This window comes from Dactylosporangium thailandense (genome assembly GCF_059739745.1).
Genome location: NZ_AP029195.1, coordinates 11,419,167 through 11,474,699, shown reverse-complemented (window position 1 = coordinate 11,474,699; position 55,533 = coordinate 11,419,167). Strand labels below are relative to the sequence as shown.

General features: G+C 73.1%; 54 protein-coding genes (1 of these 54 cut by a window edge). 30 read left to right on the top strand and 24 right to left on the bottom strand.

From position 1 onward, the window contains the following. Nucleotides 1–289: the 5' end (the start) of an RNA polymerase sigma factor SigF gene (locus tag AC6JBM_RS51565; RefSeq protein ID WP_497980833.1), read on the bottom strand. 506 nt of this gene lie to the left of the window's left edge; the window shows 289 of its 795 coding nt (coding positions 1–289); it begins with the start codon at nucleotides 287–289; the stop codon falls past the left edge of the window. Nucleotides 290–533: 244 nt separating this feature from the next. Continuing rightward, a complete protein-coding gene (locus AC6JBM_RS51560) occupies nucleotides 534–1,811 on the bottom strand; it encodes a glycosyltransferase (RefSeq protein ID WP_497980832.1) in 1,278 nt (425 codons plus the stop codon). A gap of 129 nt (nucleotides 1,812–1,940) precedes the next feature. Here AC6JBM_RS51560 and AC6JBM_RS51555 point away from each other — a divergent pair, with 129 nt between their 5' ends. Then, nucleotides 1,941–4,421: a SpoIIE family protein phosphatase gene (locus AC6JBM_RS51555; RefSeq protein WP_497980831.1), complete on the top strand. Its 2,481-nt coding sequence runs from the start codon at nucleotides 1,941–1,943 to the stop codon at nucleotides 4,419–4,421. A gap of 112 nt (nucleotides 4,422–4,533) precedes the next feature. On the opposite strand, the gene AC6JBM_RS51550 is transcribed toward AC6JBM_RS51555, so the two are convergent. After that, nucleotides 4,534–5,133, bottom strand: a complete 600-nt coding sequence (locus AC6JBM_RS51550) for a hypothetical protein (protein ID WP_497980830.1) — start codon at nucleotides 5,131–5,133, stop codon at nucleotides 4,534–4,536. Nucleotides 5,134–5,205: 72 nt separating this feature from the next. On the opposite strand from AC6JBM_RS51550, the gene AC6JBM_RS51545 reads away from it, so the two are divergent. Continuing rightward, the gene (locus AC6JBM_RS51545) at nucleotides 5,206–5,934 is read left to right on the top strand and encodes a hypothetical protein (protein ID WP_497980829.1); all 729 of its coding nucleotides are present in this window, start codon (nucleotides 5,206–5,208) and stop codon (nucleotides 5,932–5,934) included. Beyond that, nucleotides 5,904–6,515, top strand: coding sequence for a TAXI family TRAP transporter solute-binding subunit (locus tag AC6JBM_RS51540; protein ID WP_497980828.1), 612 nt, complete (start codon nucleotides 5,904–5,906; stop codon nucleotides 6,513–6,515). The genes AC6JBM_RS51545 and AC6JBM_RS51540 overlap by 31 nt, the downstream gene beginning before the upstream one ends. A gap of 49 nt (nucleotides 6,516–6,564) precedes the next feature. Here AC6JBM_RS51540 and AC6JBM_RS51535 read toward each other — a convergent pair whose 3' ends face one another. Then, nucleotides 6,565–7,287 carry a peptidylprolyl isomerase gene (locus tag AC6JBM_RS51535; protein ID WP_497980827.1) on the bottom strand — a complete coding sequence of 241 codons (723 nt, stop codon included), beginning with the start codon at nucleotides 7,285–7,287 and terminating at the stop codon, nucleotides 6,565–6,567. A gap of 117 nt (nucleotides 7,288–7,404) precedes the next feature. Between AC6JBM_RS51535 and AC6JBM_RS51530 the strand changes: the two genes are divergently transcribed. After that, nucleotides 7,405–9,234 (top strand): Hsp70 family protein, encoded by a 1,830-nt coding sequence (locus tag AC6JBM_RS51530; protein WP_497980826.1) that lies wholly within the window; start codon nucleotides 7,405–7,407, stop codon nucleotides 9,232–9,234. Nucleotides 9,235–9,760: 526 nt separating this feature from the next. Here AC6JBM_RS51530 and AC6JBM_RS51525 read toward each other — a convergent pair. Next, nucleotides 9,761–12,118 carry a M28 family peptidase gene (locus AC6JBM_RS51525; protein ID WP_497980825.1) on the bottom strand — a complete coding sequence of 786 codons (2,358 nt, stop codon included), beginning with the start codon at nucleotides 12,116–12,118 and terminating at the stop codon, nucleotides 9,761–9,763. A 189-nt stretch (nucleotides 12,119–12,307) separates the two neighbouring features. On the opposite strand from AC6JBM_RS51525, the gene AC6JBM_RS51520 reads away from it, so the two are divergent. Beyond that, nucleotides 12,308–12,688 carry a DUF6401 family natural product biosynthesis protein gene (locus tag AC6JBM_RS51520; RefSeq protein WP_497980824.1) on the top strand — a complete coding sequence of 127 codons (381 nt, stop codon included), beginning with the start codon at nucleotides 12,308–12,310 and terminating at the stop codon, nucleotides 12,686–12,688. A gap of 45 nt (nucleotides 12,689–12,733) precedes the next feature. Here the strand turns inward: AC6JBM_RS51520 and AC6JBM_RS51515 are convergent, their stop codons facing one another. The 3 genes from AC6JBM_RS51515 to AC6JBM_RS51505 are packed head-to-tail and all read right to left on the bottom strand — an operon-like array spanning nucleotide 12,734 to nucleotide 13,883. After that, on the bottom strand, nucleotides 12,734–13,009 hold the full coding sequence (locus tag AC6JBM_RS51515) for a Smr/MutS family protein (protein ID WP_350618703.1): 276 nt from the start codon (nucleotides 13,007–13,009) through the stop codon (nucleotides 12,734–12,736). Further along, complete coding sequence (locus tag AC6JBM_RS51510; protein WP_497986723.1) at nucleotides 13,006–13,422, bottom strand: rhodanese-like domain-containing protein; 417 nt, start codon at nucleotides 13,420–13,422, stop codon at nucleotides 13,006–13,008. The genes AC6JBM_RS51515 and AC6JBM_RS51510 overlap by 4 nt, the downstream gene beginning before the upstream one ends. Then, a complete protein-coding gene (locus AC6JBM_RS51505) occupies nucleotides 13,416–13,883 on the bottom strand; it encodes a cysteine dioxygenase (RefSeq protein WP_497980823.1) in 468 nt (155 codons plus the stop codon). Before AC6JBM_RS51505 ends, AC6JBM_RS51510 begins: the two co-directional genes overlap by 7 nt. A 354-nt stretch (nucleotides 13,884–14,237) precedes the next feature. On the opposite strand from AC6JBM_RS51505, the gene AC6JBM_RS51500 reads away from it, so the two are divergent. Together AC6JBM_RS51500 and AC6JBM_RS51495 are read left to right on the top strand one after the other, a co-directional pair. Further along, entirely contained in the window at nucleotides 14,238–15,182 is a 945-nt protein-coding gene (locus AC6JBM_RS51500; RefSeq protein WP_350618699.1) for an ATP-binding cassette domain-containing protein, read from the top strand. Then, entirely contained in the window at nucleotides 15,179–16,009 is an 831-nt protein-coding gene (locus tag AC6JBM_RS51495; RefSeq protein ID WP_350618697.1) for an ABC transporter permease, read from the top strand. The genes AC6JBM_RS51500 and AC6JBM_RS51495 overlap by 4 nt, the downstream gene beginning before the upstream one ends. A 61-nt stretch (nucleotides 16,010–16,070) precedes the next feature. On the opposite strand, the gene AC6JBM_RS51490 is transcribed toward AC6JBM_RS51495, so the two are convergent. From AC6JBM_RS51490 to AC6JBM_RS51480, 3 genes are all read right to left on the bottom strand, one after another. Beyond that, on the bottom strand, nucleotides 16,071–19,370 hold the full coding sequence (locus AC6JBM_RS51490) for an AfsR/SARP family transcriptional regulator (RefSeq protein WP_497980822.1): 3,300 nt from the start codon (nucleotides 19,368–19,370) through the stop codon (nucleotides 16,071–16,073). 178 nt (nucleotides 19,371–19,548) lie between these two features. Beyond that, nucleotides 19,549–20,595 (bottom strand): S1 family peptidase, encoded by a 1,047-nt coding sequence (locus AC6JBM_RS51485; protein ID WP_497980821.1) that lies wholly within the window; start codon nucleotides 20,593–20,595, stop codon nucleotides 19,549–19,551. A gap of 107 nt (nucleotides 20,596–20,702) precedes the next feature. Further along, a complete protein-coding gene (locus AC6JBM_RS51480) occupies nucleotides 20,703–21,500 on the bottom strand; it encodes a phosphatase (RefSeq protein WP_497980820.1) in 798 nt (265 codons plus the stop codon). Nucleotides 21,501–21,559: 59 nt separating this feature from the next. Here AC6JBM_RS51480 and AC6JBM_RS51475 point away from each other — a divergent pair, with 59 nt between their 5' ends. After that, the gene (locus AC6JBM_RS51475; RefSeq protein ID WP_497980819.1) at nucleotides 21,560–22,198 is read left to right on the top strand and encodes a hypothetical protein; all 639 of its coding nucleotides are present in this window, start codon (nucleotides 21,560–21,562) and stop codon (nucleotides 22,196–22,198) included. Here AC6JBM_RS51475 and AC6JBM_RS51470 read toward each other — a convergent pair. The 3 genes from AC6JBM_RS51470 to AC6JBM_RS51460 are packed head-to-tail and all read right to left on the bottom strand — an operon-like array spanning nucleotide 22,175 to nucleotide 23,940. Then, the gene (locus AC6JBM_RS51470) at nucleotides 22,175–23,161 is read right to left on the bottom strand and encodes a winged helix DNA-binding domain-containing protein (protein ID WP_497980818.1); all 987 of its coding nucleotides are present in this window, start codon (nucleotides 23,159–23,161) and stop codon (nucleotides 22,175–22,177) included. The two genes, AC6JBM_RS51475 and AC6JBM_RS51470, sit on opposite strands and share 24 nt — an antisense overlap. Beyond that, nucleotides 23,158–23,709, bottom strand: coding sequence for a Clp protease N-terminal domain-containing protein (locus AC6JBM_RS51465; RefSeq protein WP_497980817.1), 552 nt, complete (start codon nucleotides 23,707–23,709; stop codon nucleotides 23,158–23,160). Before AC6JBM_RS51465 ends, AC6JBM_RS51470 begins: the two co-directional genes overlap by 4 nt. Continuing rightward, complete coding sequence (locus tag AC6JBM_RS51460; protein ID WP_350618683.1) at nucleotides 23,710–23,940, bottom strand: helix-turn-helix domain-containing protein; 231 nt, start codon at nucleotides 23,938–23,940, stop codon at nucleotides 23,710–23,712. A 63-nt stretch (nucleotides 23,941–24,003) separates the two neighbouring features. Between AC6JBM_RS51460 and AC6JBM_RS51455 the strand changes: the two genes are divergently transcribed. The 3 genes from AC6JBM_RS51455 to AC6JBM_RS51445 all read left to right on the top strand — a co-directional run bounded on the left by AC6JBM_RS51455 (nucleotide 24,004) and on the right by AC6JBM_RS51445 (nucleotide 26,513). Further along, complete coding sequence (locus AC6JBM_RS51455) at nucleotides 24,004–25,023, top strand: isopenicillin N synthase family dioxygenase (protein ID WP_497980816.1); 1,020 nt, start codon at nucleotides 24,004–24,006, stop codon at nucleotides 25,021–25,023. 104 nt (nucleotides 25,024–25,127) lie between these two features. After that, complete coding sequence (locus tag AC6JBM_RS51450) at nucleotides 25,128–25,253, top strand: hypothetical protein (RefSeq protein WP_350618679.1); 126 nt, start codon at nucleotides 25,128–25,130, stop codon at nucleotides 25,251–25,253. A 54-nt stretch (nucleotides 25,254–25,307) separates the two neighbouring features. After that, the gene (locus AC6JBM_RS51445; RefSeq protein WP_497980815.1) at nucleotides 25,308–26,513 is read left to right on the top strand and encodes an LCP family protein; all 1,206 of its coding nucleotides are present in this window, start codon (nucleotides 25,308–25,310) and stop codon (nucleotides 26,511–26,513) included. Here the strand turns inward: AC6JBM_RS51445 and AC6JBM_RS51440 are convergent. Next, a complete protein-coding gene (locus AC6JBM_RS51440; RefSeq protein WP_497980814.1) occupies nucleotides 26,510–26,980 on the bottom strand; it encodes a MarR family winged helix-turn-helix transcriptional regulator in 471 nt (156 codons plus the stop codon). The two genes, AC6JBM_RS51445 and AC6JBM_RS51440, sit on opposite strands and share 4 nt — an antisense overlap. Before the next feature lie 52 nt (nucleotides 26,981–27,032). Between AC6JBM_RS51440 and AC6JBM_RS51435 the strand changes: the two genes are divergently transcribed. Continuing rightward, nucleotides 27,033–27,617: an NADPH-dependent FMN reductase gene (locus AC6JBM_RS51435; RefSeq protein ID WP_497980813.1), complete on the top strand. Its 585-nt coding sequence runs from the start codon at nucleotides 27,033–27,035 to the stop codon at nucleotides 27,615–27,617. A 10-nt stretch (nucleotides 27,618–27,627) separates the two neighbouring features. Next, on the top strand, nucleotides 27,628–28,482 hold the full coding sequence (locus tag AC6JBM_RS51430; protein ID WP_497980812.1) for an NAD-dependent epimerase/dehydratase family protein: 855 nt from the start codon (nucleotides 27,628–27,630) through the stop codon (nucleotides 28,480–28,482). Here the strand turns inward: AC6JBM_RS51430 and AC6JBM_RS51425 are convergent. Then, nucleotides 28,467–29,666 (bottom strand): hypothetical protein, encoded by a 1,200-nt coding sequence (locus AC6JBM_RS51425; protein ID WP_497980811.1) that lies wholly within the window; start codon nucleotides 29,664–29,666, stop codon nucleotides 28,467–28,469. The genes AC6JBM_RS51430 and AC6JBM_RS51425 overlap by 16 nt on opposite strands. Before the next feature lie 198 nt (nucleotides 29,667–29,864). Between AC6JBM_RS51425 and AC6JBM_RS51420 the strand changes: the two genes are divergently transcribed. The 13 genes from AC6JBM_RS51420 to AC6JBM_RS51360 all read left to right on the top strand — a co-directional run bounded on the left by AC6JBM_RS51420 (nucleotide 29,865) and on the right by AC6JBM_RS51360 (nucleotide 43,997). Further along, the gene (locus AC6JBM_RS51420) at nucleotides 29,865–31,535 is read left to right on the top strand and encodes a GspE/PulE family protein (protein WP_497980810.1); all 1,671 of its coding nucleotides are present in this window, start codon (nucleotides 29,865–29,867) and stop codon (nucleotides 31,533–31,535) included. Nucleotides 31,536–31,593: 58 nt separating this feature from the next. Then, a complete protein-coding gene (locus AC6JBM_RS51415; protein WP_497980809.1) occupies nucleotides 31,594–32,703 on the top strand; it encodes a type IV pilus twitching motility protein PilT in 1,110 nt (369 codons plus the stop codon). A 23-nt stretch (nucleotides 32,704–32,726) separates the two neighbouring features. Then, complete coding sequence (locus tag AC6JBM_RS51410) at nucleotides 32,727–33,959, top strand: type II secretion system F family protein (protein WP_497980808.1); 1,233 nt, start codon at nucleotides 32,727–32,729, stop codon at nucleotides 33,957–33,959. Nucleotides 33,960–34,151: 192 nt separating this feature from the next. Beyond that, entirely contained in the window at nucleotides 34,152–34,646 is a 495-nt protein-coding gene (locus AC6JBM_RS51405) for a prepilin-type N-terminal cleavage/methylation domain-containing protein (RefSeq protein WP_497980807.1), read from the top strand. An 83-nt stretch (nucleotides 34,647–34,729) separates the two neighbouring features. Next, nucleotides 34,730–35,518 (top strand): prepilin peptidase, encoded by a 789-nt coding sequence (locus AC6JBM_RS51400; RefSeq protein ID WP_497980806.1) that lies wholly within the window; start codon nucleotides 34,730–34,732, stop codon nucleotides 35,516–35,518. Between the two features lie 50 nt (nucleotides 35,519–35,568). Beyond that, nucleotides 35,569–36,591: a type IV pilus assembly protein PilM gene (pilM, locus tag AC6JBM_RS51395; RefSeq protein WP_497980805.1), complete on the top strand. Its 1,023-nt coding sequence runs from the start codon at nucleotides 35,569–35,571 to the stop codon at nucleotides 36,589–36,591. Continuing rightward, nucleotides 36,588–38,411 (top strand): hypothetical protein, encoded by a 1,824-nt coding sequence (locus tag AC6JBM_RS51390; RefSeq protein ID WP_497980804.1) that lies wholly within the window; start codon nucleotides 36,588–36,590, stop codon nucleotides 38,409–38,411. Before pilM ends, AC6JBM_RS51390 begins: the two co-directional genes overlap by 4 nt. Continuing rightward, on the top strand, nucleotides 38,411–38,965 hold the full coding sequence (locus AC6JBM_RS51385; protein ID WP_497980803.1) for a hypothetical protein: 555 nt from the start codon (nucleotides 38,411–38,413) through the stop codon (nucleotides 38,963–38,965). The genes AC6JBM_RS51390 and AC6JBM_RS51385 overlap by 1 nt, the downstream gene beginning before the upstream one ends. Before the next feature lie 11 nt (nucleotides 38,966–38,976). Further along, nucleotides 38,977–40,671, top strand: coding sequence for a putative Ig domain-containing protein (locus AC6JBM_RS51380; protein WP_497980802.1), 1,695 nt, complete (start codon nucleotides 38,977–38,979; stop codon nucleotides 40,669–40,671). After that, nucleotides 40,668–41,306, top strand: a complete 639-nt coding sequence (locus AC6JBM_RS51375; protein WP_497980801.1) for a hypothetical protein — start codon at nucleotides 40,668–40,670, stop codon at nucleotides 41,304–41,306. Before AC6JBM_RS51380 ends, AC6JBM_RS51375 begins: the two co-directional genes overlap by 4 nt. 1 nt (nucleotide 41,307) lies before the next feature. After that, entirely contained in the window at nucleotides 41,308–42,822 is a 1,515-nt protein-coding gene (locus AC6JBM_RS51370) for a ricin-type beta-trefoil lectin domain protein (RefSeq protein WP_497980800.1), read from the top strand. Between the two features lie 49 nt (nucleotides 42,823–42,871). Continuing rightward, a complete protein-coding gene (locus AC6JBM_RS51365) occupies nucleotides 42,872–43,087 on the top strand; it encodes a hypothetical protein (RefSeq protein ID WP_497980799.1) in 216 nt (71 codons plus the stop codon). A gap of 22 nt (nucleotides 43,088–43,109) precedes the next feature. After that, nucleotides 43,110–43,997, top strand: coding sequence for a methyltransferase domain-containing protein (locus AC6JBM_RS51360; RefSeq protein WP_350618645.1), 888 nt, complete (start codon nucleotides 43,110–43,112; stop codon nucleotides 43,995–43,997). Here the strand turns inward: AC6JBM_RS51360 and AC6JBM_RS51355 are convergent. The 4 genes from AC6JBM_RS51355 to AC6JBM_RS51340 form a co-directional block, all read right to left on the bottom strand. Then, a complete protein-coding gene (locus AC6JBM_RS51355) occupies nucleotides 43,954–44,565 on the bottom strand; it encodes a lysoplasmalogenase family protein (RefSeq protein WP_497980798.1) in 612 nt (203 codons plus the stop codon). The genes AC6JBM_RS51360 and AC6JBM_RS51355 overlap by 44 nt on opposite strands. Next, nucleotides 44,562–45,389 carry a sterol desaturase family protein gene (locus tag AC6JBM_RS51350; RefSeq protein ID WP_497980797.1) on the bottom strand — a complete coding sequence of 276 codons (828 nt, stop codon included), beginning with the start codon at nucleotides 45,387–45,389 and terminating at the stop codon, nucleotides 44,562–44,564. Before AC6JBM_RS51350 ends, AC6JBM_RS51355 begins: the two co-directional genes overlap by 4 nt. After that, entirely contained in the window at nucleotides 45,386–46,093 is a 708-nt protein-coding gene (locus AC6JBM_RS51345) for a FadR/GntR family transcriptional regulator (protein ID WP_497980796.1), read from the bottom strand. The genes AC6JBM_RS51350 and AC6JBM_RS51345 overlap by 4 nt, the downstream gene beginning before the upstream one ends. A 188-nt stretch (nucleotides 46,094–46,281) precedes the next feature. Continuing rightward, nucleotides 46,282–47,103 (bottom strand): hypothetical protein, encoded by an 822-nt coding sequence (locus tag AC6JBM_RS51340; protein WP_497980795.1) that lies wholly within the window; start codon nucleotides 47,101–47,103, stop codon nucleotides 46,282–46,284. Nucleotides 47,104–47,458: 355 nt separating this feature from the next. On the opposite strand from AC6JBM_RS51340, the gene AC6JBM_RS51335 reads away from it, so the two are divergent. Beyond that, nucleotides 47,459–47,935 (top strand): hypothetical protein, encoded by a 477-nt coding sequence (locus tag AC6JBM_RS51335; protein ID WP_497980794.1) that lies wholly within the window; start codon nucleotides 47,459–47,461, stop codon nucleotides 47,933–47,935. Nucleotides 47,936–48,190: 255 nt separating this feature from the next. Here the strand turns inward: AC6JBM_RS51335 and AC6JBM_RS51330 are convergent, their stop codons facing one another. The 3 genes from AC6JBM_RS51330 to AC6JBM_RS51320 form a co-directional block, all read right to left on the bottom strand. Next, a complete protein-coding gene (locus tag AC6JBM_RS51330; protein ID WP_497980793.1) occupies nucleotides 48,191–48,829 on the bottom strand; it encodes a hypothetical protein in 639 nt (212 codons plus the stop codon). Between the two features lie 151 nt (nucleotides 48,830–48,980). Then, entirely contained in the window at nucleotides 48,981–51,035 is a 2,055-nt protein-coding gene (locus tag AC6JBM_RS51325; protein WP_497980792.1) for a M3 family metallopeptidase, read from the bottom strand. Nucleotides 51,036–51,148: 113 nt separating this feature from the next. Beyond that, nucleotides 51,149–52,513 carry a citrate synthase gene (locus tag AC6JBM_RS51320; protein ID WP_497980791.1) on the bottom strand — a complete coding sequence of 455 codons (1,365 nt, stop codon included), beginning with the start codon at nucleotides 52,511–52,513 and terminating at the stop codon, nucleotides 51,149–51,151. A 71-nt stretch (nucleotides 52,514–52,584) separates the two neighbouring features. Between AC6JBM_RS51320 and AC6JBM_RS51315 the strand changes: the two genes are divergently transcribed. After that, on the top strand, nucleotides 52,585–53,811 hold the full coding sequence (locus tag AC6JBM_RS51315) for a LeuA family protein (protein WP_497980790.1): 1,227 nt from the start codon (nucleotides 52,585–52,587) through the stop codon (nucleotides 53,809–53,811). On the opposite strand, the gene AC6JBM_RS51310 is transcribed toward AC6JBM_RS51315, so the two are convergent. Continuing rightward, complete coding sequence (locus AC6JBM_RS51310) at nucleotides 53,808–54,005, bottom strand: hypothetical protein (protein ID WP_497980789.1); 198 nt, start codon at nucleotides 54,003–54,005, stop codon at nucleotides 53,808–53,810. The two genes, AC6JBM_RS51315 and AC6JBM_RS51310, sit on opposite strands and share 4 nt — an antisense overlap. A 135-nt stretch (nucleotides 54,006–54,140) precedes the next feature. Here AC6JBM_RS51310 and AC6JBM_RS51305 point away from each other — a divergent pair, with 135 nt between their 5' ends. Both AC6JBM_RS51305 and AC6JBM_RS51300 read left to right on the top strand, forming a co-directional pair. Continuing rightward, the gene (locus tag AC6JBM_RS51305) at nucleotides 54,141–54,293 is read left to right on the top strand and encodes a hypothetical protein (protein ID WP_497980788.1); all 153 of its coding nucleotides are present in this window, start codon (nucleotides 54,141–54,143) and stop codon (nucleotides 54,291–54,293) included. A gap of 86 nt (nucleotides 54,294–54,379) precedes the next feature. Continuing rightward, nucleotides 54,380–55,471 (top strand): sensor histidine kinase, encoded by a 1,092-nt coding sequence (locus AC6JBM_RS51300; RefSeq protein WP_497980787.1) that lies wholly within the window; start codon nucleotides 54,380–54,382, stop codon nucleotides 55,469–55,471. The last annotated feature ends 62 nt before the right edge of the window (nucleotides 55,472–55,533 follow it).

Here is a 55,533-nt window from a genome sequence, read left to right as displayed (position 1 = left end):
GGATCGCGTAGCTGGTGAACGCCGCCCCGCGGGACGGGTCGAAGCCGTCCACGGCCTTGATCAGGCCGAGGCCCGCGACCTGCGTGAGGTCGTCGAGCGGCTCGCCGCGGTTGCGGAAGCGGCGGGCCAGGTATTCGGCCAGCGGCAGGTACAGCTCGATGAGGCGGGCGCGGACGCGGGGCCGGTCGGGGCTGCCGGCCGGGAGGTCGGCCAGCACGGTGATCAGGGCCTGGGCGGCCGTCTCGCCGTCTTTGCCTGGGCTGCGGCCGGGTGCGCGGGTGATGGTCATGAGGGGGTCTCCCTGCCTACCGTGCCGCGGAGCACCGCACGGCGGTCTCGCGGCATGAGTTCGGCCAGACGACGCCCTGGTCTCGAGCGCCCGGCACGGCCCGCGGCGACTGGATCGCGGCTGATTTGACGATCCGCCGAGGCCATCCGGCGCCGGAGGCGAATCCAGCGACGGATGCAGATACGGTTCGTTCAAACTACCGCGCCGCCCGGCTCCCGGGCAAGACAAGCACCACCGAACGTGGTCAGGAGACCTCGGAGAGTTCGTCCTCGTCCGAGCCGGCGTCGGAGCCGGAATCGTCGGCGTCGGTGGTGCCGGTCACGGTGCGGTACACCCGCTCCAGCTCCGTCGCGGTGCGCTCCCAGGTGTAGCGGGAGCGGACGCGGTCGATCGCGGCGCTGGCGAAGCTCATCCGGCGCACCTCGTCGCCGAGCAGGGCCCGCAGGGCGCCGGCCAGCGCGTTGGGGTCGCGGGGCGGGACGAGCACGCCGGTGACGTTGTCGATGACGCTCTCGCCGATGCCGCCGACCTCGTAGGCGACCACCGGCACGCCGCAGGACATCGCCTCCAGCGGGGTCAGGCCGGACGGCTCGTACCAGGGGGCGCAGGCCAGGACGTCGGCGGAGCGGTACCAGCCGGCCAGGTCCTCCTGGCTGACCGCGCCGACGATGCGGACGCGGTCGGCGACGCCGTGGGCGTCGGCCAGCTGCAGCAGCCGGCGGGCCTCGGGGTCGGCGTCGATGTCGCGGGGCGGGCGGGCCGGGTCGGGGCCGCCGACGATCACCAGCTCGGCCCCCGGCACGCGGCGCAGCGCCTCGACGAGGTCGCCGAAGCCCTTGCGCGGCACGAGCGGGCCGACGGTGAGGATGCGGCGCAGCCCGGGGCGGCGGTGGTCGGCCGCCGGGCCGGACGGCGTGAAGGTTTCAGGGTCGACGCCGGGCGGGACGATCACGGTCGTGGCGCGCCGGATGCCCATGCGGCCGAGGTCGGCGACCTCGTCCTCGCTCTGGGCCACCACCCGGTCGGCGAGGGAGCCCAGCGTGCGCTCCATGCCCGCCCGGGGGCCCGGTCCGGCGTTGTGGTCGACGGGCAGGTGGCGGCGCTCGGCCGCGGCGAGGCCGTGGAAGGTCACCACCACCGGCCGGCGCACGTCCGCGGTGGCGGTGAGCGCGGCGAGGCCGGAGAGCCAGTAGTGCGCGTGCACGACATCCGGGCCGCCGTCCGGCCCGCCGGATTTCCACCGGTCGGCCAGCGCCCGGCCGAAGTCACCCATGAGGGGAAGCTGGTCGTCGGCCGGCAGCGGCTGCACGGGGCCGCCGGGCACGTGCTCGATCGTGACGCCGGGCGCGAACGGGACGGTCTTGGGCAGGCTCTTGTCCTCATGGCGGACGTACACGGTCACCTCGTGCGACAGCGCGCCGAGAGCCTTGGCCAGGGCCGCCACGTGCGTGTGCCGGCCTCCCGCCGTCGGTCCGCCCAGCCCGAGCGGGCTGGCCTGGGCGGAGACCAGGGCGATCCTCAACTCTGCGACCTCCACCGAAACCGACTGCGCTGACCTGCCAACGCCCCTACCCGGGCCGGATGGTGGTAAACATCAACGGGCGAGCCGCAGCCGGCCCGCCGCGGGAGCATGGACAGGAGAGGCGGAGGCATGGCCGACAGGGCCCCCGGAGAGGGCAGCAGCGCGGAGCCGGCGGAGGCACTCGCCGCGCTGGTCGCGAAGCTGCGGGCCGAGCTGACCGGGGTGCGCACCGCCATGCGGAACCGCGCGGTCATCGAGCAGGCCAAGGGTGTGCTCGTGGAGCGGCTCGGGGTCACCCCGGACCAGGGCTTCGACCAGCTCGTGCGGCTCAGCCAGCGCACCAACATCAAGCTCATCGAGGTCGCCGCGGCGATCGTGGGCACCACGTCGCCGGACCCGAACGCGCCGGATGTGGTGAATCTCATCGACGACGAGCTGCGCCAGCACGTGGCCCGCTCGCGGAGCTCGGCCCCGGCCTCGGTCAAGCCGGACGTCGTCCCCGCCTCCCCCCGGAAACGCTCGAGCCGGACCCCCGAGGTCGAGGCGCTGCAGTCCCAGCACCAGCTCCTGAGCGCCCGGATCGCGGCCGCCCGCAGCTACGACGAGATCTGCGACGTGCTCGGCACCGCCCCGACCGCGTGGCCGGCGCCCACCGCGGTGCTGCTGACCCTGCTCGACCCGGACGGCGCCCAGCGCGGCGTGGGCACGTTCGGGGTGCCGGGCGAGGTGCGCAGCCGCTGGTCGCGCATTCCCCCCGACCCGGGGGTGCCGCTGGTCGTCGCCGCGCACGAGGTGGAGACGCTGTGGCTGGCCCCCGAGCCCGGCGCCCGGCGGCGCTTCCCCGTGCTCGGCGAGCAGCCGTTCTCCGGCGAGACGCTGCTCGCGTCCCCGCTGATCTCCGGCGAGCGGGTCATCGGCGGCATCCTCATGACCTGGGCCGACGCGCTGCCCGAGGCCGAGGAGCTGCGCCGCTACGTGGCCGCGCTGCTCGAGCCGGTGGCCCGCCAGGTCGACACGCTCATCGGCGACGAGATCGCCAGCGCCTGGTTCCACGTCGCCGGCGAGGAGAGCGGGCAGGCGGCCCCGGCCCAGGTGTGGCTGCCGACCGTCGTCGACGCGCTGCACGACCCGGGCGCGCTGCTCTCCCCGGTGCACGAGGACGGGCAGCTCGTCGACTTCCGGGTGGAGTACGCCAACGGTCTGGCGCGGCAGATCTTCTCCGGGGCGCGGGTGGACCCCGACGAGGCGACGCTGCTGGCCGCGTATCCGGCGCTGGGCAGCTCGACGCTGCTGCCCGAGTTCGCGCGCGTGCTGCAGGACGGCCAGCCCCGCCGCCTCGAGGGGCTGCGAGCCGACCCGCGCACCGACGGCGTGCCCGGGCCGCAGACGCTGTCGGTGCACGCGGTGCGCCTGTGGGACCGGGTGTTCGCGGTGTGGCGGGTCGCCACCGAGGCCGACCTGCTCTACGACCAGCTGCTGCAGGCCGAGCGCATCGCCGGCATCGGCTCGTTCTGCTGGGAGCTGCGCGACCCCGAGCCGCGCTGCTCCCCCGAGCTCGTCCGGCTCTTCCACCGCGGCCAGGCCGGCGGGCGCGGCACGGACGCGAGCCGCATCCCGGTCGACGAGCTCACCGCGAGCGTGCACCCCGACGACCTGCTCGCCGTGCAGGACGCGGTGCGGCGCACCATCGTCGAGGGCAAGCAGCTGCTGGCCGAGATCCGCGGGGCCGGGCGCGTCAACGGCCGCCGGCTCCGGCTGACCGCCGAGGCGATCCACGACGAGACCGGCAACGTCACCGCGGTGCGCGGCACGGTGCAGGACGTCACCGAGGAGCGCGCGATCGAGGCCCGGCTGCGCCGCGCCGAGGAGGCCCTGGCCGCCCAGCGGCACCGGCTCGCCGACGAGCGCCGCGCGGCCGAGGCGCTGCAGAAGGCGCTGCTGCCGACCGACCCCGAGCTCGGGCACCTGGAGGGCGTCGAGATCTGCGGCCGGTGCCGCTCCCCCGAGCGGGTCGGGACGATCGACGGGGACTGGTACGACGCCACCCCGGTCCCCGGCGACGGCACGATCCTGGTGCTCGGCGACGTCGACGAGCGCGGGCTGTCCTCGATGACGACGGCGGCGCGGCTGCGCTACGCGGTGCGGGCCTACGCGACGCTGGACATGTCGCCCGGGGACATCCTGACCGCCGTGAACGGCATGCTGTGCGCGATGGAGGTGGAGCACACGGCCTGCATCATCGTGGCCCGCTACTCCCCGGGCACGCGCGAGCTGCGCTGGGCCGCGGCCGGGCAGGTCGCCCCGATCCGCTACGACGCGGCCGGGGCGGGCACCGTGCTCTCGGGCCCGCTGGGGCTGCCGCTGGGCGAGGTCGACCAGATGCGGTACTCGGACGCGGCCGTCACCCTCGCCCCCGGCGACCGCGTGCTCTTCTACACCGGCCTGAACGCCACGGTGTCCCGGCGCCGGGGCGGCGGCCTGGACCTCGTGCGCCGCGCCGGGGAGAGCGTGGACCTGGCCGACTTCGACGCGGTGGTGTCGCACATCATGACGGTGCTGAACGTCCCCGAGGACGAGGACGTGTGCGCCATGCTGGTGCACGTGGCCTGATCTCGGGGCTTTTCGATAAGTCGGGCGCTCCGCGCCACGACTTATCGCATTTATACCCCGCCAGGCGACAAGTCCGGCATATCGGTATTGCAGGCGTTCGCAGCGCTCTCTTTTACAGCGCTCTCGAGTCCCAGTCCCAGGGCAGGGAGAGGCCGTCGAAGCGGCCGAGGGCGTCGCGGTGGCGGGCGGCGACCACGATGCGGTCCGGGCCGAGGTGGGCCAGCAGGTCGTCGTCGCCGAAGTAGCGCACCTGCGGGTCCGGCCACTGCCACAGACCGTCGTCGAGCTCGCGGAGGCGCAACCGCACCGCGCGGACCGCCCCGGCGGGCGGGGACATGAGGACCAGGCCGTGCAGCGGGGCGTAGGTGGCCTCGTAGACGGCCGCGTAGACCAGGAACCGCGACAGCGGCAGGCCGGTGCGCACCTCGTCATTCTCGATGACCTCGGGGTCCGGGTCGCCGGCCCGGTGGGCGTCGGCGTCGTAGGCGTACCAGTCGGTGGCACCCTGCCAGAAGCGGGGGCCGCCCGGCGGGAGCATCTCGTGGTCGCGGCTCAGCGGGTAGGTGTAGCGCGCCTGCAGGCGGTGCCACTCGGCCAGGGCCCGGGGGACGCCGGGCCGGGCGGGGCCGGCGGGCGGGCGGTCCGGGGGGCCGTACCAGCGGTACACGAACCGGCCCAGGCTGTCGGGCGCTACGACGTCCAACTCGTACACGCGCAACATCATGCCGCGTTGCTCATACTTAGAGTATTATAAATATAGATGGATACGCGTATTCTCCGGCGCATGCCGGACGAGTCCGCGGTCGCGGAAGGCCCACGTGAGGAGGCCGTCGACGCCTCCGTCATGGAGGATGCCGGGGTCCGGGAGCTCGCCGCGCAGTTCGAGGAGGAGAAGCCGGGGAGGCGGATCACCGGCCCGGTGGACGTCGGGGTCACCGCGGTCGCCGCGCTCGCGGCGGTGCTCGTGCTGTGGCAGGTGTTCCGGCCGCTCGCCCAGGGCAGCCAGTACTACCTCGTCATCTTCCTCGGCCTCGTCCTGCCGCTGGTGTTCGTGCTCTACCCGTCGGGTATCCGGTTCCGCAGACGTCACGCCGGCGCGGCACCACAGGACGGCCCGGTCCTCGGCGGGGGCCCGACCGCCGGGGACTGGGTCCTCGCCGCCGTCGCGCTCGTCACGTGCCTGTACCCGGTGCTGCCCTTCCAGCACGGCTACGACGGCTTCCTCGACCGCCAGGGACTGCTCGAGCCCCTCGACGTGGTGATGGGCGCGGCCCTGCTGGTGCTCGTGGTCGAGGCGTGCCGGCGCACCACGGGCTGGGTGCTGCCGGTCGTGTGCGCGTTGTTCCTGGCGTACGACTACTACGGCGGCCTGCTGCCCCAGGGCTGGGAGATCGCGCACGCGGGGCTGGACCGTCGCCGCCGGCGTGGTGCTGCTCGCGCTGGCGGGGCTGCTCGTGTTTCTCTCACCGCGAAGGAGCTCACGTGCGAACCCCGAACCTGCCGCGAACCCTGAACCTGTTGTGCGCGACGGCAGTGCTGCTGACGGGGGTGGCCGGCTGCGGGGGCCGGCAGACGCCCGCGGGGACCTCTGAGAGCGCGGCGGCGGGGGCCGCGGGCCTCGACCCCGACAAGGACATCCAGCCGCAGCGCCTCGACCTGGCCAAGACGACCGACGGCATGAAGGCGGGCACCGTCGACGGCTTCTTCTGGTCCGGCGGCCTGCCCACGTCGGGCGTCACCGACCTGTTCACCACGGCGGGCGACAAGGTGCGGTTCCTCGACATCGACGCGCTGCTGCCGAAGATGCGGCAGGTGAGCCCGGCGTACCAGGCGGGGACGATTCCGGCGGCGACGTACCGGACCGCGGCCGACGTCAAGACGATCGTGGTGCCCAACGTGCTGCTGGTCCGCTCGGACATGGACGCGGGCCTGGCCTGCGTGCTGACCAGGACCCTGGTGGAGAAGCGCGAGGAGCTGGCCAAGGCGAACCCGGCGGCGAAGGGGATCACGCTGGAGACGGTCCGCAAGACCGACCCGGTGCCCCTGCACCCGGGCGCGGCGGCCGCCCTGGACACCCTCGGCGCCGCCAAGTAGGGGCCGGCGATCCGGGCCGCCGGCCGGGCGGCCCGGATCGCCCCCGGCTCTACAGGGCCAGGATGATCTCCGTGCGCCGGGCCGGGGCGCCGTCCACCGGGGCCGGGTCGTCGTCCGCGGGGGCGACGCCGCCGGCGGCGATGCGGTCCAGCGTGCGCAGGCCGAGCGGGCGGACCGAGCCGAAGATCGTGTAGTTCGGGCGCAGCGCCGAGTCGGCGAAGACCAGGAAGAACTGGCTGCCGTTGGTGTCCGGGCCGGCGTTGGCCATGGCGAGCACGCCGCGGGCGTAGACCTTCCGCTCACCCGTCGGGTCGGTCGGGGCCGGGGGCAGGTTCGTGGGGAGCTCGTCCTTGTAGCGGTACCCGGGGCCGCCCTCGCCGGTGCCCGTCGGGTCGCCGCACTGCAGGACCTTGAGCGTCGCGTACGTGGTGAGGCGGTGGCACACGGTGCGGTTGTAGAAGCCGTGACGGGTGAGGTGCAGGAAGCTCTGCACGGTGCAGGGCGCCTCGGCGCGGTCGAGGGTCAGCGGGATCGGGCCGAGGTTGGTGAACAGCGTGACGGTGACGGTCCCGCGGGCGGGGGTGGGCCGCGGGTCGGGCGGCAGCGAGATCGGGCGCGCGGGCGGGTCGTCGGGGGTCGCGGTGTACCCGCAGGGGCCTGTGGCCGCCGCGGAATGCGCCGCCGCGGAAGCCGAAGGGGCGGCGACGGTCGCGCCGACGGCGGCGGCGAGCACCACCAGGGCGACGAGCGATCGGACCACGTTGTCCTCCATAGACAATTGACGATGTGTACCCCTGTCGGTCTAACGGATGTCGATGCGCCCGTCAAGCGCGGAAACCGGACCCGTTGAGCCGATAACACCCCGCTCACCAGCCCGTATATTGGCTGCGTGGATGCGCGAGGGCACCGGCTCGGGGTCGACTTCGGCACCTCGAACACCGTGGCGATGCTGGCCTGGCCCGACGGGCACGTCCGGCCACTGCTGTTCGACGGGTCGCCGACGCTGCCCTCGTCGGTCTATGCCGACGCGCAGCAGGGCCTGCTCACCGGGCGCGACGCGGTGCACGCGGCGCGGATCAGCCCGGAGCGGTACGAGCCGAATCCCAAGCGACGCATCGACGAACCGGCCGTCCTGCTGGGCGAGCACGAGGTCGCGACCGTGGACCTCATCGCCGCCGTCCTGGCCCGCGTGGCCGGCGAGGCGCGGCGGGTCTCCGGCGGCCCGCTCGGCCCCGCGACCATCACGTGCCCGGCGGCCTGGGCGCAGACCCGCCGCGGCGTGCTGCTCGCCGCCGCGCAGCGCGCCGGGCTCGGGGCCGTCACCCTGGTGCCCGAGCCGGTCGCCGCCGCGCAGGTGTTCTTCTCCATGGGTGGCGCGAAGCCGGGCGGGGCCTTCGTCGTCTACGACCTCGGCGCCGGCACCTTCGACGCGTCCGTGGTCCGCCACGGCGGCGGCACGTTCGACGTGCTGTCCGCCGAGGGCCTGGCCACGTCCGGCGGCCTCGACATCGACGCGGCCATCGTGGGCTTCCTCGGCGCGGTGCACGCCGGCCGCGACCCGCAGGCCTGGCAGCGGGTGACCCACCCCGCGACGAGCGCCGAGCGCCGCTCGCACCGCATGCTCTGGGACGACGTCCGCTCGGCGAAGGAGATGCTCTCCCGCACCTCCTCGACCATGATCCACGTGCCGTCCCTCGAGTCCGACGTCCCGCTCGGCCGCGACCAGTTCGAGCAGCTGGCCCGCCCCATCCTCACCGCGACGGTGACCGCGACCCGCGCGGCCATCGCCGCCGCGGGCCTGACCCCGGCCGAGGTGCAGGGCGTCTTCCTGGTCGGCGGCGGGAGCCGGATTCCGCTGGTCGCGACGCTGCTGCACCAGGCGGTCGGGATCGCGCCGACGGTCGTGGAGCAGCCGGAGCTCGTGGTGGCCCAGGGCGCGGTCGGCGCCTCGGCGAGCTTCACGACCCCCGCGTTCACGCCACCCACGGCCGCACCGCCGGCCACGGCCGCACCGCCGGCCACCGCCCGCGCGGCGGTCCCGGTGGCACCGATCTCCCCGGCCGCCTACTCGGCGGCGGCCCCGGTCTCTCCTGTGTCGCCGATCTCCGCGTCGCCGTTTTCCGCGTCGCCGATCTCGGCGCCCCCGGTTTCCGTGCCCCCGGTTTCCGTGCCCCCGGTTTCCGTGCCCCCGGTGCCCGCCCGCACCCCCGCGCCCCCGCCCGCCCCCGTGCAGCCCCCCAAGAAGAGGCGCACCGGCGTCCTGATCGCCGCGGTGGTGGTCGTGCTGCTGATCCTCGGCGGCGGCGCCTACGGCATCAGCAAGCTCATGAGCGACGGCGGCGACGGTTCCACGTCCGGCTCGGGCTCGGGCCCGAGTTCGGGCTCGGACAACAGCTCCGAGGTCCAGGCGGACATCACCCTCGACAACGTCGACTGGGCGGCGAAGGCCTCGGACTATGACGAGCAGGCGGGCAAGACGGTCGCCTACAACTGCCCGAAGGACGGCTTCATCGGCACGGTGTGGGGCTCCGGCCCCTACACCACGGACTCCTCGGTCTGCACCGCCGCCGTCCACGGCGGCCGTATCTCCCTGCAGGACGGCGGCCGCGTGGTCATCAAGATCGTCCAGGGCCAGGACGAGTACTCGGGCACGCTCCAGCACGGCATCAACACGTCGAGCTACGGTCAGTGGCCCTGGGCCTTCGAGATCATCAGCTGACATGAGCATGGCCGGAGCGCTCTGGCGGGGGCTCGTCACCGGCTTCGCCGCCGTCGTCATCACGCTGGCCGCGATCGTGGGGCCGGCCCGGCTCGCCCTCGCCTTCGCGCAGTGGTGACGATCTACCGGTGCTGCCCGGCCTGGAGCGGGTGCTGGTGATCCTGGCGCTGGCGCCGGTCATCCTCGCCGTTCTGGGCCCGCTGATCGCCCATCTCCTGGGGTTGCCCCGAGCCGTGGCTCTTCGCGATGCCGGCCGCCGGGCTCGTCGTCCTCGCGTGCGTCGGGATCGGCGCCCGCGACCCATCCTGGACCCTGCTGCTAGGGATCACAGCGGTGACGGTGGCCGCGCACAGCCCGATCGCCGTCCATGCCCACGCCGCGAGTTCGGCATGCAGCCGCTCGCCGGGCGCCGTTCGCGACACCGGCGGCCGCCGACGGCACACACCTCACCCCAGGGCCGAGCCCGCCCGTGACGCCCGCGGTCGCCGGCGGCACGGCTTCCCCGCGCGGGCGGGCGGCGGGGCGGTCACAGTGTCTGGGTGGCCGCCACCGCCAGGAGCTCGCTCGAGTGGCTGCCGAAGACGCCCACCGTCGGCGGGCGGGGTGTGAAGCCCGGCAGGCTCGTCAGGCCGTCGCTGCCGTCGACCAGGCGCAGCTTGTACGCGCCGGTGCCGCTCAGCACCAGCGTCACGTCCAGGCCGGCCGGCGGAGGGCCGTGGAAGACGACGCCGAAGCGGTCCTGGTCCTCGATGTACGTCGTGGCGGCCCGGCCCTCGACCGTCGCCGAGACCACGCGGTGGTCGCCGACCTCGCCGTAGAAGGACAGGAAGCGCACGTCGCGCTTGGAGGCGATGCGCAGGTGCAGGGTCCGCCGGTCGCCCGCGGTCTCGTCGGACAGGATCGTCGCCTCGGGGGCCGGCAGGTTCGCGGCCTCGGCCGGGCCGACCGACAGATCGCCCGCGGGCAGGACCGGGAACTGGCGGTTGAGCTGCTGGTGGCCGTGCACGTAGGCGCTGGTCCACGCGCCCGGGGACTGCTCCAGGCTCACCCACTCGGCGGTGCCGGTGTCGCGGTCCAGGGCGTACATGAGGTGCGTCGGCTCCGGATGACCCTCGTCCCAGTTGTCGGCGACCATGCCCGTCGTGGTGCACACGAGCGCGACGACCAGGGCCGCCACCGCCGGGGCCGAGCCGAGGCGGCGGTGCCGGGGCGCGGTCGTCGCGCGGAACAGCGGCTCGACGGCGGGCAGCGCGGCCAGGCCGAGCAGCATCGCGAACAGGGCCGGGGCCGCGCCCGTGGCCAGGCCGAGCGCCGGGAAGAACAGGGCCACCGTGGGCGCCAGCACCAGAGTCGCCACCGCCGCCCCCAGCGTCAGCAGGCCCACCTTCACCAGCGGATGGCGGGCGTACAGCGCCGCAATGCCCGCCACCGACCCCACCAGCGCCGGAACGGCCACCAGGTAGGAGCCGCCGGGAATGGCCGCGGCGAACAGGGCGCCCAGCACCGCCAGCAGCCCGAGCGCGCCCGTGGCCAGCGGGACCGGCCCGATGCGGCGGCGGCTGAGCGCATACCACCCCAGGAGCACGGCCGCCGCCAGCGCGACGACGCCGAAGCGGAACCAGGTCGGCCGGGCCGGGTCCAGCAGCTCGCCGTAGCCGGGCCGGATCGCGACGAGCACCGTCCACAGCAGCTGGGCGGCGACCGCGACGGCGATCAGCGGCACCAGGGCGAGCCCGAGCCCCGCCAGGGTCCTCGGCACAGACGTCAGGCCGCGGCGGCGGGCCAGCAGCGTCAGCGCGGCGACCGCGAGCAGGGCCAGGATCGCCAGCGGCCACGTCAGGGCGGCCGGGTAGCGGACCAGGAGGCCGGCGAACGGGAAATACACGGCGTCGCCGCTCGCGGGCCGCATGAGTGGCGGCAGGTCGGCCCGGCCGAACTCGCGGGCCAGCGCCAGGGCGTTGTCGCCGTGGTGCTGCAGGCTGGCGCGGTTCATGGTGGAGGGCCGGTCGAACGGGCTGTGGTAGACCGAGGAGCCGTCGATGTACGCCGTGTTGAGCCCCGTGAACCGGGTCTGCGCCAGGAACGGGGTGAAGTCGGTGTCGTTGGACAGCAGCCGGTAGACCTCGACGGCCAGGCTCGTGCCGACCGGATGGGGCGTGCGCGCGTAGACGCCGATCAGGTCGGCGTTGCCCTCGGAGGTCTGGAACATCACCGCCGGGCCGCTGCTGCCGCGCGCCTCGAAGTTGAGCACGACCGACTGCCGCTGGCCGAGCGGGTGCCGGCTCACGAACGCCTCGGCGCCGCAGAGGCACGCCTCCTCGGCGTCGGTGAACACGAACACGATGTCGTTGCGCGGCTTCGCCCCGCCGCCCTGGGTGAGCGCCCGCGCCACCTCGAGCAGCGTGCTGGTGCCCGCGCCGTCGTCGTTGGCGCCGAAGCTGACCTGCACCGAGTCGTAGTGGGCCATGAGCACGACCTGCCCGGCGGAGCCGGTCCCGGGCAGCACCGCGACGACGTTGCGCACGTGGGCCATGCCGCCGTCGCCGAACTTGCCCGCGTTGACCCCGACCGTGTCCTGCACCTCGGGCTTGAGCCCGTAGCCGGTCAGCGTGTCGATGATGTACTGCCGCACCCGGTCCGCGGCCGGGCTCCCGGTGACGTGCACCTCCTGCCCCATGCGCCGCACGTGCTCGAACGCCCGCGCCGCGGAGAACTCGTCCGCCGCGATCGAGGCCGGCCGGGCGGAGGGCGGCTGGACGTCGGCGATCCCCAGGGCCGCGACCAGCGCGAGCACCACCAGCACCACGGCCGCGACCACGGGCCGCCGCGGCACCTCCCCGAAGGCCGAAGGCGGTGCGGAAGGGGGTGGGGTTTCGTCGGGCACGGGTCTCGTCCTCCAGGAGCGGTGCAGGGGTGCCCACATTCTGCACGCAGGGTCCGACAGTTTCGCCGGGGCCGTTCAGGTCGAGTGCATAGCGTGATGTCGCCCGAACGGAGTGCTCCGGTTCATGAACGGGTGCCGCTCGGTTGTTGACGGCCAAATCGGCCCGCGGACTGCCTAGCGTCATCGTCCATGAACAACGAACTCACCCCTGCCGCCGCCGTCGAGTTCGACGCCGGCTACCTGGCCACCGCCGAGCTCGACGCCCGCTTCTACCTCGACCAGGTCATGGCCATGGTCGGCGTCGACGGGCTCGTGGAGGCCCTCGCCCAGCCGTTCCTGCTCGCCAAGGTCGACCAGCACGCCGCGGCCGTCCGGGAGAGCCTGACCGCCGCCGGGAAGCGGATCGGGCCGCTGTCGCTGGCCGCGTACGCGCGCTCGGTCATCGCCGTGCACCAGCGCCACGGCCGTCCGCTGCCCACCCCGGAGACCGTCAACTGGGCCGACGCCGACTGGACGGTCCTGCGTCTGGTCGCCGTCTGCCACCTGGCCGACGACGCCGACGCGTTCTGAACCGGCAAACGCCCGTCAGCAAAAACGCCCGTCAGCAGAGCGCCGTCAGCGTCGACGGCCCTGAGACTCGTTCCACCGGAAGTGCACGAACAGCCGCCCGAAGTTGTCCGAGTCCTTCTCCACCCGGTGATACAGCGCCTTGATCTCCCGCTGGTCCAGGAACCGCAGCACCCGCTTCTTGAGCTGCCCGGACCCCTTCCCCGGAATGATCTCGACGAGGGTGGCCCGCTTGGCCACCGCCTCGTCGATGATCCCGCGCAGCGCCTTGTCGATGTCGGTGCCGCGGTTGAAGATGTCGTGGAGATCGAGCTTGAGCTTCACCCCACCAGCGTAGTGCCGGTCACCGGGTGCCCCGCCGCCTTCCAGGCCTGGAAGCCGCCGTCCAGGTCGGTCGCCCGGTGCAGCCCCAGGTCCTGCAGGGCCGCCGCGGCCAGCGACGACGTGTAGCCCTCGGAGCAGAACACGACCACCGGCAGGTCGTAGCGGTCGGCAATGTCCAGCCGCGCGTCGCTGCGCGGGTCGAACCGCCATTCGAGCACGTTGCGCTCGATGATCAGCGCCCCCGGGATCTCGCCCTCGCGGGCGCGCTGCGCGGCCGGGCGGATGTCCACCAGTACGGCACCCTCGGCGAACGCCAGCCGAGCCTGATCGGCGTCGAGTCGGTCGAGGCGGGAGCGGGCCTCGGCGAGGATCACGTCGATCCCGCGACCGGCGGCGACGGCCGCGCTCACCAGTCGGCCCCGGCGCTCGTCACGGACTCGACGGACAGGCGGCCGTCGTGCAGGCGGTAGCGGGTCATGGCGGCGAGCGCCGGGCCGTACGCGTGCACGGTCACGGCCGGCTTGTCGCCCGCGTTCACGATGCGGTGCACGAAGTGCGCGCCGAAGCGGTGCCCCTCCCCCGGCCCGTACGCGGAGCTCACGAGCCGGCCGCCCTGCACCGTCTGCTCGACGACCTCGCCGGAGACGACGGTGAACGCGCCGGCCGAGCCGCCGTGGTCGTGCAGGTCGGTGCCCTGGCCCGGCAGCCAGGTCAGCAGCCAGACCTCGTGGTCGCCGGCGACGGCGAGGCGGCCGTACCAGCGCTGCACGGGATCGAAGCGGGGCGCGAAGGCCCACTCGTCCGGGTCGGCGGCGTGGCCCTGGGCGATCGACAGGAGATCGGTCGCGCGGGCGACCGTGGTGACGACAGGCATGCGGTTCTCCAGTAATCGGACGTACTAGATAGGAATTAAAGCAGACGTCGAGCCCTCGTGGCCGCAGCCGCGGGCGGCAATGACCGGAACGGGTGGGGCCTTCCGCGAGCGGGGCTCTAGCGGGAACAGCGGGCGCCGGCGTGCCGAACGAGGTCAATGACCAGTCGTCGGGTCAACAGCGCCATACTGCCGATGGTGCCGACGGCGCCAGGCGAGCGTCAACCGATGTCCAACATACGGGAATCGCGTGATATTCGGCGCTGTCAGCGAATGTCAGGCGAATGTGCGCGGTTTGACAGCGTCCCGGTGCACGCTGCACGGGTCAGACGAGACATTCCACAGGGGGAACGAGTCATGAGTCTCGCTTTCCAGGCAACCGGCCTGGTCAAGCGCTTCGGCAAGACCACCGCGCTGGCCGGGGTGGACCTGGCCGCGGAGTCCGGGACGGTGCTGGGAGTCCTCGGGCCCAACGGCGCCGGGAAGACCACCGCGGTGCGCATCCTGGCCACGCTGCTGCGCCCGGACGCGGGCCGGGCGGTCGTCGGCGGGTACGACGTGCAGCGCAACCCGGCCCAGGTGCGCCGCATCAGCGGCCTGACCGGCCAGTTCGCCTCGGTCGACGAGGACCTGACCGGCACCGAGAACCTTGTCATGATCGGGCAGCTGCTCGACCTGCGGGCCAAGGAGGCCAAGGCGCGGGCGAAGAGTCTGCTGGCCGAGTTCGACCTCAGCGAGGCGGCGGACCGGCCGGCCAAGACGTACTCGGGCGGCATGCGGCGGCGCCTCGACCTCGCCGCGAGCCTGGTCGGACGGCCGGCGATCGTGTACCTCGACGAGCCCACGACCGGCCTGGACCCGGCCAAGCGCGAGGACGTCTGGAACATGGTGCGCGCCCAGGTGCGGGAGGGCACGACGGTACTGCTGACGACGCAGTACCTCGAGGAGGCCGACGCGCTCGCCGACGAGATCTCCGTGATCAACCACGGCAAGGTCATCGCCCACGGCACGCCCGCGCAGCTCAAGCACATCGTGGGCGGCCAGACCATCAGCGTCCGCCCGGCCGACCCGGCGCACCTGGACACGGTGTCGACGATCCTCGCCACCGTGTCGGGCAACCAGCCGGAGTCGCACGGGCGCGGGGTGCTCTCGGTGCCGGTCGCCGACGACAGTGCCATGACGGCGGTGGTACGGCGGCTGGACGAGGCCGGCATCGGCGTCATCGAGCTGTCGCTGCACCTGCCCAGCCTCGACGAGGTCTTCTTCACACTCACCCGCGAGCGGCAGGAGGTGGCGGCGTGACGACCACGACCACGCAGGCGAAGTCCGGCGAGGACACCCCGTTCATCGCGGCCGTCCCGGCGCGCCCGTTCGGCCTCGTGCGGCACAGCCTGGTGATGGCCCGCCGCAGCCTGATCAAGACGATGCGCCAGCCGGAGCAGCTGCTGGACGTCACCCTGCAGCCGATCATCTTCATCGTCCTGTTCGTGTACCTCCTCGGCGGCGCCATCGCCGGCGACCGCCACGAGTACATGCAGTTCCTGCTGCCGGCGCTCATGGTGCAGAACGTGCTCTTCGCGTCGGCGCCCACGGGCGTGAGCCTCAACACCGACATCAAGACGGGCGTCTTCGACCGCTTCCGGAGCCTGCCCATCGGCCGCTCGGCCCCGCTCATCGGCGGCGTCATCGGCGACATGATCCGCTTCGTGGTGTCGATCGGGGTGATGATCGGGGTCGGCTACCTGCTCGGTTTCCGGATCACCACCTCGTTCCCCGAGGCGCTCGCCGCCTGCCTGCTCGTCATGTTCATGGCGTTCTGCTTCAGCTGGATGTTCGTCCTGCTGGGCATGATCGTGCGCGAGCCCGGCGCGGTGCAGGGCCTCGGCTTCGTGATCATGTTCCCGCTGACCTTCGGGACGAACGTGCTCGTGCCGACCGACACGCTGCCGGGCTGGCTGCAGGCGTGGGTGAAGGTCAATCCGGTCGCGGACGCCATGCAGGCGGCCCGCGGGCTGATGGTCGGGCAGGGCGCCGTGGCCGGACCGGTCGTCAAGACGCTGATCTGGTCCGTGGCGATTCTGGCGGTGTTCGCGCCGCTGGCGGTGCGCGCCTACCGCCGCAAGGCGTAGCCGGGTGCCGTAGTCGGCTGCTTCGGCCCGCGGCGGGGGTATGCCGCGGGCCGAGGCCGTGTCAGGCCGGCAGCGACCCGGGATCGACCAGCGCCAGGGCCTCGGCCCGGGGCATGCTCAGGCCGCCGGCCACGGCCGCCTCGAACGCGTCGTCGCCCAGCGCCGCACGCAGTGCCGCCAGGCGGGCGGTCCAGTCCGCGTTGGACGCGTCGCGGGTGCCGGCCAGCCGCTGCGCGGCGCCCAGCGTCGCCGCGGCGCGTGCGGGGTCGCCGCAGGCCTGCGCCAGGCCGGCCACGCCGATCGCGACCTTGCCGATCACGGGCATGTCGTGGGCACCGAGCGCGAGCCGCATCGCCTCGGCGAGGCGGGCACGGGCCAGGCCGGGTTCCCCGCGGGCGAGGTCGATCTCGGCCCGGGCGGTGATGACGATGGCCTTGTACTGCGGTGCCACCAGCGGCAATCCCACCTGCAGCCGCCAGGCCTCCTGGTAGAGCCGCTCCGCCTCGGCCAGGTCGCCCTCGGCGCGGGCCAGGTGCCCCAGCTCCAGCATCGCGTGGGACACGTCGCGGGCCGGCTGGCCGGCGTCCTCGACGAAGTCGCACAGCCGGGCCCGGGCCACCTCCAGCCCCTCGGTGTGCCGGTGCAGGGCCGCGCGGCTGACGAGCAGGTAGGCCTCGCTGGAGCGGATGCCGAGGCGGCGGTGCAGCTCGATCGACTCCTCGAAGTGCGCGGCGGCGGCGGCGAAGTCGCCGCGGCGGGTGCGCGCGTCGGCCAGCGAGGCCAGCGTCATCGCCAGGCCCCAGCGCTCGCCGATCTCGCGGAACGCGGCCGCGGAGGCGGTGAGCTCGTGCAGCATGCCGTCGATGTCGCCGTCGTTCTCGCGCAGGTGGCCGAGCACCGAGTGCAGCATGCCGCGCGCCCACGGGTCGACCGGGCGGGCGAGGCGGGAGCGCACGAGCGCGGTGCCGTGCTCGCTGTCGTCGCGGAACAGCGACACCACCGGCGCGACGAGCTCGACGAACGGGTGCCCGCCGGGCGGCACCGCCAAGGACTCGGCGATCAGGTCGTCCAGCTCCGCCCGGTCGAACTGGAAGTCCCCCGCGAAGCCGCTGTTGACCAGGTGCATCGAGCGCACCACGAGCCGCAGGTCGGCCGGCACCGCGCCGGGGTCGCGCTCCCCCGCCGCGAGGATCCGCCGCAGCCACAGCGCCGACTCCGCGTGGTTGTCCTCGAACGTCCAGAACCACCCGCTGGCCGCCCCGAGCCGGAACGCGCGGGCCGTGTCGCGCGACTCGCACAGGTATCCGACGGCGGCGTGCACATTGTCCTGCTCCGGCCGCAGCCGATCGAGCCACTCGAGCTGCGCGCCGGTGCGCAGGTGCGGCTCGGCCCGCTCCATCAGCTCCAGGAAGTAGCGGGCGTGCTCGGACCGCACCGCCTCGGCGGTGCCCCGCCGCCCGAGCTCCTCGAGCGCGAACTCGCGGATCGTCTCGAGCATGCGATACCGCAGGGGGCCGGTGCCGGGCGCGATCTGCAGCAGCGACCGGTCGACGAGCGCGTGCAACAGGTCCTCGGGCCCGGCACCGGCACCGGGATCCAGGGCGGCGCTGACGGCCGCGGCCGCGTCGGCGTCGAAGGTCGCCGGGAACACCGCCACCGCCTCGGCGAAGGTGCGCTCCTCCTCGCCCAGCAGGTCCCAGCTCCAGGCGACCACGGCGTGCAGGGTGCGGTGGCGGGGCAGGGCGGTGCGGCTGCCGCCGGTGAGCAGGCGGAAGCGGTCGTCCAGGCGGGCCGCGACCTGCAGCGGGGTGAAGGAGCGCAGCCGGGCCGCGGCCAGCTCGATGGCCAGGGGCAGCCCGTCCAGCCGGCGGCAGATCTCGACGACGGCGGCCGCGTTGCCCGGCGTCACCTCGAAGCCGGGGCGCACCGCCGCCGCCCGGTCGCGCAGGAGTTGCACGGCCGGGGACGCCGCCGCCGACTCCGGGGTGGCCGCGGCCGGCAGGGGCAGCGGGCCGACCGGGAAGAGGGTCTCGCCGAGGATGCCCAGTGGCTCACGGCTGGTGGCCAGGATGCGCAGCTTCGGGCAGCGACCCAGCAGCTCCTCGCTCAGGGCCGCGGCGGCGTCGATGACGTGCTCGCAGTTGTCGAGGACGAGCAGGACCCCGGGCAGGGCCAGCGACTCGGCGAGCTGGTCGACGATGTCGCCGCGGCGGGGGCGGCGGGCCGCCTCCGGCTGGACCAGCCCTCCGGCGGCCAGGGTGCGCAGGATCACCACCGGCACCTCGGCGGCCTCGGCGACCGGGGCCAGCTCGACCAGCCAGGCGCCGTCGGGCAGCTGCCGGGCCAGCTCGCCGGCGACCGTGGTGGCGAGACGCGTCTTGCCCGCGCCGCCGGGGCCGACCAGCGTGACGAGGCGGCTGTCGGCGACCTGGGCGGCGAGCCGTTCCACCTCGCCGGTGCGGCCGACGAAGCTGGTCAGGGCCGCGCGCAGGTTGCCGCCGCGGGCCGGGCGGGCGCCGTCGCGCAGGACGGCGACGTGGGCGTCGCGCAGCTCGGGCGACGGGTCGGCGCCGAGCTGGTCGGCGAGGCGGGCGCGGCAGTCCTCGAACGCGGCCAGGGCCTCGGCCGGGCGGCCGTCGGCGTGCAGTGCCCGCACCAGCAGGGCGACGAGCCGCTCGCGCAGCGGGTGGGCGACGACGAGCTCCTGCAGCCAGGCGATGACGGCGGCGCGGCCGCTCACGTCCGGGCCGGGGTCGCCGGACGCCGGGTGACCAGGCGCCCCGAAATCCGAATCCACGGGGTCGGAACCCGCGGATTCGGAATCCGCGGAGTAGGGAGACGCCGGGTCGGGGGATGCGAAGCCGGAGGCCTCGACGAGGTCCTCGGTCGCGGTCAGCCGCAGCTCCGCCCAGCGGGCCGTGACCGCGTCGGTCTCGCCGGGGCCGAGGTCGGCCAGGGCCGGGCCGCGCCACAGGGCGAGGGCCTCGCGCAGCAGCCGGGTGGCGGCCGCCCGCTCGTCGGCCCGCAGCGCCCGGCGGCCCTCGGCGACGAGCCGCTCGAAGCGCACGGCGTCGACGGCGGTGGGGTCGACGCCGAGCCGATATCCGCGCGGGCCCGACTCCAGCTCCGCCGGGTTGCCCAGGGCCTTGCGCAGCCGGGAGACCAGCGACTGCACGGCGTTGGCGGGGTCGGCCGGCACCGGGCCGTCCGGCCACAGGGCCTCGACCAGCCGCTCGACGCTCACGAACCGGCCCGGCTCCAGGGCCAGGCGGGCGAGCAGGGTGCGCAGCCGGGCCCCGCCGACCTCGACCGGCCGGCCGTCGATCTCGACCGACAGCGGCCCGAGCACCCCCACGCGCATGCCCTAACTGTGCCATCCGGGTACGACAAAGAACGCGCCGCGAGATCCGGTCAAGAGCGACGAATGGCCCGTCGGGCGAAAAATGCGGATATGTCGTGGCGCGAAGCGCCCGACATATCAACCGGCGAGCAGAAAGCGGGGCCGGGCGAATCGCGCCCGGCCCCGCAAGAAGACCACGTCAGTAGATGCTCACGCCGTACACGCTGAGCGGCTCGGTGACCGGCTGGAAGTACGTCACCCCGCCGCTGGTGCAGTTGCCACTGCCCCCCGACGTCAGACCGATCGCCTTGGTCCCGTCGAACAGCGAGCCGCCCGAGTCGCCCGGCTCCGCGCACACCGTGGTGCGGATGAGGCCCGAGACCCGGCCCTCGGAGTACGTGACGGTCGCGTTGAGCTGCGTGACCGAGCCGCTGCGCACGCCGGTCGTGCTGCCGCTGCGGCGCACCGACTCGCCCACGAACGCGTTGGCCGCGGTGGTGATCTCCTGGTAGGAGCTGCCGCCGAGCGACACGTTGCCCGCGTGGGTCACGCCCGCGGCGTACTTCACGATGCCGTAGTCGTTGCCCGGGAAGCTCGTGCCGGAGCGCGTGCCGAGCACCGACCCGCTGCTGGTGGTCCACGTCGCGCCGATGTTCGTGCAGTGCCCGGCGGTGAGGAAGTAGTACGTGCTGCCGCTGACCACGTTGAAGCCGAGCGAGCAGCGGGCGCCGCCGGTGTAGATGGCCTGGCCGCCCGAGATGGTCGGCTTCAGCGCGGCGCCGAGGCGCTCGATGCGCGCGCCGCTGCCGAGGCTCGCCACGAGGGTCTCGAGGGTCTTGACGTGCTCGGCCGGGACGGTCGGGTCGATCGACACGATGACCTGGTTGGCGACCGGGTCGACGGCCCAGGCGGTGCCGGGGATCGAGGCCTTGGCGTCGAGCGTCGAGGTGATCTTCGCCAGCGCGGCCCCGCTGTGCGTGACCTTGCGCGCCACGGCGCCGCTCGCCTCGACGGTCGCCGCGGTCGACGCGTCGGTGACCGTGACGACCATCTTGCCGAGGCCGGCGTCGTAGTAGGAGCCCGCGGTCCGGGTGCCCAGCTGGGCGACCAGGGCATCGGTCGACTTCGCGGCGAGCGCCGTCTGGTCGGCGGCCGCGAGGGCAGCGGACGGCGTGATCACGGCACCGGCGGCCAGACCGGCGGCGATCGCCGCGAGCAGCCTGGATGAGGTCTTGGTGGGTCTCACGTGAGCCTCCCCTATATCGGAGCCGATAAATATCGGCCGCGACCGATGCTTTCATCGGGAAGGAACCCACACAAGATTCACGGGCGATTTACCTCATAGCACCCGAGTCATACTTTTACGCCGATGATCCCGTCGAGCAGGAACTCGCTCACGGGCCAGTAGTGGTACGGCTGGACGTTGTCGTCGATGGGCACGGTGACCGCGACGCGGCCCTCGGCCTCGCCGACGAACAGCGCCGGGTCGTTGCTGTCGGCGAACGACACCACCTCGAGCCCGGCCGCGGCGGCCGCCCCGGCGAACCCGTGATCGGCGACGACGAGGTCCGGGGGCGCCTCACCGAGCCGGTCGAGCTCGGCCAGCATGGCCCGCATGCCGTCCGGCGAGTGGGTGTGCCACAGCGCGATCCCGCGCTCCGCGGCGACGGCGACCCCGCCGATGTACCGCACCGCCAGCGGCAGCTCCCGCCCCATGTAGTGCCCCGGCGACGCGAACGGCGCGCCCGGCGCCGGCTGCAGCAGCTCGCATCCGGCCGCCCGCAGCGCCGCCGCGACGGCCAGGTGGACCTCGATGATCCCGGCCGGGTGCCCGGTCGCGACGATCACGCGCTCCCGCCGCTGCGCGGCCTGGCGCAGCCGGTCCCGCATGCGCTCGAGCGCGCGGGCGGTCTTGTGCGGATCGATGACATCGGTGCCGGTCGAGCGCTCGGGGTCGGGGTCGATGCCCACCCGCTCGGCCATGACCGCGAGGACCTCGGCGAGGGTCCACGCCTTGAGCGGGGGGAGACCGAAGAGATAGCCCTCGCGGCCCTCGGCGAAGGCGGCCGCGTTGCCGTGGTTGGAGTCGCGCGTGGTCTCGACATCGCCGGCGAGCAGGGCCTCGCGAAGATGATTCACAAGCTCAGGCATATGAACCATCCTAGGTACGGGGCCGTACATCAACGAGAAAAGCGGCTTAAGGTCACAGCATGGCCGAGATCTACCTCGAGACGGGCAGGAAGAAGGTCTTCGCCGGGAGCCTCGAATGGCCCGGCTGGGGACGCTTCGGCAAGAGCGAGCAGGACGCGATCGAGGCACTGCGCGCGTACGGCGCCCGCTACGCCCCCATCGCCACCGCCGCCGGGTTCAGGTTCCCCGCGGCCCCGCGGCTCAGCGTGGCCGAGCGGGTGCCGGGCACGGCGACGACCGAGTTCGGCGCGCCCGACGGCCGGCCCGAGGCCGACGGCCGGGCGGTCACCGCGGCGGTCGCGGCCCGCCACACCAAGCTGCTGCGCGCCGCTTGGGAGGCCTTCGACGCGTACTCCGCCGAGGCCCCCGAGGAGCTGCGCAAGGGCCCGCGGGGCGGCGGCCGCGACCGGGACAAGATGGTCGGGCACGTGCACGACTCCGAGGCCGCGTACGCCCGCAAGATCGGCGTCAAGCTCAAGCCGGCCGAGCTGGAGGGGCTGCGCGACGCCGTCATCGAGGTCCTGGGCACCCCCAGCGACGGCGGGCCGCTCACCGGGAACGGGTGGACGGCCCGGTACGCCGCCCGCCGCTTCGTCTGGCACGTGCTGGACCACCTGTGGGAGATGCAGGACCGCTCAGGCGTGGAAGCCGCTCAGTAGCTCGGCCTCGGCCTCCACCTCGCGCGCGACGCGGGCCGGCAGCGGTACGAACGGATCCCACACGACCCGGGAGCCGGACAGCTTCCAGGTCCCCGCGACCTGCCCGTCGACCAGGAACGTCCCGATCGACTGGGGCATCCGCATGTGGAAGATCTTCGAGCGGTGCTCCTCCGGCAGGATCAGCGTCCGCCGCGCGTGCACGAGCAGCGCGGCGTCCCAGGTCGGCAGGAACCGTACCGGTGCCGGGGTTTCGGGATCGGGCAGCGGCGCATCCGGCAGGTCGACCAGCTCGCGGCCCCGCTCGTCGGTGAACCGGCGCAGCTCGAGCCGGCCGAGCACGGCGGTGATCGCGTCGGCGGACAGCCCGGCCCAGGTCGCGATCTCGGTGCGGTGGGCGGGGCCGAACGCGCCGAGGTAGCGGCGCACCAGGTGCTCGCGGGCCTCCGCCTCGCCGATCGCGGACGGGCCGATCCAGTCCTCGGCCAGGCCGTAGACGTCGGCCCGGCGCCGTGCCCAGGTGCCCGACGGCGGCACCCGGACCAGGTCGAGCCACAGGTGGATGAACTTGCGCACGCCCGGCCCGAGATCGGTGCGCCGCAGCGGGCCGCGGGCCAGGAGCCGGGCCGCCTCGGCAAGGTCGTCGCGCAGCGCCGGGTCGACCGGGTAGCGGGTCTCGCGCACGGCCTCCACGAGGGGCCAGAAGTCGGCCCGCGACACGAGGTGGATCGTCCCCCTCAGGACGGTGGCCTGGACCACCGCGCGCTCCTCCAGCAAACGCGTCACGGTCGAGCGTTCCAGGTCCGCGACCCGGGTCCACAGGCCGATGTACATCGAGGGCGCATACTGCGCCTGCAGCCCGCCCATCCGCTCCAGCGCGTCCGGCACCGCCAGCGCGGCCCGCTCCAGCAGCAGCTGCCGGGCCAGCAGCGCGCGGTTCAGCGCGCGCGTGGTGAGCACCGTCATGCGGCGTCGCGCAGGGCGGCCCGGACGAGGTCGAGGGCGCCGTCGTAGGACAACCCGCGCTCCCGCAGCAGCCGCCCCCCGCTGCCCCGCTCCTCCTTGAGCACGCCGAGCAGGATGTGCTCGGTGCCGATGTAGTTGTGCTTCAGCGACAGCGCCACCCGCAGCGACAGCTCCAGGGTCTTCTTCGCCCCGTTGTTGAACCGGGTCGGCAGCTTCGAGCGGCGGAACAGGAAGCCGCCCCGCTCGGCCGGCTCGGCCCGCTCCAGGGCGCCCGGCCCGAAGCGCCGCTCGACGCTGGCCCGCACCGCGGCGAGGTCGATGCCGATCGAGCGCAGCGCGGCCGCGTCGTCCCCGGCCGCGACCGCCGCGCGCACCTCGGCGCGGACGATCCCGGCCCCGTCGAGCACGCGGCGGGCGATCCCGCCCTCCTCGGCGAGCAGCGCCAGCACCAGGTGCTCGGTGCCGATCACCGGGTGGCCCAGGTCGTCGGCCTCGGTCTTGGCCAGGTGCACCACGGTGCGGGCCCGGTCGGTGAACCGCTCGAACATCTACCCCTCCTGCCTCGGCACGGCCCGGCCGGCGTGCTTCTTGTGCACCGCCTGGCGCGTCACGTCCAGCGCGTCGGCGATCTCCTGCCACGACCAGCCCTGCCGGCGCGCGTTGTCGACCTGCAGCACCTCGAGCGCGTCGGCGAGGCGCCGCAGTGCGACCGCCGCCCGCAGCCCGATGCGCGGGTCGGCGCTTGCCGCCGCCTCCGCGAGGTCATTGGCCTCCGTCATGCGTCAACACTAGTTGACGATACTCCCGATCGTCAACCGGAGTTGACACCTAGCCTCGACCGGGTGAGCACACTTCCGGTCATCGACATCACCGGCCTGGCCCGCGACGGCCGGGACGAGCGCGCCGCCCGCGAGATCGAGGCGGCCTGCCGGGCCAGCGGCTTCTTCTACGTCTCCGGCCACGGCGTGGACCCGGGCCTCATCGCGCGGCTCGACGCGGCCGCGCGGACCTTCTTCGCCCTGCCCGAGGCCGAGAAGCTCGAGATCGCCATGGCCCGCGGCGGCCGGGCCTGGCGCGGGTTCTTCCCGGTCGGCGCCGAGCTGACCTCCGGGGTGCCGGACCGCAAGGAGGGCCTGTACTTCGGCACCGAGCTCGGCCCCGACGCCCCCCAGGTGCGGGCCCGGCTGCCGCTGCACGGCGCGAACCTGTTCCCGGCCCGGGTGCCCGAGCTGCGCGAGACGGTGCTGCGCTACATCGACGCGCTCACGGGCACCGCCCAGGCCGTGCTGCGCGGGGTGGCCCAGAGCCTCGGCCTGGACGCGGAGTACTTCGCGACCGGGTACACCGCGGACCCCACGGTGCTGTTCCGCATCTTCCACTACCCGCCCAGCCCGCCCGGCAGCTCCGACTGGGGCGTCGGCGAGCACACCGACTACGGGCTGCTCACGCTCCTGCTGCAGGACGACAACGGCGGCCTGCAGGTGCGGCGCCCGGACGCGGACGGCTGGATCGACGCGCCGCCGATCCCGGGCACGTTCGTGTGCAACATCGGCGACATGCTCGACCGGATGACCGGCGGCTGGTACCGCTCCACGCCCCACCGCGTGCGCAACACCAGCGGCAACGAGCGCCTGTCGTTTCCGTTCTTCTTCGACCCGGACTTCACCGCCGAGGTCCCCCCGCTGCCGGGCCGCACCGCGACGGGCGACTCCCGCCGGTGGGACGGCCAGGATCTGCGCGCATTTACCGGCACCTACGGCGATTATCTGGTGCGAAAGGTGGGCAAGGTGTTCCCGGAGCTGATCGCGGACGTCAACGAGGACGGCCGGACACCGTCACCCCGGCCGGGGTGGATCGGTTGAACCCCGAGGAAGCGTTCCACGAGGTCAGTGGCACGTTCCCGGGAGCAAACCTGTCCGCGGTGTTCGTAGCGTAGGAGTCACCCCACCGCAGCCAGGAGGCGACGATGACCACCCCCACCCCCACCACGACCCGCAAGCTGACCCGCTTCGACGCCGAGCAGGGCATGTTGATCTTCCTTGCCGCGCTCGTCCTCGTCGTCGTGACCGCGGTGATCGCCGTCGGCGGCTGACCGAGCCGCCGGCGGTGACCGCCGGGGCGAACTCGGACAGGAGCCGACGAGCGCGTGCTGCAACTCGAAGAGCCTCCGACCGAGGAACGACCGAAGCCCCGCAAGCCCGCGAGCCGCCTGCGCCGCACCCGCCGCGACCCCCGATGGGCCCGCTCGCTGCTGGTGACCGGCGCGGTCCTGATGCTGCTGGCCGGCAGCGCCGTCGTCGCCAAGGACCTGCTGATCGGCTACGTCACCGGCAACGTGCGGCAGGACGACCTCATCGTCCCCCCGGCCGGGCAGGAGGGCCGCCACGCCACCATCAGCGGGGCGAAGACCATCCTGCTGGTCGGCACCGACACCCGCCCCGACCAGGACCCCACGGAGGCGGTCCGGTCCGACTCGATCATCGTCGTGCACATCCCCGCCGACCACCGCTCGGCCTACCTCATCTCGATCCCCCGCGACACGTGGGTGAGGATCCCCGAGTTCACGAACGGCCGGTCGAAGTACTACGGCGGCCACGACAAGATCAACGCCGCGTTCGCCGTCGGTGGCCTGAAGCTCACCGGCCGCGACCAGCGCCGGTACGGCATGACACTGCTGGCCCGCACCCTCGAGGAGAACTGGGGCCTCACCTTCGACGCCGCCGCGATCGTCGACTTCGCCGGCTTCACCAAGGTCGTCCAGGTGCTGGGCGGGGTGGACATGTACGTCGACCAGGAGACCCGCTCGGTGCACATCGGGCACGACGCCAAGGGCGAGACCAGGGTCCCCTACGTCCAGCGGTTCAACGCCTCCGGCGGCACCGACCTCATCCCGGTCCCCGGCGTCACCCCGCAGACCTACCACGTCGGCTACCAGCATCTGGAGCCGTGGCAGGCGCTGGACTACGTGCGCCAGCGCGACACGCTGCCGCACAGCGACTACGACCGCCAGCGCCACCAGCAGCAGTTCATCAAGGCGCTGTTCCGCGGGATCGCCAGCCGCGACACGCTCACCGACCCGGCGAAGCTCAAGCAGGTCCTCGACGTGGCCGGGCGGTCCATGACCATCGACTCGGGCGGCATCGACCTGCAGGACTGGATCTTCGCGATGCAGGGCATCGGCGGCGACAACCTGCTCACCGTGAAGACGAACAACGGCACCTTCCACGAGTCGGCGCAGCAGCCCGGGGCCGAGGCCCTCGACGACACCACCCTGGCCCTGCTCGAGGCCGTGCGCTCGGACACCGTGCAGACGTTCCTCGCGGCCCGCACCGATCTGGTCAGCAGCAGCTAGACGCGCGAGCGCAGGTGCTCCACGACGGTGTCGGCGACCTCGCCCAGCACCCGGATCTGCTCCTCGGTCAGCAGGTCGATCAGGTGCTCGCGGACCGCGGCCACGTGCCCGGGCGCGGCCGCCCGCAGGGTCGCCATCCCGGCGTCGGTGAGCACGATGAAGGCGCCGCGGCCGTCGGAGGGGCACTCCTTGCGGGTGACCAGGCCGCGCTGCTGCATGCGGGTCACGTGGTGGGAGAGGCGGCTCTTGGACCACAGCATCCGCTCGGCCATCTCGCTGAGCCGGATGCGCCGGTCCTCGGCGGCGGACAGGCTGCTCAGCACGTCGTAGTCGGGCTCGGAGAGCCCCTGGTTGGCCGCGAGCTCGCGGGAGATCTGCAGGTCGAGCAGCGCCTTCATCCGCCGGTACCCGATCCAGGCCCGGAACTCGTCCTCGTCCAGCCAGCGGGGGACGCCAGTGTCTGCCACGTCTCACAGTGTAGTCGTTGACGTGTCACCTAACCAGTGTCACGATGATGACATGTCAACAACACAGCCACGCCCCCGCCTCGAGGTCATCGTCGCCAGCACCCGCCCGGGACGGGTGGGCCGGGTGGTCGCCGACTGGTTCATCGCCCAGGCCGGGCAGCACAACGGCTTCGACGTGCACGTCTCCGACCTCGCCGAGCTGAACCTGCCCCTGCTCGACGAGCCGCACCACCCGGCTCTGCGCAACTACACCAAGCAGCACACCAAGGACTGGAGCGCGACGATCGACGCGGCCGACGCCGTGGTGTTCGTGATGCCGGAGTACAACCACAGCTTCAGCGCGCCGCTGAAGAACGCGATCGACTACCTCGTGCACGAGTGGCGCGACAAGCCGGCGGCGTTCGTGAGCTACGGCGGGCTCTCGGCCGGCACCCGCGCCGTCATCGCGCTGCGCCCGGTGGTGAGCATGCTCGGCATGATGGCGATCAACGCGCAGGTCGCGGTGCCCAGCCGCGTGCACGTGACCGCCGAGAAGACGTTCGTGAGCGACCCGGCGCTCGATGCCTCGGCCAAGGCCGTCCTCGACGAGCTGGCCCGGCTGGCCCCCGCCTTCAAGGCGCTGCGGGCCGCGAAGTGACAATCGGGGCATGTCACGGATCGTCGTCACCGGTGCCAACGGCAAGACCGGCCGAGTCGTCGTCGAAGACCTGCTCGCCCACGGCCACGAGGTGCTCGCCACCGACGCCGTGGGCCGGGCCGGCCACCTGAGCGTCCCCGAGCTGGGCGTGCCGCTGCTCGTGGCCGACCTGACCGACTACGGGCAGGCGTTCGAGGCGCTGCAGGGCGCCGACGCGGTGGTACACCTGGCCAACATCCCGGCCCCGGGCATGTATCCGCCCGCGGTCACGTTCAACCGCAACACCGCCATGAACGCCAACGTGTTCCTGGCGGCGCAGGCGGCCGGGCTCGGGCGGGTGGTGTGGTCCTCCAGCGAGACCACGCTCGGGCTGCCCTTCGACACCCCGCCCCGCTACGCGCCGGTCGACGAGGAGCACTTCCCGGTGCCGACCACGACCTACGCGCTGTCCAAGGTCGTGGGCGAGACCCTCGCACGGGAGATCTCGGGCTGGAGCGGCATCCCGTTCGTCGGGCTGCGGCTGTCCAACGTGCACGTGCCCGAGGACTACGCGGCGGTGCCCGGCTACTGGGCCGACCCGCACGCGCGCAAGTGGAACCTCTGGGGCTACGTCGACGCCCGGGACGTGGCCGCGGCCTGCCGGCTGGCGCTCACCGCCGGGGTGCAGGGCGCGACGTCGTACGTCATCGCCGCCGCCGACACCATCATGGACCGGCCCTCGGCCGACCTCATGGGCGAGGTGTTCCCGGACGTGCCGCTCACGAAGGCCCTGCGGGGCCACGAGACCCTGCTCGCGATCGACCGCGCCCGGGAGGTCCTCGGCTACTCCCCCGCCCACTCGTGGCGCGATCACGTCGGGCGCTGATCGCGGGACAACAGCTCCAGCAGCACTGCCAGCGCCGCCGGCGTGTCGAGGGCGGCCCGGACGAGCAGGGTCAGGTTGTGCTGCTCGCCGTCCGGGCTCACCAGCACGCCCGCGGCCGCGGGGTGCACACGCCGCCAGCCGAGCGCGGTCAGCGCTGCCTCCGCCACGACGACGGCCGAGGGCGTCCCGTCGAGCTCCTCGGGCTCGGCGGGCGGCTCGGGCTGGGCCGGCCAGTTCGCCGCCACCAGCTCGTCCAGCCGGGTCAGCAGCACCTCGACCACCTCGGCCGGCCCGAGCGGCGGGCGGCGCAGCAGCGTGGCCACCTGCTCGGTGACCGCCCGGGCCTGCCGGTCCAGCCAGCCCGGCCGGTCCGCGCCCGGCGCGGCGGCGAAGGTGACCCACTGGCCGTTGTCGCGGCGCAGCACGTGCCGGGCCAACTCGCGCTCCTGCTCGGGCGGCAGCGGGCCCAGCTCCAGCGAGTCGGCCACCCGCAGGGCCACGTGCGCCGGGGACAGTGACGCGATCGCCCCGGCCAGGCTCGGGTGGCGGGCCATGAGCCCGAGGCGGGTGTCGTCGTCGAGCGTGGCCACCACCGCGCCCGACCGCACCGCCTCCCGCCAGCCGGCGTGCAGGTCCTGCACCCCGGCGCTGGTGCGCTGCCAGACCTGCTCCTCCACGTCGAAGGCCAGGTCGGCGAACTCGAACGCGGCCAGGTCGGCCTTGACCACGGCCCGGGCCGCGGTGTGCAGGCCGGACGCGGAGCTGGCGGCCTGGTCCGCCGTGCGCTCCAGCGCGGAGGCGAAGTCCCGGGTGACCCGCGCGATCGCCTCGGCCCGCGGCGACGGGACCATGGCGAGCGGGTCGACCGCCTCCTCGTGCAGCGTGCGCAGCCGCACGACCAGGTGGGCGCGGCGATGGTTGACGACGGCGAGCTCGTGCGCGACCAGCGCCCGCACCTCGTCCACCGTCAGGCACTGCAGCAGCGGCAGCCCCACCAGCAGCAGGCGCCGCCGGCGACTGGCCCACGAGCGGATCAGCCCGAAGCCGGTCAGCAGCACGGCGTCGGGCCGCGCCACCCCGACCCGGGCCGCGACCTCGGCGACCAGCGCCAGCAGCTCGGCCTGGGCGCCGGCGGGCACGCCGAGGAACGGCGGCTCCCCCGGCGCGCGGCTGCCGTAGCGCATCAGCAGCCAGCGCGCACGCCAAATGGAGATATTGCCGGGCAATTCGCTTCTGGGTTCTTCCACGACGGCAACCGACACAGCGAAGCATCCTCACGACGGCGCCGGGAGCCGTCAACGAGAGCGGCCCACGCGCCCGGGGTGAAACCCGAAAGTCACCCGGATTGCCGCCGATAAGTCCCGCAGTGACCCGGGGGTGAGATGTACCAGACGTTCAGGCCGCTTCTGGACGCGCTGAAAGAACGCGGAGCCGACGCGCAGGCCGTCGACCGCGCGGCCGAGGAGGCCGAGCGCACCGGCCGTTCGATCCGCGCCGTGCTCATCAACGATCACATCGTCACCGAGGAGCAGCTCACCGAGGCGTCCGCGGACGCCTACGGGATCGCCACCCTCGACCTGGTCGGCTACCCGATCGACCCGGCCGCGGTGACCAAGATCCCGATGGCCCTGGTGCTCAAGCACCGGGTGCTCGGCATCGCCCTGAACGACACCGAGATCACCGTCGGCATCACCGACCCGGGTGACGTGCTCGCCCTGGATGACGTCCGGGCCGCGACGGGGCTCCTGGTGCGCCCGGTCGTCGTCGCGCGCTCCGAGCTGCGCAAGATCATCGACCGGCTCAAGCGCGAGGAGAACGACCTCGGCGAGGTCGCGGAGAGCCTGGCCGCCGAGGCCACGCCGGCCGTGTCGAGCCTGACCGCGGTCAACGAGGACGCGCCGATCGTGCGGTACGTCAACTCCCTGCTCGAGCAGGCGATCGTCAACCGCGCCTCGGACCTGCACCTGGAGCCGGGCGAGCACAACATGCGGGTGCGGTACCGCATCGACGGCGTCCTGCACGAGGTCGACACGGTGCCCAAGCACGTGCAGTCGGCCCTGATCTCGCGACTCAAGATCATGTCGAACGTCGACATCACCGAGCGCCGGGTGCCGCAGAACGGCCGCATCACCGTCGAGATCAACCAGCGCGCGGTCGACCTGCGCACCGCGACCCTGCCGACCGTGTGGGGCGAGAAGATCGTGCTGCGGGTGCTCGACACGAGCGGGATGGACCTGAAGCTGACCAAGCTCGGCTTCAGCAAGGGCAACTACGAGCGCTTCTCGACCTCGTTCAACAAGCCGCACGGGATGCTGCTCGTCACCGGGCCGACGGGCTCGGGCAAGTCGACGACGCTCTACGCGACCCTCGCCGAGATCTCCAAGCCGACCGTCAACATCATCACGGTCGAGGACCCGGTCGAGTACCGTCTCCCGGGCGTCAACCAGGTGCAGGTGGACATCAAGGCGGGCCTGACGTTCGCGGCGGTGCTGCCGGCCATCCTGCGCTCCGACCCCGACGTGGTGCTCATCGGCGAGGTCCGCGACCGCACCACCGCGCAGCTGGCGGTCGAGGCGGCGCTCACCGGCCACCTGGTGCTCTCGACGCTGCACACGAACGACGCGCCGAGCGCGATCACCCGGCTCGTGGAGATGGGCATCGAGCCGTTCCTGGTGGGCTCGTCGGTGGACTGCGTGCTGGCCCAGCGGCTCGCGCGGCGGCTGTGCGACTGGTGCAAGAGCGAGTACGCGCCGAACGAGGCCGAGCTCATCGGCGCCCGCTGGCCCTACGACCTGCTCGGCACGCCGGAGACGCTGTGGCGCCCGGTCGGCTGCCGCTCGTGCGCCAACACCGGCTACCGCGGCCGGATCGCGCTGCACGAGGTCATGCCGGTGACGCCGGACATCGAGAAGCTCGCGATCGACCGCGCCTCGGCGCACGAGATCCAGGCCGTGGCCTACCGCGAGGGCCTGCTCGACCTGCGCGTCGACGGCCTCGCGAAGGCGGCCGAGGGGCAGACCTCCATCCCCGAGGTCGTCCGGGTGGCGGTCTAAGTTCCGGCCCGCTCCGGCCGATCCGGCTGGTGAGGTCCCTTACCCGCGAGGAGCGCCCGTGACCCAGACGATCCCGATTCGCACCGCCACCGCCGACGAGCGGGCCTCTCTGGACGCGATGCTCGTCTCGCTGGTCCGGGTCGGCGGCTCCGACCTGCACCTCACCGTCGGCGCGCCGCCGACCGTGCGGATCAACGGCGGGCTGCGGTACCTGCCCGGCTACGACGACCTCACCCCCGAGGACTGCGCGATGCTGGCCCGGGCGGCGGTCACGAACGAGGGGCAGTGGCACCAGTTCCTGCAGGTGCAGGAGCTCGATTTCGCCTACGCCATCGAGGGCGTCTCGCGCTTCCGCGTGAACCTCTACAACCAGCGCGGCTCGTTCGGCGCGGCCTTCCGGGCCATCCCGCACAACATTAAGCCGCTGGACCAGCTCGGCGTGCCCGAGCAGGTGGCCCGCTTCGCGCACCTGCACCGCGGGCTGGTGCTGGTGACCGGCCCGACGGGCTCGGGCAAGACCACCACCCTCGCGGCGATCCTGGACCTGGCCAACCGCACGCGCTCCTCGCACATCGTGACCATCGAGGACCCGATCGAGTTCCTGCACGAGCACAAGCGCTGCCTGGTCAACCAGCGCGAGGTCGGGGCCGACACCCAGTCCTTCGCCCTCGCGCTCAAGCACGCGCTGCGCCAGGACCCCGACATCATCCTCGTCGGCGAGCTGCGCGACCTCGAGACCACCTCGACGGCGCTCACCGCGGCCGAGACCGGCCACCTGGTGCTGGCCACCCTGCACACGCAGAGCGCGGCGCAGACCGTGGACCGGGTCATCGACATCTTCCCGCCGCACCAGCAGCAGCAGATCCGCGCGCAGCTGTCCAACGCCCTGCAGGGGGTGGTCACGCAGGCGCTCGCGCCACGGGCCGACGGGCAGGGCCGCACCATCGTCACCGAGATCATGTTCGCCACGCCCGCGATCCGCAACCTCATCCGCGAGGGCAAGAACCACCAGATCCCCTCGTTCATGCAGTCCAGCGGCAACGACGGGATGCTCTCGTTCGACCAGCACCTGGCCGAACGGGTCCGCCAGCAGCTCATCACCTACGAGGCGGCGCTGGAGCTGTCCCACTCGGCCGAGGAGTTCCGCCGGCTGGCGGGCCGTCAATGAAAGCGCGTTAGGGGTTCGGACCCATGGTTGCCACGAAGACGTACGAGTACCAGTCGATCGACCACGCCGGAAAGCGCGCCAAGGGCAAGATCGAGGCGTCCAACGAGCTGGCCGCGGCTCAGGCGCTGCGCCAGCAGGGGCTCACCCCGCTCGCCATCACCAGCGCCGACACGCTGATGAAGCGCGAGATCCGCATCCCCGGCCTCGGCGACCGCACGACGCTGAAGGACCTCGGCGTCTTCGCGCGGCAGTTCGCCACGATGACGCAGTCGGGCATGTCGCTGCTGCGTTCCCTCGCGGTGCTGGAGGACCAGGCGGTCAGGCCCTCGCTGAAGAAGGCGCTGACCGAGGTGCGCCTGGACATCGAGGGCGGCACGTCGCTGTCCGGGGCGCTGGGCAAGCACCCGAAGGTGTTCCCGACGCTCATGGTCGCGATGATCCGGGCCGGCGAGACCGGCGGCTTCCTCGACAGCGCGCTGGATCGCATCGCCACCAACTTCGAGAAGGACGCGGCGCTGCGGGGGAAGATCAAGAGCGCGCTGACGTACCCCGTGATCGTGCTCGCCTTCACCGTGGTGATGATCAGCGCGGTCCTGATCTTCATCGTGCCCATCTTCGAGAAGATGTTCAAGCAGCTCGGCGGGGAGCTGCCGCTGCCCACCCGGATCATCGTCACGGCCAGCCACACGCTGTTCTGGCTGGGCCCCCTGCTCGTCGTCGTGGCGATCATCATCACCGTCGCGTTCCGCCAGATCATGGCGGGCAACCCGGCCGTGCGGCTGTGGTTCGACAAGGTGAAGCTCAAGGTCCCGGTCTTCGGCCCGCTGTTCACGAAGATCGCGCTGAGCCGCTTCTCGCGCAACCTCGGCACCCTGCTCGGCGTCGGCGTGCCCGTGCTGCAGGCCCTCGACGTCGTCGGCGCGACCACCGGCAACGCCGTGGTCAGCACCGCGATGGCCGACCTGCAACAGGCCGTTCGGGAGGGCCGCCCCATGTCGTCACAGCTGGGACAGCACAAGATCTTCCCGCCCATGGTGGTGCAAATGGTGGAGGTCGGCGAAGAGAGCGGCCAAATCAGTCAGATGCTCGAAAAGGTTGCCGATTTCTACGACCGAGAGGTCGACAGCGCGGCAGAGGCGCTGACCGCGTCCATCGAGCCGATCATGGTGCTCGTCATGGGCGGCGTGGTCGGCGGCATGATCGTCTGCCTGTACCTGCCGATGTTCTCGATCTACCAGAACATCCAGAGCAACTGATCGATCTGCAGGCCGTCAGCCGCGCACCAGCGAACCCAGCGCTACTGGACGGCAACGGAACGCGCAACGCCGGCGCACCAACGAGTTCCGTTACTGAGATCACCACCGCAACACACCACCCGCACGCAACCGGCGCCAGGCAGCGGAGCCTCGCCGCCACCACCCGTACACCCCAGGAGCAGGAGGCTCTCCATGACCCAGACGCTGCGCAGGATGCAGAAGAAGCGTGCCGCCGGCGACGGCGGGTTCACGCTCGTCGAGCTACTCGTCGTCGTCGTGATCATCGGCGTGCTCGTCGCGATCGCGGTGCCGATGTACCTCAACTACCGCAAGGGCGCCGCCAACAAGTCGGCCGAGTCCGACGTGCGCGCCGCGGTCAGCGCCGTGGAGCAGTTCTACACGGAGAACAACAACACCTACCCGTTCGACGGCACCAGCACCGCGGACAAGCTCATCTTCGGCACCACGGGCAGTGGCGCCACCGCTACCGGTGGTACGCAGCAGACGGCCACGCTGTCGCCGGGCAACAGCATGCAGTACAAGAACAATGGCGCCTCCTACCGCATCTGCGGCGTGAACTCCGACGGCAAGACGATCTACGTCTACGACTCGTCCGTCGGCGGCTCGGTCAAGAAGGCGACCGCCCAGGCCGACCTCGGCGCCTGCATCGCCAGCGCCACCCCGTAGGACCGTCCGCGACGGCGGCCCGCCCCGGCCGACCCGGGTGCGGGCCGCCGCCGACCCACCCCGCCCGAGAAGGGAGACCCGCCGTGGCGTTCGTCCTGGTCGTCGTCGGCGTCTTCGGCCTCGCGGTCGGCTCGTTCCTCAACGTCGTCATCCACCGCGTCCCCCGCGGCGAGTCGCTCCTGCGCCCGGCCTCGCACTGTCCACAGTGCACGAACCCGGTGCGCCCCTGGCACAACGTCCCGGTCCTGGGCTGGCTCGCGCTGCGCGGCCGGTGCGCGGACTGCAAGGCCCCGATCAGCATCCGGTACCCCCTGGTCGAGCTCGGCACCGCCCTGCTGTTCGTCGCCGTGGCCGCCCGGCTGGGCGACGGCACGCTCCTGGTGCTGCCGGCCTGGCTCTACCTCGCCGCGATCGCCGTGGCCCTCGCGCTCATCGACCTCGACGTGCTGCGCCTGCCCAACGCGATCGTGCTCCCCTCCTACCTCGTCGCCCCGCTGCTGTTCCTGCCCGCCGTCATCGTCGAGCGCGACTGGGCCGCGGCCCTGCGCGGGCTGTGCGCGATGGCCGCGCTGTGGGCCTTCTACTTCCTGCTGGCCCTGGTGTACCCGGGCGGCATGGGCTTCGGCGACGTGAAGCTCGCCGGCGTGCTCGGCCTCTACCTCGGCTCGCTGGGCTGGTCCTCGGTCGCCGTCGGCACGCTCGCCGCGTTCGTCCTCGGCGGCGCCGCGGGCCTCGCGCTCATGGCCTTCGGGCGCGCCGGGCGCAAGACCGCCCTGCCGTTCGGCCCGGCGATGCTGGCCGGCGCGCTGCTGGCGCTGTTCGCCGCCGCGCCGATCACCGACTGGTACACGAACCTGCTGGTTCCCGCGTAAGCCCTGACTCGTCCGCACGCACCGGGCGGGGACCTTCTCGAAGGAGCACGATGGCCGCAGTCAACCTGATCGGGCTGGACATCGGCACGGTGTCCATCCGTGCGGCGGAGACCAGCAACAGCAAGGACGGGCCGGTCATCAGCAACTTCGGCCACATCCTGGTGCCGCCCGGGGCCGTGCAGAACGGCGCGGTCCAGGACGAGCCCGCCGTCACCGCGGCGCTGAAGCAGCTGTGGTCGACGTTCAAGTTCCGCAGCCGCAAGGTCGCGCTCGGCGTCACCCACCAGCAGATCGTGGTCCGCGAGACGACGGTGGCCAACCTGCCGGCCAAGGAGATGCGCCGGGCACTGCCGTTCCAGGTGCGCGACGCGCTGCCGCTGCCGCCGGAGCGCTCGCTCATCGACTTCTACCCGCTGCAGGAGGCCGCCGGCGACACGGTCCGCGGGCTGCTCATCGCCGCGCCCAAGGAGCCCGTGATGGCCGCGATCCGCGCCATCGAGGCGGCCAAGCTGCACGTGGAGCGGGTGGACCTGGCCTCCTTCGCGCTGCTGCGGGCCGCGTCGCGCCTCGACGAGCAGGTCGAGGCGCTGGTCGACATCGGCGCCCACGCGACCAGCGTGGTCGTGCACCACGACGGCGAGCCGCTCATCGTGCGCACCATCCCCCGCGGGGGCAACGAGATCACCAAGACCGTGGCCGACCGGCTCGACCTGCCGCTGCAGGAGGCCGAGGACCTCAAGTGCCGCGTGGGGCTGCGCCCGGACACCGACCCGGCCAGCGGCGCCGCCCTGCGCGAGTCGGTGCGCCCGCTGATCAACGAGATCGGCAGCTCGTTCGCGTACCTCACCGCTGGCGGCCGCCAGGCCCGCGTGAGCCGGCTGGCCCTCTCCGGCGGCGGGGCCATGCTGCCCGGCCTGCTCGACGCGCTGCACGACCAGCTCGGCGTCGAGGTCATCGCCATCGACCCGGTGATGCGGGTGCGCGGGCTGCGCCGCGTGCGCCACGGCAGCCTGGAGCAGGTGCGCGCCTCCGCCGCGATCTCGGTCGGCCTGACCCTGGGGGCGTCGTCGTGAGCGAGCCGGTCTGGAAGCGGGAGGCGGGGTGGAACGAGCCCGGCTGGCAGGAGCCCGAGCGGCGCCTGACCGGCATCGTGCTGCCCTCCTTCGAGGACCCCGCCGAGGCCGATGACCTCGACGAGTTCGAGCGCGACCGCCGCGCCCGCACGGCCGCCGACGAGCTCAAACACGACCGCCACGCCCGCACGGCCGCCGACGAGTTCGAGCGCGACCGCCGCGCCCGCACGGCCGCCGACGAGCTCAAACACGACCGCCACGCCCGCACGGCCGCCGACGAGCTCGAGCACGACCGCCGCGCCCGCACGGCCGCCGACGAGCTCAAACACGACCGCCACGCCCACACGGCCGCCGACGAGCTCGCCGGTCCCCCGGTGCCCGTCGTGCCCGCCGGTCCGCCCCCGGCCTGGCCGCCGGCCGCCACCGAGCAGGAGCGGGCGCCGGCCCCGGCCGCGCCGCGGCGCGAGTTCCCGCGGTTCATCCACGGCGAGTTCGTGCTGCCGGCCGGCGACCCCGCCCAGGCCGAGACCGCGACCCTCGCGCCACCGGCCCCGTCCGGCGGGTTCGATCCGCTCACCGCGCCCGTCGACGTGCTGGAGGCGCACACGCACGCGTCGGCCGCGCCCGAGGGCCTGCGCACCGCCCTGCCCTCGTGGGGCATGCCGGCCGCGCCTCCCCCACCACCGCCCGCGGCCGAGCGCTGGGAGCGCACGCCGACCCTCGACATCCCCGACGAGCCCGCCGAACCGCCGGCTCCCCTGCCGCCGGTGCCAATGCCGGTCGAGACGGTGGCCGAGCCGACCTGGGAGCCCGTGGTCGAGCCGGCCGCGGCGCGGACGGCCCCGATCCCCGCCGTCGAGGAGCCCACCGCACCCGTGCCCGTCGTGCCGGCCGCGGCCACCGAGCCCTTGCCCGCCGTGCCACCCAGGGCCACCGCGCCGCAGCCCGCCGTGCCGGCCGCGGCCACCGAGCCCTTGCCCGCCGTGCCACCCAGGGCCACCGCGCCGCAGCCCGCCGTGCCGCCCGCGGCCACCGCGCCGCAGCCCGCCGTGCCGCCCGCGGCCACCGCGCCGCAGCCTGCTGTAGCCGCCGAGGCCACCACGGGCCCGGCGGCGCGCAAGGGGCCGTGGGACGGGACGCCGCACCCGGCGTTCCCGGACGCGACCGCGCGCACGTTCCGCATCCAGCCCATCGCGGCCGACCTGCTGCCGCTGGAGATCTCCGAGACCCGGCACGTGCGCCGCGTGCGCCGCCTGGTCATCTCCGGCGTCGTGCTGGTCGCGGCGCTGGTCGTGGGCTGGTACGGCGTCACGGTGCACGAGCACACCCAGGCCGGCGAAGACCGGCAGAGCATCCTCGACACCAGCCAGGATCTGACGCGGCAGAAGCACAAGCAGTACGACGAGCTGACCCGCGTCCAGGCGGACTCCGGCAAGATCGACGAGCGGCTCAAGAAGGTGCTCGACTACGACCTGTCCTGGTCGAAGATGCTCGCCTCGCTGCGCACCACCGCGGCCGTGAAGAACGTCACGCTCAGCGGCATCACCGCGTCGCTGAACCAGGAGTCGCTGGCCGGGCAGAACACGGGCGACATCGTCGGCACCGTCACGCTGACCGGCAAGGCGCCGACGAAGGCGGCCGTCGCCGCGTACGTGGACGCGCTCACCGGCGTCTCCGGCGTGACCAACCCGTTCCCGTCGGACGCGACGCAGGAGAACGACGGGGTGTCGTTCACCATCCGCGTCGACATCACCCGGGCCGCGCTCGGCGGCCGGTTCACCAGTGCCGCGCCGTCGGCGAGCCCCACCGGGAGCAAGTGATGCGACACGATCGGCTGTGGCTGCTCGGCGGCGCGTTCTTCGCGCTCGTCGTGGTCGCGTTCGGCTTCCTGTTCTTCATCCGCCCGGAGCAGCAGGACACCGACACCATCCGGACCGACGCCGCCGACGCTCAGCTGAAGGTGGACCAGCAGCGGCGCGAGCTGGCGACGCTGGCCAAGCAGCACGAGCACATCGAGGAGTTCAAGGCCGCGCTGGCCAAGGACCAGGCGGCGCTGCCCGACGCCGACCGGGCCTCGGACTTCCTGCGCGAGCTGCAGTCGGCCGGCGAGCTGACCGGCGTGACCGTCAGCGGCGTCTCGGTCGGCTCCGCCGTGGACCTCAAGACCCTGGTGGGCTTCGAGGTGTACGCGCTGCCGGTGAGCCTCACCGTGGCCGGCCCGACGGGCAAGATCAACCCCTTCCTCGACCAACTGCAGGTGGCCCAGCCCCGGGCGGTGCTCATCAGCAGCATCAACGTCGCCCCGACGAGCACGGGCAGCGACAAGTCCAACGTCACGATCAACCTCCAGGCGTTCTACGCCCCGCTGAGCTAGCAGGCAGACCGATGAAGCTCCCCCGCGACGGTTCCGTGCCGCACCCCCGCGACGGCGGGTTCAGCCTGGTCGAGACGCTCACCTCGATCGCCATCATGGGCGTGGTGATGACGGCGCTGACCACGTTCTTCGTGTCCACGACCAACACCATCAACAAGGAACGCGGCCTGCAGATGGCCATCCGGCTGGCCAGCGACGGCATCGAGCTGGTCAAGTCGCTGCCCGGCTCGACCCTCGCGGTCGGGCGCAGCGCCAAGGACATCGCCACGCAGCTGAGCACCGACGTCGTGCCCAACCTCGACCTCGGCTCGCTCGCCACGACGATGTCGATGGTGTCGGACCCGACGCTGCCGGCCGGCGCGAGCAGCCTCAACCCGGTGCTGCCGGTCGTGCCCGAGCAGCTGACCGTCAACGACGCCGTCTTCAAGCGGCACTGGTTCCTCGGCAGCTGCGTGATGGACCCGAAGCTCGGCTCGGGCGCGCCCTGCCTGCTGTCGGCGGGCATCCCCAACCCGCTCTCCTTCTTCCGGGTCGTCGTGGCCATCACCTGGCAGAACTCCCGGGCCTGCGCCGGCGGGCAGTGCTCGTACATCACCGACACCCTCGTCGCCTCGTCCACCGTCGACCCGGTGTTCAACCCGAGCGTCACGGTCGCCCCGCCGCTGCCGGACAACCCCGGCAACCAGGCCAGCGACCTGAACGTCGCGGCGCTGCCGGTGCGGCTGACCGCGAGCAGCTCCTACCCGCCGCTCACCTGGTCCGCGGAGGGCCTGCCGCCGGGCATCACCATCAACGACGCCGGGCTGATGAGCGGCACCCCGACCGCGGCCGGCACCTACGTGGTCCGCGTCATCGTCAAGGACAACGCGAGCACGAACGACGCCTCGTTCAACTGGGTGGTGAACCCGCTGCCGAAGCTCGTGGTGGCGGACCAGACCTTCGACGCGGGATCGGCGGTGGCGTTCCAGGTGCCGCTGCCCGGCGGCACGCCGAAGCTGGCCTGGACGGCGACCGGGCTGCCGGCCGGCCTGTCGATCGACCCGCTCACCGGGATCGTCAAGGGCACCACGACCGCCTCCGGCGCCGCCGCGGTCGCGAACGTGACCGTCGGCGTCACCGACTCCTTCGGCCAGAAGTCCTCGGCGACGTTCAAGTGGCACACCAAGGTCGCGGTGCAGTACCCCAACGCCTCGACGCCGATCGCGCTGACCAAGGACGTGGCGTACAGCGGCTCGGTGGTCGCGGCCGGCGGCTCGGGCGGCTACACGTTCTCGTCGCCGAACATGCCCCCCGGGCTCTCGATGAGCGCCGCGGGCCTGGTCACGGGGAAGATCACGAGCGGCACGCGGTACCTCGTGACCGTCAACGTCAAGGACAGCAACGGCGTCACGAACTCGACCGTCGTGCCGGTCAACGTGACCGTCCCGTCCGGGCTGAAGATCACCACGCCGGCCCTGACCGCGCCGGACAAGTCGAGCCCGAAGGGCACGGCGCTCACCTACAACCCGGTGGCGACGGGCGGCACCACGCCGTACACCTGGACCGCCTCGGCCGTCACGAACCTGCCGACCGGCCTCTCGCTGAACACGACCACCGGCGCCGTCACCGGCACCCCGAGCGCGCAGGGCGCCTGGGTCGTGGTCCTCACCGTGACGGACAAGACCGGCGCCACCTCCTCGTTCGCCTTCACCTGGACGATCACATGAGCCTGATGCGACGCATCCGCCGGGCCGCGCGCCCGGGCGACGACCGCGGGGTGACGCTCGCCGAGCTGGCGGTCACGACCGGGATCATGTCGCTGGTCATGGCCATCTTCACGACAGGCGTCGTGCAGCTGTTCCAGGCCGGCAACAAGAACGAGCTCGTCGCGATGACCCAGGCGCAGCTCAACAACGCGTTCCTGCGCCTGGACCGGGAGCTGCGCTACGCGGCCGGCTTCGGGCCGATCCGGCCCCCCGACGCCGCCGGCAACGTGTTCGTCGAGTACGTCAACACCGGCACGGCCAGCGGCACGCCCGAGTGCGCGCAGCTGGAGCTCTACCGGGCGGCCGGAACGCTGCGCCGGCAGGTGTGGCCGACCGGGCAGAAGCCGCAGAACAAGTGGGCGGTGCTGGCCTCCAACGTCCTCATCGCCCCGCCGTTGTCCGCGGAGACCAAGAGCACCTTCACGATCATCGCGCCGACCGAGAACACCGCGTTCCAGCGGCTGCGGATCCTGCTCATCGTGCAGTCCAACCCGGGCCGCGGGCAGACCACGGCGAACACCGACCTGACGTTCACCGCGCTGAACAGCAAGGCGAGCACGGACCCGAACACGATCTGCCCGGAAGCGAGGCTCTGACATGCTCCGGAGGATGCTGCGGGCGCTGCGGCGCGACGACGGGTCGCTGCCGCTGGCGATGATGCTCACGCTGGTCGGCACCTCGCTGTCGACGCTCATGGTGCCGATCGTCATCACCCAGCTGCGCGACACCGCCGAGACGGTCGAGCGGGCCAAGGCGCTGCACGCCGCGCAGGCCGGGATCGACGTGGTGCTCGGCAGCATCCGCGCCTCCGCGGGCACGATCGCCAACCTGCTGTGCCTGCCGGCCGCCGACCCGCTGCTGGGCACCGTCGGCGGCGGGCTGCCGGGGCGGTACAAGGTCTCCGTCGTCTTCCAGGACTCGAGCAAGACCGCGCTGCCGTGCGCGACCCGGGCCGGGCACCTCGTCAGCGTGCCCTCGTTCGCGGTGATCACGGCGACCGGCACGGCCAAGGGCAACCCGGGCCAGGCGTTCGAGCCGGCCGCCTCGCGCACGCTGAACGCCACCTACGTGTTCCGCTTCACCAACGAGAACATCGAGGGCGGCCTGGTCAAGTTCTACGGCGGCGCGTACTGCCTCGACGCGGGCTCCGGCTCGCCGGCCGTCGGCACGAACGTGACCACGCAGCCGTGCAGCACCGGCAGCGCGCGGCAGACGTTCGCGTACACCAAGAACCTGACGCTGCAGCTGGTCTCCTCGAAGACCTCGGCCAACCCGCTGGGCATGTGCCTGGACTCGGGCGACAGCCCGGTCTCGGGGACCCTGGTGGCGTTCCAGGTGTGCGGGTCGCCGACGATCCCGTACTACCAGCGCTGGAGCATCAACGACAGCTCCAACTTCCAGAGCACCGCGTCCAACGGCTCGAGCCTCGGCAGCTTCTGCTTCCACGCCAAGTCCGGCAGCACGCCGGGCGCGTTCGTGGAGCTGATCGCGTGCGGCGGCGCCGCGGACAACACGCGCACGTTCGCGCCCGAGGCGTCCGTCGGCGCCGGGGCGGCCGGGCCGCCCTACCAGATCGTCAACTTCAAGCAGTTCGGCCGGTGCATCGACGTCACGAACTTCGACATCACGGTCGGGTACATCATCGTGTGGCCGTGCAAGCAGGCGCCGAACCCGCTCAACGTCGGCTGGAACCAGCGGTGGAACATCCCCACGACCGGCACCGGGCTCGGCAGCATCACCGGGCAGATCTGGACGTACGACAGCTCCAAGACGAAGCAGAACGTGTGCATGACGACCGCCGAGCCGGGGGCCGCCTCGTACTTCGTGACGATGAAGGCGTGCCCGGCCACGACCGACCCGGGCACGCTGTGGACGGTGTCGTACCAGGAGAAGACGTACGGCGCGAGCTATGTCATCAAGGACCACAACGGCAAGTGCCTGACCCCGACGAACCTCGACGACCCGAAGCTGCCCGCGTCCGACATCTTCAAGGGCAGCACCACGGTGAGCAAGCTGATCGTGGCCGCGTGCGACGGCTCGAAGCTGCAGAAGTGGAACGCGCCGGCCAACATCGAGGACCCGACGCCCCTGAAGAACATCGGGGAAAAGTAGGGGCATCGTCCCGGATGGCTTCTCGTCCGCCCGGGGCGAAGGTCTTCTCATGGGCCTCACGGTGAAGGTGGCCGCGATCGTGGCGGTCACGGCGATGGCAATGGTGCTGACCGGGCACAACCGCCTGCTCGACGTGGTCGCCGGGGCGGTGCTGGCCGGGCCGGTCTGGTTCCTCGTGCGCGGGCGGCGCCGGCGGTCGCGGCGGCTGCGCGGATACGCGGGCTGGGACGGGCTGGACCTGCACAAAACCGACAACGCTGCGTAGTGCTCGCGACTACCCTGTGCGCATGGAGCACCTCAGCACCGAGTACACGGGGTTCCCCGCCGACATCATCCCGCTGCAGTACCAGGCGCTGCTGCTCACCGACGAGCGCCGCATGCGGGCCTTCGCCGACGCGATCGCCCGGACCGTACGGCCGGGGATGCGGGTGCTCGACCTCGGCGCGGGCACCGGGGTGCTCAGCTACTTCGCCGCCCGCGCGGGCGCGGTCGTGACCGCGATCGAGCGCGAGCCGCGGGTCTACGCCGCCGCCCGGGCCGCGCTGCGGGCCGCGACCGGCGACGCGGTGCGCATCCTGCACGCCGACGCCCGCGACTACCTGCCCGACGAGCCCGTGGACCTGGTGATGTGCGAGATGCTGCACGTCGGGCTGCTGCGGGAGCGCCAGATCGAGGTGCTGGCCGCGTTCAAGCGACGCTACCTGCACCACGTCGGCGGGCCGCTGCCCCGGTTCCTGCCCGAGGCCTGCGTGCAGGCGGTCCAGCCGGTCGAGCAGGACTTCACATACATGGGGTACACGGTGCCGGCGCCGGTGTTCCAGCTGCCGGAGAGCGTCCAGCCGCGCACGGTGGAGGCCGCGCCGCCGCAGGTGTTCCAGCAGTTCTTCTACTCCGAGCCGCTGCCGGCCCGGTGCGCGGCCGACCTGACGTTCGTGGCCGAGCGGCCGGCCGTGGTCAACGCGGTCCGGCTCGTCACGAAGAACCTCCTGACCCTGCTGTACGAGCCGGCCGGCAGCGTCGACTGGACCATGAACTACCTCGTGGTGCCGGTGAGCGAGCCGGTCGAGGTGCTCACCGGCGACGAGGTGCGGGTGCGGTTCGAGTACTCCCCCGGCGACGAGATCCCCGCCCTCACCGACGTGCTGCGGGTCTCGGTTCCGGCGCACGCGCACTGACCGCCGCGGCCGTGACGATGAGGTACAGCGCGGCCGCGTAGGTCGCCATCACCACGAGGTCCCGCCCGGGGAAGTCCAGCCCGGCCGCGCCGACGCCGATGAGCAGGTCGGACACCAGGAACAGCGCGCCGCCGAGGCCGGTGCGGGCGCACACGCCGGTCGCGGCGCAGGCCATGGCGGCCAGGGCGAGGCTGTACCCCAGGATCGGGCCCCGCAGCCCGCCGAGCTGGCCCCAGAGGGCGGCGTTGACGCCCACCCAGAGCACCGCGTACCCGGCGATGGCGAGCGCTCGGGGCCGGCCGCTGCGCAGGAACCCGGTGAGCAGGGCGATCTGGGTGCCGAGGAACGCGGCCATGCCCAGCAGGAACGTGAGCTTTCCCGGGATCAGCAGCACGATGTCGCCGATGGTCGCGAAGACCAGCGCCGTCGCGATCGGGCCGCGCTTGTGGAGGTACCACAGCAGCAGCGGCGCGATGAGGGGCTTGGCGATCCACTGCAGGAGGTGCTGGTCCGTGGCGACGCCGATCAGCTCGACGGCGACGGCCAGCCAGAAGAGCTTCAGCTTCACGTCGACGGCTGCCAGCCGGGGCGGCCGAACACGAAGCGGAGCCGGTCGCTCCAGCGGGTCGCGCGGCGGACGTCGGACCAGATGGCCGCGTACTCGTGGGTGGCGACCCGCAGCGGGTTGTAGGTGGCGATGTTCTTCGTCAGGCCGTACGTGACCGGGGCGCGCTCGGGCTCGAAGGTGCCGAAGATCCGGTCCCAGACGATGAGGATGCCGCCGTAGTTGCGGTCGAGGTACTCCCGGTTGGCGCCGTGGTGCACGCGGTGGTGCGACGGGGTGTTGAAGACCCACTCGATCGGCGCCCAGAGCCGGTTCACCCGCTCGCTGTGCAGGAAGAACTGGTACGCCAGGCTGATCGACTGCTGCAGGAAGACCATCCACGGCGGGATGCCCAGCAGCGGCAGGAACAGCCAGAAGGGCGTGGCGGTCATCGGGGTCCAGCTCTGGCGCAGCGCGGTGCTGAGGTTGAAGAACACGCTCGAGTGGTGCACCACGTGCCCGGCCCAGAACACGCGGACCTCGTGGTGCAGGCGGTGGAACCAGTAGTACGCGAGGTCGTCGGCGAGGAAGAGCACCGCCCACGTCCACGGGCTGTGCGGGTCCATCCGCAGCGGGGTCAGCACGTAGAGCCCGGCGAAGGCGACCGCGACGAGGAGCTTCCAGGGCACGCCGATGATCTGGCTGCCCAGGCCCATCGACAGGCTGGTGGCGGTGTCGCGGACCTCGTAGCCCCGCTCCTCGTCGTCGGGGAGGAAGCGGTACGAGACCGCCTCCATGACAATCAGCAGCAGGAACGCCGGCACGGCGTACAGCACGGCGGGGATCATGCGGCGATTCCTCCCTTCTTCCGAATCGGGGCGTTGAGCAGCGTCTCGGCCTGGCGCTGGGCGGCGGCGCCGTCGCCGGCGTCGATGCACTCGCCGAGGCGGCGGTGCCCGGCGATGTCGAGCAGCTCGGCGGTCCGGTGGGCGGCGGGGACCCGGCCGACGGCGAGCGCGCCGCCGACGAGACTGTTGAAGGCGAGCAGGTAGGCGGTGTTGCCGCTGCCGAGCAGGATCGCCCGCCACAGCGCGATGTTCGCGGCGCCCATGCGCTCGAGGTCGGGGGCCTCCTGCGCGTACGCCTCGATCGCCGCCCCCACCGCGGCCTTGTCCGCCGCGGTGCCACGCCGCGCACACAGCCGCGCGGCGTCGGCCCCGAGGCAGGCCCGCATCTCGAGCACGTCGCGGACCAGGTGCTCGACGGGGAGGCGATCCTGGGCACCGGCGGCCATCGCGAGGTCGAGGCCGGCGTGCTCGCGCCAGTCCAGGACTCTCGTGGCGCCGCCCTGGGCCACCCGCACCAGGCCGAGCTGCTGGAGCCTGCGCAGCGCCTCGCGCACCGCGTGCCGGTTGACCTCGAAGACGGCGGCGAGGTCGCGTTCGCTGGGCAGGCTGGCGTCGGGCTGGTAGTCACCGGCGAGGATGGCGTCGCGGAGCTGAGCGAAGACGTGGTCGGAGACCGAGACACGGGCGGCCGGGACGAACTCCATGCCCCGGGAGTCTGCCACTCATCAACTGGTTGGACCAGTGCTGGTTTTGCCTGGATTATTCGGGTTTGCGGGATCTTTGGGGGCTTTCTGATCCGGCTTTCTGCCGGGGTTCGTGGCTTGGTCGCTCTTGGCGGTCGGTGCCGGTTGCGGCGGGGCGATGCCGTGGCTTGATTGCGTGGGCCGTGCATTCATCGCGCCGGAGGAAAATCGCCTGGCGCAGGGGCGAGCCAGGGCTCTTCACGGCCGGTTGGGTGCGATTGTCTGGAAGGTGCCGTTGTGCCGCGGCAGCATGGCCGGCCGCCGAAACTGGGCCGCGCGGGCGCGGGCAGCGCGGGCGCGGACCGGGGCGGTGCGGGCGCGGACCGCGGCGGTGCGGACGCGGGCAGCGCGGACGCGGGCAGCGCGGGCAGCGCGGACGCGGGCAGCGCGGGCAGCGCGGGCGCGGGCAGCGCGGACGCGGGCAGCGCGGGCAGCGCGGACGCGGGCAGCGCGGGCAGCGCGGACGCGGGCAGCGCGGGCAGCGCGGACGCGGGCAGCGCGGGCAGCGCGGACGCGGGCAGCGCGGACGCGGGCAGCGCGGGCAGCGCGGGCGCGGGCAGCGCGGGCGCGGGCAGCGCGGACGCGGGCAGCGCGGACGCGGGCAGCGCGGACGCGGGCAGCGCGGGCAGCGCGGGCGCGGGCAGCGCGGGCGCGGGCAGCGCGGACGCGGGCAGCGCGGACGCGGGCAGCGCGGACGCGGGCAGCGCGGACGCGGGCAGCGCGGACGCGGGCAGCGCGGACGCGGGCAGCGCGGACGCGGGCAGCGCGGACGCGGGCAGCGCGGGCGGCGCGGGCAGCGCGGGCGCGGGCAGCGCGGGCGCGGGCAGCGCGGGCGGCGCGGGCAGCGCGGGCGGCGCGGGCAGCGCGGGCGCGGGCAGCGCGGGCGCGGGCAGCGCGGGCGCGGGCAGCGCGGGCGGCGCGGGCAGCGCGGGCGCGGGCAGCGCGGGCGCGGACTGGGTCGGTGCGAGCACAGAGGCGGAGGCGGGCGCGGACGCGACCTGCGTGGGCGTGGGTGGCGTCAGCGTGGGCGGCACAGGCGCGAGCTGCGCGGACGGGGACGGGGACGGCGGCGTGGGCCTGGACGCGGGCTCGTCCGGCGCGGACACAGGTGCGGAAACGGGCGGCGCGGAAACGGGCGGCGCGGAAACGGGCGGCGCGGAAACGGGCGGCGCGGACGTGGACGCAGGCGGCGTCGGCGCCGTGGACACGGACCTGGGTGGGCGCGAGAGGCGCGGAGGCCGAAGTGGGCGCGCGCGAGCGGCGCGAACGTGGCATGGGCGGCACGGGGCGAGCGACGCGGACACAGGCGGCGCGGACACAGGCGGCGTGGACACGGACCGGGGCGGTGCGGGCACGGAGGCGGGCGTGGGCGGCGTGGACCCGACCTGCGTGGGCGTGGGCGGCGTGGACCCGACCTGCGTGGGCGTGGGCGGCGTGGACCCGACCTGCGTGGGCGTGGGCGGCGTGGACGCGACCTGCGTGGGCGTGGGCGGCGTGGACCCGACCTGCGTGGGCGTGGGCGGCGTGGACGCGACCCGCGTGGGCGTGGGCGGCGTGGACGCGACTTGCGTGGGCGTGGGCGGCGTGGGCCTGGACGCGGGCTCGGCCGGCGCGGACACAGGTGCGGAAACGGGCGGCGCGGACACGGGTGCAGACGCGGACGGCGTGGGCGGGAGCAGCGCCGGCGGGAGCAGCGCCGGCGGGAGCGGCGTGGGCGGCGCCGGTGTGGGTGGTTCGGCCGTGGGTGTCGCTGGGCCGTGGATGCGGCGGAGCTTCTCCGCGTGCCGTCTCGCCAAGCCGTAATCACGCCGCCGTTGTTGTTCCCGGCGGAATTCGTCCTTCCCCGGCCACCAATTCTGCGCCTTCGTCCGATCGCGCATGGCAGCCAATTCCCGCGAGCTGAACAATTGCATCTGCCCCACGGTAAAATTATCTCAGAACACTACCCGAACCACGATCAACGCAAGCATACCCGCGCACATGGTGAAAACATTCTTCTGCAGGTCACACCATGACGACTGGCGCCACGGAAAGGGGGGGGCCGACGCCGTAAAAGGGTCAGTCGCCCGCAGTGAGTTCGTCGACGATTTTCTGGGCGTTGGTCGCGTGCTTCGCGTAGGCGCTCGCGAAGGCGCTGCGCTGCACGGCCTGGGCCGCGTTCGTGACGCTCATTTTCTCCCAGCCGCCGACCTTCTGCAGTTTCGTGTAGAACTTGGCGGACGCGAAGGCCGGGTCCATGAGCTGCTCCGGTGTGCCCCAGATGCTCACCCGCTGCTGGAAGATTCCCACCGAATCGTAATTCGTCCCGGTTCCCTCGTGCGGGAGCTTCATCGACGCGGGGACCTTTGGGTTCGCCAGGTTCTTCAGGTACGTCTCCTGCAGCGCCGTCGCGATTGCCACGACCATCGCTCGCTCCGGCAGGCCCATCTGCCTGGCCACCTCGACGACGATGTAGGCGTTGTTGGTCTGGGCCTGGGTCAAGCCTGCCACCGGCTTCGGCACCAGCGGCTGGCCCGGCAGGGCGGCCTGGGCCGCGCCGCGGGCCGCGTTGGCGCGGGCGTGGGTCTCGTAGAACTTCGCGGAGTCGAAGCTCGTGTCGTCCGCGACCGGAGCCGGCGGCTGCGCCGGGAAGATCGCCCACGACACACCGACACTGATCAACGAAGCGACGAGGCTGATCGCGGCGAGGAGCACCATTCTGCTCAGATGCAGACGGCGACCGGCCGCGCGCCTACGCCGGGGGGTGGCGCCACGCACCGCGACAGCTTACGAACGTGGCGCCCGTACCGAAAGGCGGGATCCGCCTCCTTTAACAAAACCTAAGGAATCCGAGAATCTTCACGCTGCGTCATGACTTCGCGTCGCCGAGCAGCCCACGGCGCCTGAGCAGCGGTTCGATGAGCGGGTCGCGGCCGCGGAAGGCGCGGTACACCTCCATCGAGTCGGCGCTGCCACCCCGCGCCAGGAGCCCGTCACGGAACGCGTCGCCGCTGTCGCGGCGCAGGCCCCCGCGCTCGGTCAGCCAGTCGACGGTGTCGGCGTCGAGGACCTCGCTCCAGATGTACGAGTAGTAACCGGCGCTGTACGCGGCCCCGCTGAAGATGTGCGCGAAGTAGGGCGTGCGGTAGCGGGGCGGTACGAACGGCGTCACCACCCCGGCCCGCTCCAGGGCCGCGGCCTCGAAGGCCACGACGTCGGTGACGGCCGCGGCCGCCTCCACGTCCAGCGTGTGCCACGCGAGGTCGAGCAGGGTCGCCGCGAGGTACTCCACCGTCGCGAACCCCTTGTTGAACTGCTCGGCCGCCTGGAGCCGGTCCACGACCTCCTGCGGGAGGCGGTCGCCGGTGACGTGGTGGCGGGCGTAGTGCTCGAGCACCTCCGGCCAGAGCATCCACACCTCGTTGACCTGCGACGGGTACTCCACGAAGTCCCGCGGCACCCGCGTGCCCGCGAACTTCGGATACTGCACCGACGAGAACAGCGTGTGCAGCGCGTGCCCGAACTCGTGGAACAGGGTGCGCACCTCGTCGAGGGTGAGCAGCGTCGGCTCGCCCTCCGGCGCCCGGTTCACGTTGAGGTTGTTGCACACGACCGGGGACGTGCCGAACAGCCGCGCCTGCGGCACCAGCGCGTTCGCCCAGGCCCCGCCGCGCTTGGACGCGCGGGTGAAGAAGTCGCCGATGTAGAGCCCGAGCGGGCTCCCGTCGTGATCGAAGACCTCGAAGACGCGGGCATCCGGATGGTACGCGTGCAGGTCCGGCCGCTCGGTGAAGCGCAGCCCGTACAGCTGCCCCGCGGCGAAGAAGACCCCGTCGTGCAGGACGCGCTCGAGCTCGAAGTACGGCCGCAGCTCGCTCTCGTCGATCGCGTAGCGCTCGCGGCGGAGGCGCTCGGTGTAGTACGCCCAGTCCCAGGGTTGCAGCGTGAACTCGTCGCCGATGACGGCCTGCAGGTCGTCGGCCTCGGTGGCGGCGTTGGCCATCGCCGCCGGGACGAGCTTGGCGAGCATCTCCTCGACCGCGGTCACCGAGCGCGCGGTGTTGTCGGAGATGTTGTAGGCGGCGTGGTTGTCGTAGCCCAGCAGCCGGGCCCGCTCGGCCCGCAGCCGCACGATGCGCAGCACCAGCCCGGTGGTGTCGTTGGCGCCGCCCGCACCGCGGCCGACGGAGGCGGCGTGCAGGCGCTCGCGCAGGGCCCGGTCGTGCAGGGCGGCCAGCGGCGGCTGGGAGGTGGGCAGGACGAGGTTGAGCGCGTACTGCCCGTCGAGGCCCCGGTCCTTGCCCGCGACCGCCGCGGCGGCCACGGCGTCGGCGGACAGCCCGTCCAGGGCCGCCTCGTCCTCGACGATCACGGCCCGGGCCTTCATGTCGTCGCGCACCAGGTTGCCGAAGTCGGTGGCGAGCCCGGCCAGCTCGGCGTTGATCTCGCGCAGGCGCTCGTGCTGGGCCTCGGACAGCTCGGCGCCGGCCCGCACGAACTCGGTGCGGTAGCGCTCCAGCAGCCAGGCGCCCTCGGCGTCGAGGCCGAGCTCGTCGCGCCGCTCGTACAGGTCCTTGACGCGCGCGTAGAGCCCTGGATCGAGCATGATGGCGTCGCTGTGGGCCGACAGCCGCGGTACGACATCGGCTTCGATCTCCTGCAGCCGGTCCGACGTGTGCGAGCTCGTCAGCGTGAAGAACGCGGCCGAGACGCGCTGGAGGATCCGCCCCGAGCGCTCCAGGGCCACCAGGGTGTTGTCGAACGTCGGCGGGGCCGGGTCGGCGGCGATGGCGGCGACCTCGGCGCGCTGCTCCCGCATGCCCCGCTCGAAGGCCGGCGGGTAGTGCTCGACCTCGATGCGGTCGAAGGGCGGCAGCTGATACGGCAGGTCGCTCGGCGCGAAGAACGGGTTGTCCGTGGTCACCTACCGACTGTATCGACCCGCCCCCCGATATCCGCACCCCTTGCTCGCCTGCACGGCGCAAGAAGGGTGCCGAACCGGCCACGCCGCCCGGCGCGAGAAGCGTGCCGGGGCGGTCAGGCCAGCGGCCCCGTGTAGGCGGCGCGCAGCCGCAGCCGGGTGGGGTTCGCGTACTCCTCCATCGCGTGGGCGAGCCACCCGGCCGTGCGCGCCACGCCGAAGATCGCCTCGCCGGCGCCGCGGGGCATGCCGGCCAGGTGGGTGAGCACGCCGAGCGGGAAGTCGATGTTCATGGCGGGCAGGGCGCGGCGGCGGGCCTCCTCCAGCACCGCCTCGGCGACGGCGAGGCGCGGGTAGCCCGGCACCGCGGCGCGGATCCGGTCCATGAGCGCGTCGCCGCGGGCGTCGCCGGCGCGGTACACCGCGTGCCCGAAGCCGGCGACGCGCTCGCCCCGCCGCAGCCGCTCCCCCATCGCCTGCGCGGCGCGCTCCGGCTCGGTGATCTCGGCGAGCAGGGACTCGACGCCGAGGGACGCGCCGCCGTGCAGGGCCCCGCTGACGGTGCCGAGGCCGGTGGTGACGACGGCGTACGGGTCGGCGCGCACCGAAGCCGCGACGCGGGCCGCGAGCGTGGACGCGGCGAGCTCGTGGTCGGCGAGCAGCACGAGCGCGAATCGCAGGACGTCGGCCAGGCCCTCCTCGGCCCGGGCGGCGCCGAGCTTGTGCCACAGCCGCGTGTGCAGGCCCCGGTCGCGGCCCTTGCGGGAGTTTGGACGGGAGGTTTGACGGGAGCTTGGGCCGGGGCCGGGCAGCGCGTCGACCATGCCGGCCATGAGCCCCTTGCCGGTCTGCGCGACGGCGGCCGGGTCCAGGTTGTGCCGCACGGGGTCGGCCGCGGCGAGCGCGGTGACGATGACCTGGAGCCGCTCGAGCGGCAGCACGTCGCCGGACAGCCCGCGCTGGGCCTCCTGGGCCGCGGCGAGCGCGCCGGGCGCGGCCTCCCAGTCGCCGGACAGCCCACGCCGGACCTCCCGAGCTGCGGCGAGCGCGCCGGGCCCGGCCTGCTGGGCCATGGCGAGCGCGCCGGGCGCGGCGTCCCAGGAGCCGACGGCCGCTGCGGCGAGCGCGCCGGGCGCGGCGTCCCAGGAACCGGCGGCCGCGGGTTCGGCCCCGGTCCACAGCCAGAGCGCGGTCTCCTCCAGGCGCCACGTCGCGGCGAGGGCGATCGCCTCGCGGCCGCGGTAGTAGTGCCGGTCCTCGCCGAGCATGGTGATGGCCGACTCGATGACGAGCTCGGTGGCGCCGGCCTGGCGCCGCGGCCGGCCCCGGCGGGCCAGCTCCTCGATCTCGGCGCGGTTGAACACGCTGCGGCCCTCGTGCTTGCGGCGGGTCAGGGTGCCGCGGCTGACGTACGCGTACAGCGTCGCGGGCTTGACGCCCAGCCGGTCGGCCGCCTCTTCGGCACTCATCCACTCGCTCACGCACGACGACGTTACTATGTTGATTTTCGTCAACGTTGACACAAATCAGATTCGACAGTCAACCTGGAGGTATGTCAACACCTCGGATTCACTTCCTCGACGTCACCAATCGCGACGGGGTGCAGACGGCCCGGACCGGGCTGTCGAAGTTCGGCAAGACCATGGTGAACTTCTATCTCGGGCGGCTGGGGGTGGCGCAGTCCGAGATCGGGTTCCCGTTCCTGTTCCACGAGGTGCCGTACGTGCGCGCGCAGACCGCCCTCGAGCGGGCCGGCGCGTTCGGCTCGCTGCGGCTGTCGGGCTGGTGCCGGGCGGTCGCCGGCGACGTCGAGCGCTCCGCCGGGCTCGGGCTGCGCCACTACAACCTGTCCATCTCCACGTCCGATCAGATGCTGCAGAACAAGTTCCGCGGCCGGCTCGACCGGGACGCGCTGATCCGCGAGACGGTCGCGGCCGTGCGCGCGGCCAAGGCGGCGGGGGCGCAGACCGTCGGGGTGAACGCCGAGGACGGCTCGCGCACCGACGAGAGCTTCCTCACCGAGTTCGCGCTCGCGGCGAAGGAGGCCGGGGCGGACCGGCTGCGGTACTGCGACACGATCGGCGGCGACACCCCCGGCCGCATCGGGGAGCGCTTCGCCAAGCTGGCCGGCGCCGCCGGCATGCCGATCGAGACGCACTGCCACAACGACCTGGGCATGGCCGTGGCCAACTCGCTCGCGGGCGCGTTCGGCGACCTGGCCGCCGGGCAGGACGCCTGGATCAACACGTGCGTCAACGGCATCGGCGAGCGCTCCGGCAACGCCGACCTGATCTCGTGCATCCTGGCGCTGCGCCACGGCTTCGGCGTGCCGGAGGGTGCGCGGATCGGCGACGAGCTCGACCTGACGTGGGCGCGGCGCTTCGCGGGCTGGGCCTCCTACGCGTTCGGCCAGCCGCTGCCCAACAACCAGCCCGGCGTCGGGCCGAACGCGTTCGCGCACGAGTCCGGCATCCACGCCGACGGGGCGCTCAAGGACCACCGCAACTACGAGCTCTACGACGAGGAGCTGCTCGGGCCGCACCCGCGGGACCGGCACGCGCGGGCGGGGCGGATCGTGCTCACCGGGGAGTACGGCGGGCTGGCCGGCTTCCGGCACGTCATGGACGATCTCGGCGTCGAGGTCACCGACGAGACCCGGACCTTCCAGCTCGTCCAGCTGGTCAACGCGAGCACCGGGCGGCCGCTGACCGACGACGAGCTGCGGCTGATCGCCGCCTATCCGCAGGAGCTGTCCCTGCTCTACCCGGGGATGCTCTAGAGCATGGCGTATTCGACGATCCAGCCCAGCCGCAGGGTCTCCTCGTAGGAGAACTCCAGCTCGACGATCCCGGCGTAGCGGCGGTCGATCTGCATGGGCGTGAACCGGTGCACGGCGCACTCCATCCACACCGGGATGCGGGAGGCGGGGTTGGCCAGGACGGCGAGCTTGCCGCAGCGGCGGGCGTTTCCCATACCAGCGAAGCTATCCGCGGGCCCGGGCGGCACCCACCCGGGCAACGGGGACCGGGGCGTACACCAATTGGTGTACGCCCGGGTGTCTCCGCGCGGACGACGACGGCACACGCGCCGGACCCTAGCGTCGAAGCCATGGACGAGACGAACCAGAGGATGGTCGCCGGGCTGGTCATCGGGCTGGCCACCGCGCTCATCGGGGTGCTGTTCGCATCCGGCGCACCGGCGTTCGGACACGGCGCGGGCGGGGCCGCCGGGCGTGGGACGGTGGTCCGATGCAACCGCTGACCCGCGCCACCACGGCCTCGTTCGGGGCCGTCACCGGCGTTCGGACACGGCGCGAGCGGGGCCGCCGGGCGTGGGACGGTGGTCCGATGCAACCGCTGACCCGCGCCACCACGGCCGCGTTCGGGGCCGTCACCGTGCTCGGGGTGCTCAGTGCTTCCGCGGCCGCGGGCGCCCCGCTCACCGAGCCGGGGCCGCTCAGCCTGGCGGGGACGCTGTTCGTGCTGCTGTGGGTGCAGCGGCGCTTCCCGCTCGGCGCTCTCGGCCTGGCCGTGGCGAGCATTCTGGCGCTGCGCCTCGCGCACCTCACCGAGGCCGGCTGGCTGTGGCCGGCGACGCTGCTGTACGCGTATGCGGCGCTGACCCGCCGTACGGCCGTCGTCGTCGCGATCGCCGCCGGGCACGCCCTGTGCGCGTTCAACCTCGACTGGACCACGCTCGGGCACTCCGCCCGGGCGGCCGGGGCGAGCGTCGGGATCGACGCGCTGTGGCTGTCCGCGGCGCTCGCGGTCACGGTGTCGTACCGCAACTGGCGCCGCTGGCAGGACGAGTCCCTGCGGCGGCTGCGCGTCGAGCTGGACGAGCAGCGCACGGCCGAGCGGCTGCGGCTCGCCCAGGAGGTGCACGACGCGGTGGCGCACACCCTCGCCGTGGTGGGCGTGCACGTCAACGTCGCCGCGGACGCGCTCGACGCCGACCCGGACGAGGCCCGCGCGGCCCTGCGCCTGGCCCAGGACATCCGCCGCCGCGCGATGGCCGACCTGTCCGCGCTCGTGAGCGTCCTGCGCACCACCGGCGGCGACGGCATCGCCCCGCCCGTCGCGCCGCCGGCGCTGGAGGACCTCGTCGCCGGGGTCCGGGCGACCGGGCTGGACGCGCGGCTGGACGTCGAGGGGGACGCGGACGCGGTGCCGCTGCCGGTGCGGCTGGTGGCCGCGGCGGTCGTGCGGGAGGCGCTCACGAACGTCGTCAAGCACGCCGGAGCCCGGCGCGTGACCGTGCTCGTCCACTATGGACCGTCCGTGGAGGTCGCGGTCCAGGACGACGGGGCGGGCCGCGACCCGGGGCCGGCCGGGCACGGGCTGCGCGGGCTGGCCGAGCGGGTCGCGGCGCTCGGGGGCGCCTTCGCCGCGGGGGCGGACGAGGGCGGGTTCCGCGTCCAGGCGAGGATCCCAGCATGACCGCGCGCGTCCAGGCCAGGATTCCAGCATGACCGCGCGCGTCCAGGCCAGGATTCCAGCAT

Bases quoted from the DNA above. Each gene is read 5' to 3' on its own strand.
- AC6JBM_RS51460 (WP_350618683.1), bottom strand. From the start codon at position 23,940: ATGACGGAGGCCAATGACCTCGCGGAGGCGGCGGCAAGCGCCGACCCG.
- AC6JBM_RS51305 (WP_497980788.1), top strand. From the start codon at position 54,141: ATGGACGAGACGAACCAGAGGATGGTCGCCGGGCTGGTCATCGGGCTG.
- AC6JBM_RS51505 (WP_497980823.1), bottom strand. From the start codon at position 13,883: ATGCCTGTCGTCACCACGGTCGCCCGCGCGACCGATCTCCTGTCGATC.
- AC6JBM_RS51410 (WP_497980808.1), top strand. From the start codon at position 32,727: ATGGTTGCCACGAAGACGTACGAGTACCAGTCGATCGACCACGCCGGA.
- AC6JBM_RS51450 (WP_350618679.1), top strand. From the start codon at position 25,128: ATGACCACCCCCACCCCCACCACGACCCGCAAGCTGACCCGCTTCGAC.
- AC6JBM_RS51470 (WP_497980818.1), bottom strand. From the start codon at position 23,161: ATGACGGTGCTCACCACGCGCGCGCTGAACCGCGCGCTGCTGGCCCGG.
- pilM (WP_497980805.1), top strand. From the start codon at position 35,569: ATGGCCGCAGTCAACCTGATCGGGCTGGACATCGGCACGGTGTCCATC.
- AC6JBM_RS51520 (WP_497980824.1), top strand. From the start codon at position 12,308: ATGAACAACGAACTCACCCCTGCCGCCGCCGTCGAGTTCGACGCCGGC.
- AC6JBM_RS51360 (WP_350618645.1), top strand. From the start codon at position 43,110: ATGGAGCACCTCAGCACCGAGTACACGGGGTTCCCCGCCGACATCATC.
- AC6JBM_RS51480 (WP_497980820.1), bottom strand. From the start codon at position 21,500: ATGCCTGAGCTTGTGAATCATCTTCGCGAGGCCCTGCTCGCCGGCGAT.
- AC6JBM_RS51435 (WP_497980813.1), top strand. From the start codon at position 27,033: ATGTCAACAACACAGCCACGCCCCCGCCTCGAGGTCATCGTCGCCAGC.
- AC6JBM_RS51300 (WP_497980787.1), top strand. From the start codon at position 54,380: ATGCAACCGCTGACCCGCGCCACCACGGCCGCGTTCGGGGCCGTCACC.
- AC6JBM_RS51385 (WP_497980803.1), top strand. From the start codon at position 38,411: ATGCGACACGATCGGCTGTGGCTGCTCGGCGGCGCGTTCTTCGCGCTC.
- AC6JBM_RS51345 (WP_497980796.1), bottom strand. From the start codon at position 46,093: ATGGAGTTCGTCCCGGCCGCCCGTGTCTCGGTCTCCGACCACGTCTTC.
- AC6JBM_RS51370 (WP_497980800.1), top strand. From the start codon at position 41,308: ATGCTCCGGAGGATGCTGCGGGCGCTGCGGCGCGACGACGGGTCGCTG.
- AC6JBM_RS51315 (WP_497980790.1), top strand. From the start codon at position 52,585: ATGTCAACACCTCGGATTCACTTCCTCGACGTCACCAATCGCGACGGG.
- AC6JBM_RS51350 (WP_497980797.1), bottom strand. From the start codon at position 45,389: ATGATCCCCGCCGTGCTGTACGCCGTGCCGGCGTTCCTGCTGCTGATT.
- AC6JBM_RS51475 (WP_497980819.1), top strand. From the start codon at position 21,560: ATGGCCGAGATCTACCTCGAGACGGGCAGGAAGAAGGTCTTCGCCGGG.
- AC6JBM_RS51365 (WP_497980799.1), top strand. From the start codon at position 42,872: ATGGGCCTCACGGTGAAGGTGGCCGCGATCGTGGCGGTCACGGCGATG.
- AC6JBM_RS51310 (WP_497980789.1), bottom strand. From the start codon at position 54,005: ATGGGAAACGCCCGCCGCTGCGGCAAGCTCGCCGTCCTGGCCAACCCC.
- AC6JBM_RS51535 (WP_497980827.1), bottom strand. From the start codon at position 7,287: ATGGAGGACAACGTGGTCCGATCGCTCGTCGCCCTGGTGGTGCTCGCC.
- AC6JBM_RS51405 (WP_497980807.1), top strand. From the start codon at position 34,152: ATGACCCAGACGCTGCGCAGGATGCAGAAGAAGCGTGCCGCCGGCGAC.
- AC6JBM_RS51465 (WP_497980817.1), bottom strand. From the start codon at position 23,709: ATGTTCGAGCGGTTCACCGACCGGGCCCGCACCGTGGTGCACCTGGCC.
- AC6JBM_RS51555 (WP_497980831.1), top strand. From the start codon at position 1,941: ATGGCCGACAGGGCCCCCGGAGAGGGCAGCAGCGCGGAGCCGGCGGAG.
- AC6JBM_RS51380 (WP_497980802.1), top strand. From the start codon at position 38,977: ATGAAGCTCCCCCGCGACGGTTCCGTGCCGCACCCCCGCGACGGCGGG.
- AC6JBM_RS51375 (WP_497980801.1), top strand. From the start codon at position 40,668: ATGAGCCTGATGCGACGCATCCGCCGGGCCGCGCGCCCGGGCGACGAC.
- AC6JBM_RS51430 (WP_497980812.1), top strand. From the start codon at position 27,628: ATGTCACGGATCGTCGTCACCGGTGCCAACGGCAAGACCGGCCGAGTC.
- AC6JBM_RS51330 (WP_497980793.1), bottom strand. From the start codon at position 48,829: ATGGTGCTCCTCGCCGCGATCAGCCTCGTCGCTTCGTTGATCAGTGTC.
- AC6JBM_RS51545 (WP_497980829.1), top strand. From the start codon at position 5,206: ATGCCGGACGAGTCCGCGGTCGCGGAAGGCCCACGTGAGGAGGCCGTC.
- AC6JBM_RS51425 (WP_497980811.1), bottom strand. From the start codon at position 29,666: ATGCGCTACGGCAGCCGCGCGCCGGGGGAGCCGCCGTTCCTCGGCGTG.
- AC6JBM_RS51500 (WP_350618699.1), top strand. From the start codon at position 14,238: ATGAGTCTCGCTTTCCAGGCAACCGGCCTGGTCAAGCGCTTCGGCAAG.
- AC6JBM_RS51490 (WP_497980822.1), bottom strand. From the start codon at position 19,370: ATGCGCGTGGGGGTGCTCGGGCCGCTGTCGGTCGAGATCGACGGCCGG.
- AC6JBM_RS51420 (WP_497980810.1), top strand. From the start codon at position 29,865: ATGTACCAGACGTTCAGGCCGCTTCTGGACGCGCTGAAAGAACGCGGA.